The 48,510-nt window shown below is 70.9% G+C and carries 45 protein-coding genes and 2 pseudogenes (1 of these 47 only partly in view); 22 read left to right on the forward strand and 25 right to left on the reverse strand.

The features are described from left to right. Nucleotides 1–492, reverse strand: the 5' portion of a protein-coding gene (locus BLQ49_RS24265; protein WP_091720886.1) for a maleate cis-trans isomerase family protein. The gene continues 243 nt to the left of window position 1, outside the view; only the first 492 of its 735 coding nucleotides appear in the window; the start codon lies at nucleotides 490–492; the stop codon falls past the left edge of the window. 134 nt (nucleotides 493–626) lie between these two features. Between BLQ49_RS24265 and BLQ49_RS24270 the strand changes: the two genes are divergently transcribed. Beyond that, on the forward strand, nucleotides 627–1,913 hold the full coding sequence (locus BLQ49_RS24270) for a hydantoinase/carbamoylase family amidase (protein WP_091720889.1): 1,287 nt from the start codon (nucleotides 627–629) through the stop codon (nucleotides 1,911–1,913). Here BLQ49_RS24270 and BLQ49_RS29210 read toward each other — a convergent pair. The 11 genes from BLQ49_RS29210 to BLQ49_RS24325 form a co-directional block, all read right to left on the reverse strand. Further along, entirely contained in the window at nucleotides 1,887–2,213 is a 327-nt protein-coding gene (locus BLQ49_RS29210) for a hypothetical protein (protein WP_143012313.1), read from the reverse strand. The genes BLQ49_RS24270 and BLQ49_RS29210 overlap by 27 nt on opposite strands. A gap of 188 nt (nucleotides 2,214–2,401) precedes the next feature. Then, nucleotides 2,402–3,997, reverse strand: a complete 1,596-nt coding sequence (locus BLQ49_RS24280) for an ABC transporter substrate-binding protein (protein WP_091720894.1) — start codon at nucleotides 3,995–3,997, stop codon at nucleotides 2,402–2,404. 131 nt (nucleotides 3,998–4,128) lie between these two features. Then, nucleotides 4,129–5,652 carry a class I adenylate-forming enzyme family protein gene (locus BLQ49_RS24285; protein WP_091720896.1) on the reverse strand — a complete coding sequence of 508 codons (1,524 nt, stop codon included), beginning with the start codon at nucleotides 5,650–5,652 and terminating at the stop codon, nucleotides 4,129–4,131. Further along, complete coding sequence (locus tag BLQ49_RS24290; RefSeq protein ID WP_091720899.1) at nucleotides 5,649–6,461, reverse strand: VOC family protein; 813 nt, start codon at nucleotides 6,459–6,461, stop codon at nucleotides 5,649–5,651. The genes BLQ49_RS24285 and BLQ49_RS24290 overlap by 4 nt, the downstream gene beginning before the upstream one ends. Further along, on the reverse strand, nucleotides 6,458–6,877 hold the full coding sequence (locus BLQ49_RS24295; RefSeq protein WP_091720902.1) for a PaaI family thioesterase: 420 nt from the start codon (nucleotides 6,875–6,877) through the stop codon (nucleotides 6,458–6,460). The genes BLQ49_RS24290 and BLQ49_RS24295 overlap by 4 nt, the downstream gene beginning before the upstream one ends. Before the next feature lie 190 nt (nucleotides 6,878–7,067). Then, nucleotides 7,068–8,084 carry a quinone oxidoreductase family protein gene (locus BLQ49_RS24300; RefSeq protein WP_091720904.1) on the reverse strand — a complete coding sequence of 339 codons (1,017 nt, stop codon included), beginning with the start codon at nucleotides 8,082–8,084 and terminating at the stop codon, nucleotides 7,068–7,070. Nucleotides 8,085–8,117: 33 nt separating this feature from the next. After that, on the reverse strand, nucleotides 8,118–9,092 hold the full coding sequence (locus BLQ49_RS24305) for an ABC transporter substrate-binding protein (RefSeq protein WP_091720907.1): 975 nt from the start codon (nucleotides 9,090–9,092) through the stop codon (nucleotides 8,118–8,120). Between the two features lie 49 nt (nucleotides 9,093–9,141). Then, nucleotides 9,142–9,957: an ABC transporter permease gene (locus tag BLQ49_RS24310; protein WP_091720910.1), complete on the reverse strand. Its 816-nt coding sequence runs from the start codon at nucleotides 9,955–9,957 to the stop codon at nucleotides 9,142–9,144. Next, entirely contained in the window at nucleotides 9,957–10,715 is a 759-nt protein-coding gene (locus BLQ49_RS24315; protein ID WP_091720912.1) for an ABC transporter ATP-binding protein, read from the reverse strand. The genes BLQ49_RS24310 and BLQ49_RS24315 overlap by 1 nt, the downstream gene beginning before the upstream one ends. Next, nucleotides 10,712–11,470, reverse strand: coding sequence for a GntR family transcriptional regulator (locus BLQ49_RS24320; RefSeq protein WP_244507746.1), 759 nt, complete (start codon nucleotides 11,468–11,470; stop codon nucleotides 10,712–10,714). Before BLQ49_RS24320 ends, BLQ49_RS24315 begins: the two co-directional genes overlap by 4 nt. Nucleotides 11,471–11,836: 366 nt before the next feature. Then, on the reverse strand, nucleotides 11,837–12,733 hold the full coding sequence (locus tag BLQ49_RS24325; protein ID WP_143012314.1) for a LysR family transcriptional regulator: 897 nt from the start codon (nucleotides 12,731–12,733) through the stop codon (nucleotides 11,837–11,839). Nucleotides 12,734–12,851: 118 nt separating this feature from the next. Between BLQ49_RS24325 and BLQ49_RS24330 the strand changes: the two genes are divergently transcribed. From BLQ49_RS24330 to atzF, 5 genes are read left to right on the forward strand one after another with little or no spacing between them, the layout of a single operon-like run. Next, nucleotides 12,852–13,802: an ABC transporter substrate-binding protein gene (locus BLQ49_RS24330; protein ID WP_091720915.1), complete on the forward strand. Its 951-nt coding sequence runs from the start codon at nucleotides 12,852–12,854 to the stop codon at nucleotides 13,800–13,802. After that, the gene (locus BLQ49_RS24335; RefSeq protein ID WP_091720917.1) at nucleotides 13,799–14,653 is read left to right on the forward strand and encodes an ABC transporter permease; all 855 of its coding nucleotides are present in this window, start codon (nucleotides 13,799–13,801) and stop codon (nucleotides 14,651–14,653) included. The genes BLQ49_RS24330 and BLQ49_RS24335 overlap by 4 nt, the downstream gene beginning before the upstream one ends. A gap of 5 nt (nucleotides 14,654–14,658) precedes the next feature. After that, entirely contained in the window at nucleotides 14,659–15,441 is a 783-nt protein-coding gene (locus BLQ49_RS24340) for an ABC transporter ATP-binding protein (RefSeq protein WP_091720920.1), read from the forward strand. Then, nucleotides 15,441–16,355, forward strand: coding sequence for a polysaccharide deacetylase family protein (locus BLQ49_RS24345; RefSeq protein WP_091720923.1), 915 nt, complete (start codon nucleotides 15,441–15,443; stop codon nucleotides 16,353–16,355). Before BLQ49_RS24340 ends, BLQ49_RS24345 begins: the two co-directional genes overlap by 1 nt. A gap of 15 nt (nucleotides 16,356–16,370) precedes the next feature. Further along, the gene (gene atzF / locus BLQ49_RS24350) at nucleotides 16,371–18,179 is read left to right on the forward strand and encodes an allophanate hydrolase (RefSeq protein WP_091720927.1); all 1,809 of its coding nucleotides are present in this window, start codon (nucleotides 16,371–16,373) and stop codon (nucleotides 18,177–18,179) included. A 38-nt stretch (nucleotides 18,180–18,217) separates the two neighbouring features. On the opposite strand, the gene BLQ49_RS24355 is transcribed toward atzF, so the two are convergent. Together BLQ49_RS24355 and motA are read right to left on the reverse strand one after the other, a co-directional pair. After that, on the reverse strand, nucleotides 18,218–19,078 hold the full coding sequence (locus tag BLQ49_RS24355) for a flagellar motor protein MotB (protein WP_091720930.1): 861 nt from the start codon (nucleotides 19,076–19,078) through the stop codon (nucleotides 18,218–18,220). Between the two features lie 22 nt (nucleotides 19,079–19,100). Further along, on the reverse strand, nucleotides 19,101–19,964 hold the full coding sequence (gene motA / locus BLQ49_RS24360; RefSeq protein WP_091720933.1) for a flagellar motor stator protein MotA: 864 nt from the start codon (nucleotides 19,962–19,964) through the stop codon (nucleotides 19,101–19,103). 443 nt (nucleotides 19,965–20,407) lie between these two features. Here motA and BLQ49_RS24365 point away from each other — a divergent pair. From BLQ49_RS24365 to eutC, 8 genes and pseudogenes are all read left to right on the forward strand, one after another. Continuing rightward, a pseudogene (locus tag BLQ49_RS24365) lies at nucleotides 20,408–21,148 on the forward strand (acyl-CoA dehydrogenase family protein); the annotation flags it as partial. Between the two features lie 692 nt (nucleotides 21,149–21,840). Next, entirely contained in the window at nucleotides 21,841–23,193 is a 1,353-nt protein-coding gene (locus BLQ49_RS30455) for a DeoR/GlpR family DNA-binding transcription regulator (protein ID WP_244507747.1), read from the forward strand. After that, nucleotides 23,186–24,469: a Zn-dependent hydrolase gene (locus BLQ49_RS24375; RefSeq protein WP_091720935.1), complete on the forward strand. Its 1,284-nt coding sequence runs from the start codon at nucleotides 23,186–23,188 to the stop codon at nucleotides 24,467–24,469. The genes BLQ49_RS30455 and BLQ49_RS24375 overlap by 8 nt, the downstream gene beginning before the upstream one ends. Continuing rightward, a complete protein-coding gene (locus BLQ49_RS24380) occupies nucleotides 24,466–25,428 on the forward strand; it encodes a phosphotransferase (RefSeq protein WP_091720939.1) in 963 nt (320 codons plus the stop codon). Before BLQ49_RS24375 ends, BLQ49_RS24380 begins: the two co-directional genes overlap by 4 nt. Before the next feature lie 10 nt (nucleotides 25,429–25,438). Further along, nucleotides 25,439–26,374 (forward strand): phosphotransferase, encoded by a 936-nt coding sequence (locus tag BLQ49_RS24385; RefSeq protein ID WP_091720942.1) that lies wholly within the window; start codon nucleotides 25,439–25,441, stop codon nucleotides 26,372–26,374. Between the two features lie 2 nt (nucleotides 26,375–26,376). Then, nucleotides 26,377–27,162, forward strand: coding sequence for a histidinol-phosphatase (hisN, locus tag BLQ49_RS24390; protein ID WP_091720944.1), 786 nt, complete (start codon nucleotides 26,377–26,379; stop codon nucleotides 27,160–27,162). 28 nt (nucleotides 27,163–27,190) lie between these two features. Beyond that, on the forward strand, nucleotides 27,191–28,594 hold the full coding sequence (locus BLQ49_RS24395; protein WP_091720947.1) for an ethanolamine ammonia-lyase subunit EutB: 1,404 nt from the start codon (nucleotides 27,191–27,193) through the stop codon (nucleotides 28,592–28,594). Continuing rightward, nucleotides 28,591–29,334 (forward strand): ethanolamine ammonia-lyase subunit EutC, encoded by a 744-nt coding sequence (gene eutC, locus BLQ49_RS24400; protein WP_091720949.1) that lies wholly within the window; start codon nucleotides 28,591–28,593, stop codon nucleotides 29,332–29,334. The genes BLQ49_RS24395 and eutC overlap by 4 nt, the downstream gene beginning before the upstream one ends. Nucleotides 29,335–29,339: 5 nt before the next feature. On the opposite strand, the gene BLQ49_RS24405 is transcribed toward eutC, so the two are convergent. The 8 genes from BLQ49_RS24405 to BLQ49_RS24440 all read right to left on the reverse strand — a co-directional run bounded on the left by BLQ49_RS24405 (nucleotide 29,340) and on the right by BLQ49_RS24440 (nucleotide 37,243). Then, nucleotides 29,340–30,896, reverse strand: a complete 1,557-nt coding sequence (locus BLQ49_RS24405) for an amidase (RefSeq protein WP_091720952.1) — start codon at nucleotides 30,894–30,896, stop codon at nucleotides 29,340–29,342. Nucleotides 30,897–30,945: 49 nt separating this feature from the next. Beyond that, a complete protein-coding gene (locus BLQ49_RS24410) occupies nucleotides 30,946–31,668 on the reverse strand; it encodes an ABC transporter ATP-binding protein (RefSeq protein ID WP_167627777.1) in 723 nt (240 codons plus the stop codon). A 1-nt stretch (nucleotide 31,669) separates the two neighbouring features. Continuing rightward, nucleotides 31,670–32,407: an ATP-binding cassette domain-containing protein gene (locus BLQ49_RS24415; protein WP_091720958.1), complete on the reverse strand. Its 738-nt coding sequence runs from the start codon at nucleotides 32,405–32,407 to the stop codon at nucleotides 31,670–31,672. Next, a complete protein-coding gene (locus BLQ49_RS24420; RefSeq protein ID WP_091720960.1) occupies nucleotides 32,404–33,465 on the reverse strand; it encodes an ABC transporter permease subunit in 1,062 nt (353 codons plus the stop codon). Before BLQ49_RS24420 ends, BLQ49_RS24415 begins: the two co-directional genes overlap by 4 nt. Continuing rightward, on the reverse strand, nucleotides 33,462–34,328 hold the full coding sequence (locus BLQ49_RS24425) for a branched-chain amino acid ABC transporter permease (RefSeq protein ID WP_091720963.1): 867 nt from the start codon (nucleotides 34,326–34,328) through the stop codon (nucleotides 33,462–33,464). Before BLQ49_RS24425 ends, BLQ49_RS24420 begins: the two co-directional genes overlap by 4 nt. A gap of 5 nt (nucleotides 34,329–34,333) precedes the next feature. Further along, nucleotides 34,334–35,584, reverse strand: a complete 1,251-nt coding sequence (locus BLQ49_RS24430) for an urea ABC transporter substrate-binding protein (protein ID WP_091720966.1) — start codon at nucleotides 35,582–35,584, stop codon at nucleotides 34,334–34,336. A gap of 314 nt (nucleotides 35,585–35,898) precedes the next feature. Beyond that, the gene (locus BLQ49_RS24435) at nucleotides 35,899–36,543 is read right to left on the reverse strand and encodes a hypothetical protein (RefSeq protein WP_091720969.1); all 645 of its coding nucleotides are present in this window, start codon (nucleotides 36,541–36,543) and stop codon (nucleotides 35,899–35,901) included. Nucleotides 36,544–36,547: 4 nt separating this feature from the next. Next, nucleotides 36,548–37,243: a glycosyltransferase family 29 protein gene (locus BLQ49_RS24440; protein WP_244507748.1), complete on the reverse strand. Its 696-nt coding sequence runs from the start codon at nucleotides 37,241–37,243 to the stop codon at nucleotides 36,548–36,550. A 41-nt stretch (nucleotides 37,244–37,284) separates the two neighbouring features. Here BLQ49_RS24440 and BLQ49_RS24445 point away from each other — a divergent pair, with 41 nt between their 5' ends. Further along, complete coding sequence (locus BLQ49_RS24445; RefSeq protein ID WP_091720973.1) at nucleotides 37,285–38,268, forward strand: glycosyltransferase family protein; 984 nt, start codon at nucleotides 37,285–37,287, stop codon at nucleotides 38,266–38,268. Nucleotides 38,269–38,302: 34 nt separating this feature from the next. On the opposite strand, the gene BLQ49_RS24450 is transcribed toward BLQ49_RS24445, so the two are convergent. Both BLQ49_RS24450 and BLQ49_RS24455 read right to left on the reverse strand, forming a co-directional pair. After that, nucleotides 38,303–39,487, reverse strand: coding sequence for a glycosyltransferase family 4 protein (locus BLQ49_RS24450; protein ID WP_091720975.1), 1,185 nt, complete (start codon nucleotides 39,485–39,487; stop codon nucleotides 38,303–38,305). Next, complete coding sequence (locus BLQ49_RS24455; RefSeq protein WP_091720977.1) at nucleotides 39,487–40,527, reverse strand: glycosyltransferase family 4 protein; 1,041 nt, start codon at nucleotides 40,525–40,527, stop codon at nucleotides 39,487–39,489. Before BLQ49_RS24455 ends, BLQ49_RS24450 begins: the two co-directional genes overlap by 1 nt. A 93-nt stretch (nucleotides 40,528–40,620) precedes the next feature. On the opposite strand from BLQ49_RS24455, the gene BLQ49_RS24460 reads away from it, so the two are divergent. The 7 genes from BLQ49_RS24460 (at nucleotide 40,621) to BLQ49_RS29870 (ending at nucleotide 48,057) form a co-directional block, all read left to right on the forward strand. Beyond that, the gene (locus BLQ49_RS24460) at nucleotides 40,621–42,672 is read left to right on the forward strand and encodes an HAD-IIB family hydrolase (protein ID WP_091720980.1); all 2,052 of its coding nucleotides are present in this window, start codon (nucleotides 40,621–40,623) and stop codon (nucleotides 42,670–42,672) included. Next, nucleotides 42,662–43,546 carry a glycosyltransferase family 2 protein gene (locus BLQ49_RS24465; protein WP_091720982.1) on the forward strand — a complete coding sequence of 295 codons (885 nt, stop codon included), beginning with the start codon at nucleotides 42,662–42,664 and terminating at the stop codon, nucleotides 43,544–43,546. Before BLQ49_RS24460 ends, BLQ49_RS24465 begins: the two co-directional genes overlap by 11 nt. A gap of 22 nt (nucleotides 43,547–43,568) precedes the next feature. Further along, nucleotides 43,569–44,714 carry a glycosyltransferase gene (locus BLQ49_RS24470; protein ID WP_091720985.1) on the forward strand — a complete coding sequence of 382 codons (1,146 nt, stop codon included), beginning with the start codon at nucleotides 43,569–43,571 and terminating at the stop codon, nucleotides 44,712–44,714. A gap of 38 nt (nucleotides 44,715–44,752) precedes the next feature. Then, the gene (locus tag BLQ49_RS24475) at nucleotides 44,753–45,709 is read left to right on the forward strand and encodes a glycosyltransferase family 2 protein (protein ID WP_091720988.1); all 957 of its coding nucleotides are present in this window, start codon (nucleotides 44,753–44,755) and stop codon (nucleotides 45,707–45,709) included. Beyond that, nucleotides 45,706–46,764 carry a glycosyltransferase gene (locus tag BLQ49_RS24480; protein ID WP_091720990.1) on the forward strand — a complete coding sequence of 353 codons (1,059 nt, stop codon included), beginning with the start codon at nucleotides 45,706–45,708 and terminating at the stop codon, nucleotides 46,762–46,764. Before BLQ49_RS24475 ends, BLQ49_RS24480 begins: the two co-directional genes overlap by 4 nt. Nucleotides 46,765–46,831: 67 nt before the next feature. Further along, nucleotides 46,832–47,500 (forward strand): class I SAM-dependent methyltransferase, encoded by a 669-nt coding sequence (locus tag BLQ49_RS24485; RefSeq protein WP_091720993.1) that lies wholly within the window; start codon nucleotides 46,832–46,834, stop codon nucleotides 47,498–47,500. A 413-nt stretch (nucleotides 47,501–47,913) separates the two neighbouring features. Next, complete coding sequence (locus BLQ49_RS29870; protein ID WP_167627776.1) at nucleotides 47,914–48,057, forward strand: hypothetical protein; 144 nt, start codon at nucleotides 47,914–47,916, stop codon at nucleotides 48,055–48,057. Nucleotides 48,058–48,261: 204 nt separating this feature from the next. On the opposite strand, the pseudogene BLQ49_RS24490 reads toward BLQ49_RS29870, so the two are convergent. Further along, nucleotides 48,262–48,510 (reverse strand): annotated as a pseudogene (locus BLQ49_RS24490) (porin family protein); the annotation flags it as partial.

A 48,510-nucleotide genomic window follows, 5' to 3' on the forward strand; every position in this document is an offset into this window, starting at 1 on the left:
GGCGAAATTCTCCGATCGGCCGAGGTGCCGCTCGGCCGAGCAGTCGAGTCCGTCAGCCTGCCAGTTCGCCTGGATTCGCGCCTGGACGTCTCCCGTATAAGGCGTCACCAACCCGACACGCCTGATCCCGCGCCGGCGGAACAGGTCGCGGAAGGCGAGCGCCGAGGTCGAAGCGGGCACGCCGGTCCGCTGCGTGATCGCCGCGGACAGGGCTTCATCGTTCGCGAAGCCGAGCCAGGCGCCCGCCGTCCCGTTCCACAGGATCGCCGCGATCCGGGCATCGGCCAGCAGCTCGGCGGCAGCCAGCATCGGTGCCTGATCGAACTGGCCGAGGGCGGCGCTCGACAGGCCGATCTGCGTCACGCGCAGGCGCGCGAAATGGGCTGTGATCCCAGGCTGCCCGGCCAGCAGGCGCGCCGTCATCGGTTCGAGGACGCTGTTCGAGGACGGCGTCAGCATCCCGAGCCTGACCGTCTGCCGCGTGTCTACCATCGAGACCCTCTCTCGGTTGCGGCCCGGCGCGAGCCCCGCCGTGCCGTGGCAAGGATCGTTCCGGCGCGTATGGCACGGACGTGGCAGGGTGGTGCCGATGCGGGTCGTTCAGCCCGCCCATTGGGAGCGTCGGGATGGACGGGGTATCGGCGATCGGCACGGCGGTTCACAGGCAACGCGACCGGGTGAAGGCCCTGTTCGAAGACCTCGCCCGCTGTGGCCGGACGGATCCCGGGTTCACGCGGGCCTCCTACAGCCCGGAGGAGAGTGCCGCCCACGCCGTGGTGGCGCGCTGCGCCGACGCTCTCGGCCTCGCGATCCACCGGGATGCCGCGGCCAACACCCTGATGACACTGCCAGGCCGGGACCGGAGCCTGCCGCCGCTCCTGATCGGCTCCCACCTCGACACCGTGGCTCAGGGCGGCAACTTCGACGGGGCAGCCGGGGTGGTCGCGGGGCTCACCGCCGTCGCGGCGCTCCGCGCGATGGGATTGAGCCCGGCGCGCGACATCACCGTCATGGCGATCCGCGCCGAGGAGAGCGTCTGGTTTCAGGTCTCCTACGTCGGAAGCCGGGCGGCGCTCGGAACCCTGCCAGACGGAGCGCTCGACGGGGCCAGGATCGACAGCGGCCTCAGCCTCGCCGCACACATCGCCCGGGAAGGCGGCGACCCGGACGCGCTGCGCCGCGGCCCGCTCGCCCTCGACGCTGCCGCGATCCATGCCTTCCTGGAGGTGCATATCGAGCAGGCGCCCAGCCTGGAGGAGGCCGGAATCCCGGTCGGCCTCTGCACCGGGATCCCCGGCAACATCCGCTATCCCGACGTCCAGATCGTGGGGCGCCACGACCATGTCGGCACCCCCCGCCGCTTCCGTTGCGACGCCGCCATGGCGGGTGCCGAGATCGCCCTGACCCTCGATCGGGTCTGGGCTGAGCGCGAGGCGGCGGGCTGCCCGATGGCCATCACCTTCGGCCGGTTCCACACCGACGCCGCGGTCCATGGCCTGACCACCGTTCCCGGCGCGTTCCGGTTCAGCCTCGACATGCGGGCCTACGCGCCCGAAGTGCTGGCGGAACTGGAGGCGGCGTTCCTGGCAGCCGTCAAAGGCGTCTCGGAGCGCCGGGGCGTCACGGTGGCGCTGGGCGCCCGCGCCGAGGCTGGCGTCGGCACGGTCTGCCCCAGGATCCGCGACGGGCTCGCGGCGGCCGCGGAGGCGCTCGGCACGCCGACCCGGTCCCTCGGCAGCCCGGCCTCCCACGACGCGGCCGCCTTCGCCAGGGCCGGGGTACCGATGGCCATGCTGTTCGTGCGCAACGCCCATGGAAGCCACAACCCCCGCGAGGCTATGGCGATCGACGATCTCCTCGAGACTGTCGCGATCCTCACGGTTTGGCTAGTGCAGGAGACTTGCGGCGGCTGAAAGTCTTGAAATACGCCGGTCGATCAGTTCGCTGAGCAATATCCGCCAAGCGGACGTCGCGCAGGCCGGATCAAGCCGAAGCACAGTCGCAGCTGGGAAGGTGGCGCGGTCCTGCGCGACCGGGGCTTCACCGATCCGGACGAGGTCCGCGAGATCGGGCATCGCGGCCGGCACTTCATGGTGCCGGGCTACCATCTGTGCGAGCCCTCGCCGCAGCGCAGTCCTGGCCGGCGGCGTCACGAGCCCGGCCAGCACCGCGTTGACCATCGACGGGCCGGCGCCGTCCAGCGCCCGGATCACCCTTCGGTCGCGACCACCCCAGCGTCGCAAGAGCCGGCGGCATGGAGCCTACCGTCATACGGAGGAACCCGGCCGGGCTACTTCAGGCGTGCCCGGGCGGCGTGCGCCGCCACGGGCATCCCCATGCCCCCCAGGGATCGATGTCCGAGCCCTACCGACGCGCTGCATGAAAGGGACGAGCCTCCTGGTCAGGCGCGCCGGGCGTTCCAGAAGACGAACTGCCCCTCGACCACGTCCCGAAGGTCGCGGCGGAATGCCGTCCGGTAGAAGTACTGGCCGGTCGGCAGGTACGGCACGTCGCGCATCGCAAGGGTCTGCATCCGGGCCGCGACCGCTTTGCGCGCCGCCTGATCCGGCGCCTCGATCCAGGCCTCGCGCAGGCTCTCCAGCTCGGGCAGGTTCGGCCAGCCGAAGAACCCCTTTTCACCGCCGCAACGCAGCACCTGCTCCACCACCGGGTTGGACATGTCGAGGCCGGTCCAGGTCGTGTTGAAGATGTTCCAGCCGCCCTGATCGGGGGGCGCCTTGCTGGCACGGCGCGTCACCAGCGTGCCCCAGTCGGAGACGACGTACTGCACGTTCATCCCGAGGCGCCGCAGCAGGTCGTTCATGACCTCGCCGAGGGCACCGAGCACGGGATTCTCGCTCGTCGACATGAGCACGACGCGCTCGCCCTTGTAGCCGGCCGCCACGAGGTCGCGCTTCGCCTTCGCCAGATCGCGCGGTCCGGTCAGGACGGACAGGCCCGCATCGTTGGCCATCGCGGTCCCCGGCGTGAACAGGCCGACATCCTTGCGCCACAGCTTGGGATCGTCGCCCGCGGCTGCCCCCATGAAGTCCGCCTGCGACAGGGCCTCCAAGACCACGCGCCGGATCGCGGGATTGTCGAAGGGCGGATAGAGGTGGTTCATGACGCCGGTGCCCAGGTTGCCGAGCGTCGAGGCAAGCTGCGTGGTGATCTCCGGGCTGGCCTGGAGCGTCGGCACGAGATCGCTGATCGGGTTCTCCCACCAGTCGACCTCGCCGTTCTGGAGGGCGGCGGCCGCGGTGCCGGGATCCGGCATGACCTGCCACTCGACGCGGTCGAAATGGACGCGCTTCGGCCCCGCCACCCAAGACACGGCGCCGTCCTCCCGGGGCCGGTAATCCGGGTTGCGGTCGTAGACCACGCGGGCGCCGACGAGGCGCTCCTTGGTGTTGAAGCGGAACGGGCCGGAGCCGATCACCTCGGGGATCTGCTGGGCCGGGTCGATGGCGGCAAGGCGCTCGGGCATGATGACGAGGACCGGCGGACCGAGCTTCGCCAGGGTCTCCAGCATCAGCCCGTAGGGCCGCTTCAACCGGATGACGAAGGTCCGGTCGTCCGGCGCCTCCAGGGCGTCGGTGCGCGCCATCAGGGCCTGCCCGAGGCTGTCGCGTTGCGCCCAGCGCCGGATCGACGCGATGCAGTCGCGGCCCCGCACCGGCTCGCCGTCGTGGAACTTGAGGCCGTCGCGCAGGCGGAAGGTCCAGCGCTTCCCGTCATCCTCGACCGTGTGGCCTTCGACCATCTGCGGCTGCGGCGTGAGCTGCGCGTCCAGGCCGTAGAGTTGATCGAACACCATGAGCGCGTGGTTGCGCGTGATGTAGGCCGTGGTCGTCACGGGATCGACGATGGTCAAATCGGATTGCGGCACGAAGCGCAGGACGCGCGCTCGGTCACCCTGGGCCAGGGCCGGGCGCACCGGCAGGAACGGCGCGGCGGCCGCGGCGGAGGCGCCGCCGAGGAAGGTTCGTCGCAGCATGGGGGTCACTCCTGGCTTTCCGGGTCAGGCGGGAAGGGACGGATGCGCCGGGCGGCTTGCTTGGCGAGGCCGACTTCTGCGGGCGCGCATCCAATCGGAGCGCAACCTGCAAGGTCTGTTCCCGCCGTCTGTCAGGGGGTGCCGACCGCCTCCTCGGCGCGCCGGCGCAGGGCCGCGCGGTCGATCTTGCCGGTCGAGGCGAGCGGCAGCGCCTCGACGAACCAGACCCGGCGCGGATGCTGGTAGGCCGGCGCGTGGGCGAGCGCGTGCTCCTTGAGGGCGGCCTCGTCGACGGCGGCGCCGGGGCGGCGGACCACGAAGGCGACGGGTTTGGTGCCCTTGATCGCATCCTCCACCGGCACCACGCAGGCCTGGAGCACCGCTTGGTGGCGCTCCAGCACCAGCTCGACCTCGCCGGGGAAGATGTTTTCGCCGCCCGAGACGAACATGTCGTCGGTCCGGCCCAGGAAAGTGTAGAACCCGTCTGCGTCGCGACGGAACACGTCGCCGGTGTCGTAGAACCCGTCCGCCGTGATCGGCACGGGTACGTCCGGCCGGTTGTGGTAGCCGAGCATGATCGCGGGGCTGCGCATCTGCAGGACGCCCATCTCGGGCGCGTCCGGCCCGACGAGGCGCAGTACGACCTGGGGATGCGGCGCGCCGACCGAAGCGACCGGCGTCGGCAGGCCATCCGGATGAACGCCGAACACAACGGGGCCGCCCTCGGTGGTGCCGTAGGCGTTGAGGATGCGGGCGTTCGGCAGCAGCGCGCGGATCTGACGGGCGAGCGCGTCGTTGACCGGCGCCGAGCCCATCCGCACCGTGCGCACGCCGGTGAGGTCGGCCTTCGCCAGGAGATCCCGCTCCCGCAGCATCATGGCGATCATCGGCGGCACGGCGGTGAGCCAGGTGCAGCGGTGCCGGTCGATGGCCGCGATGTAGGCCCGCGCCTCGAATTGCGGCAGCAGCACCATCGTGGCGCCAGCGGCGCAGACGAGGAGCGCCAGGGCCAGGGCGTTCATGTGGTAGAGCGGCGCCGCCACGAGCAGCCGGTCGTCGCGCAGATCCGTCTCCGCGGCGCGGGTCCGGGCCACCCAGAGGTGGCTGGCATGGCTCAGCCGCACGCCCTTCGGCCGGCCCGTGGAACCAGAGGTGTAGAGGAACAGCGCCGCCTCGTCGGGCGCGGGCACGATCGGCGCGAAGGGCCCGGGATCGAGCCAGGCCGCGAAGCCCTCCGGGCCGTCCTCATCGAACCCGGCGACCCGGACCTCGGGGCCGAGCGCCGCCAGCATCGCCCGGCGCGGGCCGTCGCAGAGCACGAGCCGGGCGCCGCAATCGGCGAGCACGGCGGCGATCGTGGCCGGCGGGAACTTGTGATTGACCGGAACCGGGACGACGCCGGCCCGCATCGCGCCGAGCAGGGCCGCGATCGTGTCGGGCCGGTTGGCCGAGAGGATCGCGATCCGCTCGCCGCGGGCGATCCCGCCGCGCAGCAGGCCACGGGCGAAGGCGTCGGCCGTCGCGTCGAGGCCAGCCCGGGTCATCACCGTGGGCTCAGCATCGGGGCTGACGCCGATGATCAGCGGCCGGTCCGGTGGCCCGGACCGGTCGACGAGATCGCCGAGATTGGTCGCACCCGTGGCCGTGCGTGTCATGGAGCCGCCCTGCAGGGGAGACGAAGATCGAAGGCCGGCAGCGTCAGCGTGGCCTTGTCCGGCCCGTGCCGGACCCAGGCCGCCTCCGGGAGGGCGGACGCGCGGGCTTCAAGGGCGTCGAGGCGTTGGAAGCGCAGGGCCAGGGCGGCGAAGCGGGCGTCCGGCCCCGGCACGAGCGCGATCCGCGTGTCCCCCAGCTGGATGGTCCAGCCCGTGTCCGCGCCCTCGGCCGACGCGCCGCAGGCGGCCGCGTAGAGGGCGGCGTCGGCCTCCGGTGTCGGGCTCTCGATCGTCAGCGCGTCGATCCCCGAAAAGCCGTTCGGATGATCGAGCCATTCGGGCCGCCAGACGAGATCCGGGGTCAGGTGCTCGCAATGGTAGAGGCGCCCCGCCGGAAACAGGTGGGCCGGCACCCGCACCGTCCGGAACCGGGCCTCGTCCTCCCGGCCGTCGACCGTCACCGGGCGCGAAAAGGCGACGGGCGGTCCGGCCGCCAGGCCCGCCGCAGCGAGGCGGCCCTGGGTCGCGTCGGCGTCCCGGCTCGCCACCACGAGCCCGTTCAGCCCGAACGGGCTGTCCAGAACGTCCTGCCGCTGCGGACCGGTCTCGGGCACACCGACGAGTTCCAGGTAGGGGCCCGCCGTCATCATCAGGTGGTTGATGGAGCCGAGCGAGTGGTGGCCACGGGGCGTCAGCTGGAAGCCGAGGGCGGCGAACAGATCCGCCGCTTCGTCCATCCGGCGGAGCACGTTGACCACCACGTGGTCGAGGGTCCCGTCCGCCGGGGCGGCGGGATGCGGCCCGGTCATTTCGCCGGCGCGGTCATGTAGACGCCGCGGCCGCTCGCGAGCAGGCGCCCGGCGTCGTCGAGGATCTGCGCCTCGGCCACCGAGAGCTGGTTGCCGAACTTCACCACCGTGCCGCGGCAGGTGAGATCGCCCTGCATCGCCGCGCGGTGGTAATCGACCCGCAGGTCCACGGTGGGGACGCCGCGGCCGGTCTTGGAGACCAGCGCCCAGTCGGCGGTGAGATCGACCAGCGTCGCCAGGATGCCGCCGTGCACGTAGCCGCGCTCGGCGTTGACGACCCATTCCGGCCGCCACGTCGCCTTCAGCTCGATCGTGCCCTCGCCGACCGAGACGACCGAGAGGCCGAGCCATTGGTGGAACGGGCCGCGCAGCAGCAGCGCCTCGACCTGCTCCTTGCTGAGGGGGGTGTCGGACATGGCTTCGGACTCTCCTGATTAAGGTCTCCTCCCCCTTGTGGGGAGGAGTTGGAGGTGGGGGTGGCGCAGGATCGAGGGCTGCGGTGCCTTCTGCGCCACCCCCACCCCTGGCCCCTCCCCACAAGGGGGAGGGGAAAGCACCTCAGTGAGGCGGCGGTACCGCAGCCGAAGGCGCGCCTTCGGCCGGGCTTCAGGGCGTGACGACGATCTTGCCCATGACCTCGCGGTCGCGGATCATCCGCAGGCCCTCGGCGGCCTCTTCGAGGGGCAGGACCTTGTCGATGGTCGGCTTCAGCGTGCCGGCCTGGATCATGTCCATCAGGGCCGACAGGTCGTCGTCATAGAAGCTGTTCGAGCCGATCACCTTGAGCTCGAAGCTCCAGATGTAGCGGAGATCCTCCTTGGGATCGTGCCCCGCGGTCGCGCCGCAGACCAGCAGCGTGCCGCCGCGCTTCAGGCACTTGAGCGAGGGCACCCAGGTGTCGCCGCCGGTGAAGTTGATCACCACGTCGACGCCGCCCTCGTAGGTCCGGCGCTGCGGCTTGCCGTATTGCTGGATCGCCCACTTGGAGAAGTCGGTCTCGCGGTAATTGACCACGTGATCGGCCCCGAGCGCCGTCAGCGCCGCCATCTTCTCCGCACTGCCCGCGCAGGCGATCACCTCGGCGCCGAGCTGCTTGGCCAGCATCACGCAGCCCGTCCCGACGCCGCCACTGGCGCCGAGGATCAGGACCTTGTCGCCGGCCTTCACGGTGTTGTGGGTGATCAGCATCCGGTGGGCCGTGCCGTAGGCCACCGGCAACGAGGCGGCGTCCGCGTAGCTCACGTCCGGCGGCATCGCGATGAGCTGGCTCGTCGAGACGCGGCAATACTCGGCCATGCCGCCGTCGAGCATCTCGCCCATCAGGCCCTTGGCCTTGTTGAGCGGGTTGACCAGCACCCGGTCGCCGACCTGCCACTCCGTGACGCCCTCGCCCAGCGCGACGACCTGCCCGGCCATGTCGAGTCCGATCACCACTGGCATCGGCACCTTGATGCCGGGCATGCCCTTCACGGTGAACACGTCGTGGTAGTTGAACGAGGACGCGCCGACCCGGATCAGAACCTCGCCCGCGCCGGGGGACGGCTTCGGATAGTCGTTCACCACCTTCAGCGTGTCGATGTCGCCGTGCGCCTCCAGCACCAGCGCCTTCATGGTCTCAGCCATCGTGAAAACCTTCTTCTCTCGATCGGGGGAGGGCTACGGGATCGATTTCGACCGCTCGTAGGGGCCGGGAACCAGGGCCGCGTCCGGCAGGCTGCCCTGGACGACGCCGACCGCCTTGAAGACCTCGAACTCCCGCTTTAGCGAGGCGATGTCGGCAGGCTCCAGGCTGACCGTGTAGATGCCGTCCCAGAGGCCCGCATAGGCTGCGGCGTCGGCATCGCTCAGGTTCGCGGCGGCCTTCAGGATCTTGGCCACGCCGGGCTTGTCGGTCTGGCCGTAGGCGTAGGCCTTGCGCATCGCGGCGACGACCTTGGCGGGGGCATCCGGATTCTGCGTCATCCAGGCGTTGCGCATCAGGCCGACGCCGAGGATCGGCGGCGCGTCCTGCCGGGTGAGCTGCTTCCACTCCGCGCGGAAGGTGCCGAGGCGGCGCAGCTTGACGTCCGGCAGGAGCGCCAGGGTCACGGTGCGCAGGGCCGCCGCGTCGATGTCCTTCTGGACGAGGAATTGCGCGAGCCGCGAGTCGTTGCCGGGCACCGCCTGGTAATCCGCGGGCTTGAGGCCGTGATTGGTCTCCAGGATCGCGGCCGCGATGGCGGCGGTGCCGCTGCCGGCCGGCGAGGTGCCGATCTTCTTGCCCTTCAGGTCGGCCATGGTCTTGATCGGCGAGTCCTCAGGGACGACGAAGTCGAGGTCGGCCACCTGGGTCGCCAGGACAATGCTCATCGGCAGGCCGTCGGCGGTGACGCTCAGCGCCGTTCCCGCGCTCGCCGCGATCGCGAAATCGATCGCCCCGGCGGCCATCGCCTTGGTGGGCGCGTTCACGTCCGGGAACTTGACGTACTCGGCCGTCAGCCCCTCCTTCTCCATGAACTTGCCGGCCTCCAGCACGGCGCCGAAGCCGAGGCTGATGCCGGAGCTCCAGTAGCCGATGCGCACCGTCTCGGCGTGCGCGAGGCCGGGCAGGCCGAGGGCGCAGAGCGCGGCGGCGAGGAGGATCCGTTTCAAGGCGTTCTCCGGGTCGTCGGGTGGGCGTGTCCCCGCGGAGCGCCGGCCGTCATGGCTGCGCCGCCTTCTTCCAGGCGAACAGGCGCCGTTCCGCGGGCTTCAGGACGAGCGTTTCGAGCCCGATCATCAGGGCGACGAGGGTGAGGGTCCAGGCGAAGACCTGATCGGTCTGGACGAGGTCCGCCGCCTGCCGCAGGCGGTAGCCGATGCCGCTGCTCGCCCCCAGCGACTCCGCCACCAGCACGACCCGCGCCCCGAAGCCGAGGGCGAGGCGCGCCCCCGAGAAGAAGGCGGGCAGAATCGTCGGCAGGTAGATCTTGGTCAGCACCTTGTGCCGCGGCATGCGGAAGGTGCGGGCGAGTTCGAGATGCTCGGCGCTGACCGTGCGCGTGCCCTGCCAGACATTGGTCAGGATCAGCGGCATCGCGGTCATGAACACCACGAAGATCGTGGTCCAGTTCGAGAGGCCGAACCAGATCAGCGCGAAAATCGCCCAGATCGCCGAGGAGACGGTGTTGGTCACCGTCAGCACCGGCTCGAAGAACCGCCCGAGGCGGGGGCTCGCACCGAGCAGCAGGCCGAGCGGCAGGCCCACGAGCGCCGCGAAGGCGAGGCCCGCGCCGATCCGGCCCAGGGTGATGCCGAGATCGGCGGCGAAGCTCGGCGTGGCGACGAGGCCGAGCCACGCGTGCCAGACCCGTGCGGGGCTCGGCAGAACGAAGCTCGGCGCGTGCAGCGACCCGAGCTGCCATGCTGCCAGCGCCAGGGCGAGCAGGGCGAGCCGCTGGAGGAGCACTCCGGCCCGGGTACCGAGCCGGGAGACGGGTGTTCGGCGGATCAGGCGAGGCGGCGTGCGCACGAGCATCAGGCGGCCGCCGAGAGGCTGATGCGCAGACGCCGGACCTCCTCGGCGACCTCGACCGAGAGCGGATCGCGGGGATAGGGCAGGTCGATCGCGCGCATCGCCGCGATCCGACCCGGCCGCGGGTGCAGGACGATCACGCGGCTCGCCAGCACCACCGCCTCCTCGACATCGTGCGTGACGAAGACCAGCGTCATCGCCCGCAGGCCGGCGATGCGCAGCAGCTCGGCGTGCATCTGCGCGCGGATCTCGGGATCGAGCTTCGAGAAGGGCTCGTCGAGGAGCAGGATCCGGGGCTCGGTGACGAGGCTGCGGGCCAGCGCTACCCGGCTGCGCATGCCCCCCGACAATTCGTGCGGGTAAGCGTCGCGGAAGGCCTCGAGCCCGACGAGGCGCAGGGTGGCATCCACCCGCCGCGCCCGCTCGGCCCCGGGCATGCGCCCGGCCTCCAGCCCGAAGGCGACGTTCTGGGCGGCTGTGCGCCAGGGGAGCAGCCGGTCCTCCTGAAACATGTAGGTCATGGCCCGCCAGTCGCGGAAAGCGTGCGATGGGATGCCGTCGAGGCGGACCGCGCCTTCATCCGGCTCGACCAGCCCGGCGATCATGTTCAGCAGGGTGCTCTTGCCGCAGCCCGAGGCGCCCAGGATCGCGACGATCGCCTGCTGCGGGATGGTGATGTCGATCGTGTCGAGGACGTGGAGGGGGCCGCCATCCCGCCGGTCGAACCACTTGCTGACGTGGTCGAGTTCGACGGCGTTCACGATGCGCCTCCCTCGGCCCGGGGCTGGCCCGGCGGCAGCACCGCGGTGTCGCGCAGGCTCGCAATGACCTTTTCCATCGTCATGGCCCGGAAGGTCTCGACGTGGCGGCGCGCCACCAGCGCGGCACTGTCGGCATCGCCGGCCACGAGATGCTCGATCATCGCGGTGTGGTCGTTCTCGATGTTCGGCCGCACGCCCTGAACGCCGAAGCCGAGGGCGACGAGGCGGGTCATCTCGTCGAGGAGGCCCGACAGGGTCCGGTACAGGCGTCCGTTTCCCGCCGCCGCCGCGATCGCGAGATGGAAGCCCCGGTTGGCCTCCAGGAAGAAGTCGATCTGGTTGCCCATCTCCACCGTGATCTGGCGGCGGCAGGCCTGCTCTAGGCGTTCCAGATGCGCCCGGTTCACCCGGCCGGCGGCGCAGCGGGCGGCGAGCGGTTCCAGCTCCATGCGCAGGGCGAAGACCTCGTCGACATCCTTCACGGTCACCGGGCTGACCCGGTAACCGTGCCGGGGCATTGAGCTGACGAAGCCGTCCTGGGCGAGGCGCTGGAGGGCGATCCGGCAGCTCGCCTTGCCGATCGCGAAGCGCTCCATCACCTCGGCCTCGGTGAAGCGCGTGCCCGGCAGCAGGCGGCAGGCGACGATCTCGCGCCGCATCAGGTCGTAGGCTTGGTTGCCCTTGCGCGTGGCGTCGGGGACGGCGAGCACGCCGGCCGCCGGGCGTGCCGGCCGGGATCCATCAGCGCTCATCATCAAGACCACCCCGCCGACATCGCATTGAGGCTCCCACAACACCCTGTGAGCTGCCCACAGCACGCAGGTCATGTGCCAACTGCCCTCAGTCAGATCTCCTGACGGAAGCGCGACCGACTCAACGACCGGCGATTGACCCGCATTCCCGCACGCGGAGAAAGGCTTTGACCCGTCGTGCGATCAGCTCAGCTCGTTCTGTGAGCATTTCATGCCGTATCTATGAGCATTGAGAGCTAGATCTGTAAATGAAACGCTCATCCAAAACCGGCGGCCATGCTGGGAGAATGCCGACGTATGGGGGCCTGTTGAGAGACGATCTGTCTGTTCCTTGGACGTGCCGCTGGCGAACTCGGCCCCTGCGCCGCGTCAGTCCGGCTCCCGGTTAAGCCGAACGACAAGCTGATCGGCAAACTTCGCCGCCGCGACGGAGAGGGACCGCCCGCGCAACTGCGCGAGGACAAGCGTCATCGGCGTCAGGTCCCGGAGATCGATCGGACGGCTGTGCAGGCGCGGATCCTGGGGGATGCCGCTCGGGATCTGCAGGCTGATGAGATCCTCCCGCAGGACGAGGTTGCGCAGGAATTCCAGCGAGCCCGACTCGACGACCGGCCGGAGCTCGACCCCGCGCCGGGCCAGCGCGTGCGCGATGTGATGGCGGATGGCGAGCGAGTGGTCGGGCAGGGCCAGGGCATGGCCGAGGCAGTCACGCAGCCGGACCGGCCCGGTCTCCGACGCCAGCGGATGTCCTTTGCGCATCAGTGCGCAGAGGGTCTGGTGTCCGGAGAAGAGCGGATGCAGCTCCGCCGACGGCGGTGGTTGCAGGATGAGGGCGAGATCGGCCTCGAATGCCGCCAGGGCCGTCACGGCCTGCGCGTGGTCGCGGACCTGGACCATGAAGCCAACCTGCGGAAACCGGGCCCGGTAGGCCTCGACCTCCTCCGGCACCACCTGCGTGACGAAGGCTTGGCTGCAGGCGAGCGATACGTGACCGCGGCGCACGCCCGACAGATCGGCGATCTGCGACCGGACCCGGTCGAGGTCCGCCACTTGGTCGCGGATGTGCCGCGCGAAGAGTTCGCCGGCCGCATTGAGCCGCATGCCCTGCGGCAGACGCTCGAAGATCGGCGTGCCGAGTTCGTATTCGAGATCCTGGATCTGCCGCGTCAGGGCTGAGGGCGTCAGGTTCAGCCGCTCCGCGGCGCGCCGGATCGAGCCGGCGCGCGCGACCTCGGCGACGTAGGTAACGGTGCGCAAGTGCTTCACACCGTCATCGTGCGCCCCCGTTGCCGAAAACGCAACGATACGCTCAGAAAATAGCACTTCCTTGCAACAGGGGGCGCACCTAGCGTCCGAGACCTTGGGACCCTGCAGGAGCCATTCGATGATCCGCCGCCGCACCCTCCTGGCCGGTCTCGGGGCCGGCTTCGCCCTCGGGCCCCTGGCGCCGGCACGTGCCGCGGGCGGGCCCGTTACGATCCGGATGGGCTCGCTCAAGCTGATCCACTCGATCGCACCGAGCTTCTACGAGCGCTTCACCCCCGAGGGCGTGACCGTGGAGGTGGTGCCGTTCGAGAGCCCGACCGAGTGCAAGAACGCCGTGGTCACCAAGTCGGTGGATTTCGGCACCTTCGGCATCGCCGCCGCGACGCTGGGGGCCGCCGCGGGCGAACCGCTCGTGGTCATCGCCTCCACCTGCAACCGCGGCATGGCGGTGATCGCCAAGAAGGATTCCGACATCCACGCCATCAAGGACCTGCGCGGCAAGCGGGTCGCCATCTGGCCCGGCAGCACCCAGGAGGTCTTCGTGCTGGAGCGGATGCGCATGGAGGGGCTGTCCGTGAAGGACATCACGCCGGTGCGGGTCTCCTTCTCGGAGATGCACATCGCCCTCGCCCGCGGCGACGTCGACGCTTATGTCGGCGCCGAGCCGGGGCCCGGCGTCAGCCTCGCCTCGGGGGTGGGGCAGCTTGTAGAGTACCCCTACGGCACCGAGATGGGTGCGCTCAACATGGTGTTCGGTGCGCACCGCGACACGCTGGCCGAGCGGCCCGACCTCGTTCGGACCATGCTGGAGATCCACCGCAAGGCGACCGATTTCGCGGCCGGCGACCGCAACGCGATGATCGCCATGGCGGTGGCCAAGCTCGGCCAGAAGCGCGAGGCGCTGGAACTCTCGGCTCCGAACGTGGAGCTGACTTGGCGCCTGGGGCCGAACGAGGTCCGCCAGGCCGGGGCCTACGCGCAGCACATGCTGGCGCTCAAGCAGATCAAGCGCCTGCCGGAGCCGGGCTTCATCGACACCCGCTTCGTCGACGCGCTGGGGCGGGCGTGAGCACGGGCGTCGAGGCCGGCGTGCTGCCGGCGACGGCGCCAGCCTCCGTCCCCCGGCGGGCCGGCCTCGGCCTAGGCCATCTGCGCCGGCTGGCGCTGGCCTGCGTGCTGCCGGCTCTGCTCGTCGCGGTCTGGCAGGTCACCACCGCGGGCCGGCCCTACAGCCTGATCCCTCCGCCCGCAGAGGTCTGGGCCGAGCTGCGGGATCTCGCCATCGGCGGCGTCAACGACGACGCGTTCAGCGGCACGCTCTGGACCCATCTCGCGGCCTCCCTGAGCCGGGTCTATGGCGGCTTCGCGCTCGCAGCCGCGGCCGCGCTGCCGCTCGGCCTGCTGATCGGCCGCGTGCCGCTGATCCGGGCGCTGCTCGATCCCGCCCTGCAGGTCCTGCGGCCCGTCCCGGTCACCGCGTGGCTGCCGCTGGCCATGATCCTGTTCGGCCTGGGACCCCGCTCGGCCTTCTTCCTCGTGTTCCTCGGGGCGTTCTACCCGATCTTGGTCAACACCGTGTTCGGGGTCCGCTCGGTGGAGCCCCGCCTGTTCGAGGCGGCCGCGATGCTGGGCTGCACCGGTCCGGCGCAGTTCGTCCGCGTCGTGCTGCCGGCGGCCCTGCCGTCGATCTTCACCGGCCTGCGGCTCGGCCTCGGCTTCGCCTGGGTTGTGATCGTGGTCGGCGAGATGACCGGCGTCCAGACCGGCCTCGGCGCGATCATCATGGAGGCGCGCCAGCTCTCGCGCACCGAGATCGTGATCTGCGGCATGGCGGTGATCGGGGTCGCGGGCTTCGTCTCCGACTGGCTGGTCATGCAACTCGGGCGCCGGCTGCTCGCCTGGAGCCCGAACCATGGGTGAGACCGATGGCTGATCCCACGATCCCGATCCTCGACATGCGGGCGGTCTCCAAGACCTTCACGGCGGGCGGGCGCCGGACCGAAGCCCTGCGCGAGGCGAACCTCACCGTGTCGCGCGGCGAGTTCGTCTGCCTGCTGGGCGCCTCGGGCTGCGGGAAGTCGACGCTGCTGCGGGTCGCCGCCGGCTTCGAGGCCCCGACCGCCGGCCAGGCGCTGATGTGGGGTAAGCCCATCGCGGGGCCGGGGCCGAGCCGCGGCATGGTCTTCCAGGATTACGGCCTGTTCCCGTGGCTCACCGTGCGGGACAATATCGGCTTCGGCCCGAAGGCGCGGGGGCGGCCCGCCGCCGAGATCCGCGACATCGCCGAGCGCTACATCGCCCTGGTCGGCCTCCAGAGCTTCGCCGACGCCTATCCGCACCAGCTCTCGGGCGGGATGAAGCAGCGGGTCGCCATCGCACGGGTGCTCGCCAACGAGGCCGAGGTGGTGCTGATGGACGAGCCCTTCGGGGCTCTCGACGCCATGACGCGCGAGCGGCTGCAGGACGAGCTGCTCGATCTCTGGTCGCGCACCGGGCTGACGATCCTGTTCGTCACCCACGCCATCGAGGAGGCGATCTTCCTGGCCGACCGCATCGTCATGATGTCGCCCGGACCCGGCCGGATCGAGACGATCCATCCGGTCGCGCTGCCGCGGCGGCGCGACGTGTCGAGCCCCGCCTTCAACGACCTGCGCCGGATGCTGGCGGCCCAGCTCCACAGCCACCACGCCCCGCGGGCGGCCGCCTGATGGATACGGCCCCCGACGATCCCCGCCGGCCCGAGAACCGGCTCACTTACACCGCCGCCATCGACCGGCCGCGGCTCACCTTGCCGGGGGGCAAGCACGTCGCAATCTGGCCCGTGGTCAATGTCGAGCACTGGCTGATCGACCATCCGATGCCGCGCCAGATCCTGGTGCCGCCGACCGCCGCGAGCCTGCTGCCGGACATCCCGAACTGGGCATGGCACGAGTACGGCATGCGCGTCGGCTTCTGGCGCTTTCTCGAAGTCTTCACGCACCGCGGCATCCGCCCGACCCTGTCGATCAACGGCTCGGTCTGCAGGGCCTATCCCCGCATCGCCGAGGCCGCGCATGCGGCCGGCTGGGAGTTCATGGCCCACGGCTTCCACCAGGTGCCCACCCACCGGATCGACGACCAGCCGGCGATGATCGCCCGCACCCTCGCGGCGATCACCGACACCACGGGGTACAAGCCGCGCGGCTGGCTGGGGCCGGGCCTCACCGAGACCCTCGATACGCCCGATCACCTGCACGCGGCCGGCATCGAGTACGTCGGCGACTTCGTGGTCGATGACCGCCCCTGCCGCGTGGCGACGCGCACGGGCAACCTCGTCGCCCTCCCCTACTCGGTCGAGCTGAACGACATCCCGCTGCTCGCCATCCAGCACCACCGGGCCGACGAGTTCGTGGACCGGGCGCTCGCCACCCTCGACCGTCTCGTCGCCGAAGCTGCGGGTCCCGGACCGCTGGGCGGCGCCAAGGTGATGGGCTTCGCGATCCACCCCTACATCACCGGGGTCCCGCACCGGATCGGCCTGCTGGAGCGTCTGCTCGACGCGATCCTGGCACGCAGCGCCGTAGCGGTCATGCAGGGGACCGAGATCCTCGACTGGTACCGCGCCACCGGCGACCAATCCTGAGCTGGGTTGCGAGGAATGACCGTGCCCCCCTTCCCGACGATCCCCGTGCTGCACGCCGCCTATGCCGCCGGCCAGGACCCGCGCACCGTCGTGGCCGAGGCCTACCGCCGCCTCGCCGCAATCGGCGATCCCGGCATCTTCCTCGCCCTGGTACCGGAGGCTGAGGCGCAGGCTGCGGCGGCAGCGCTGCCGTCCTTCGATCCCGCGGCGCTGCCGCTCTGGGGCGTCCCCTTCGCCGTCAAGGACAACATCGACGTCGCCGGCCTGCCGACCACGGCGGCCTGCCCGGACTTCGCCCATACCCCCGCCGAGACGGCGCCCGCGGTGGCCCGATTGCAGGCGGCCGGGGCAATCCTGATCGGCAAGACCAATCTCGATCAGTTCGCCACCGGCCTCGTCGGTCTGCGCACGCCCTACCCGGCCCCGCGCAACGCGATCGACCCGGCCTACGTGCCCGGCGGTTCCAGCAGCGGCTCGGCCGTGGCGGTGGCCCACGGGATCGTGGCCTTCGCCCTCGGGACCGACACGGCAGGCTCCGGCCGGGTGCCGGCGGCGCTCAACAACGTCGTCGGGTTGAAGCCCTCCTTGGGGTCGATCTCCAGCCGTGGGATGCTGCCCGCCTGCCGGACCCTCGATACGCTCTCGGTTTTCGCCGGAACCGTCGCCGACGCCGACGCAGCCTTCCGGGTCATGCTGGGCTTCGACGGTGCCGATCCCTGGTCGCGGGCCTTGCCGGTGCCGCCCGCCCCCGCCGGTCTCCCGCCGGGCCTGCGCCTCGGGCTGCCGGATGCGGCGAGCTTGCGCTTCGGCGGCGACGGCCTCTCGGAGGCGGCCTTCGCGGCGTCGGCCGCCGACCTCGAAACCCTCGCCGGGGCGGCGGCTCTTGTGGATCTCGCGCCCATGTTCGCCGTCGCGGCCCTGCTCTACGACGGGCCCTGGGTTGCCGAGCGCTACGCGGCGATCCGGCCGATCATGGAGACGCGCCCCGAAATCCTGCACCCGACGACGCGGGCGGTGATCGCCGCCGCCGGGCGCTACAGCGCCGCGGACGCCTTCGCGGGCCTCTACAGCCTCGCGGAGCTGCGCCGGCACGCGGACGCCGTCTGGGACCGCGTCGACGTGCTCGCCGTACCGACCTATCCGCGTCCGCAGACCTGCGCGGCGGTGCGCGCCGACGCGATCGGCCCGAACAGCGAACTCGGCACCTACACCAACTTCGTCAACCTGCTCGACTGGTGCGCCCTCGCTGTCCCGGGGCGGCCCCGCGCCGATGGTTTTCCCGCCGGCATCACCCTGCTCGCGCCGCGCGGGTCGGACGGGCTCCTCGCCGCCCTGGGGGCACGCCTGCACGCGGCCGCGGCCGGCCGGATCGGCGCGGGGGTGTCGCCCGTGCCGGCGGCGGAAGCGGGTCCGGTCCGGGCGCGGCCCGGCGAGATCGAGCTGGCGGTCGTCGGGGCGCATCTGTCGGGCCTGCCGCTGAACCGCGAGCTTGCCACGCACGGCGCCCGGTATCTTCGGGCCGTGACGACCGAACCGGAGTACCGCCTCTACGCCCTGCCCGGCGGGCCGCCGCATCGCCCCGGATTGCTGCGGGTGTCCGATGACCGCGGCGGTGCGATCGAAACGGAGGTCTGGGCTCTATCGCCCGCAGCCTTTGGGGCCTTCGTGGCGACCATTCCGGAGCCGCTCGGGATCGGCACCCTGCGGCTGGCCGACGGGACCGCGCCGAAGGGCTTTCTGGTCGAGTCAGCAGGCGTCGCGGGGGCCGCCGACATCACACGGTTCGGCGGCTGGCGCCGCTACGTGGCCAGCCAGGCCGCATGAATGGCCAAAGTCGAGCTTTGGCCATGTGCGCCTCGTCGTCAGCGCAGAAGATTCGGGGGCACCGGCGGGCTCGCATTGAGCAGAGTGACCGTGACCCGTCGGTTCGGCGCAATGTAGGGATTGTCGGGGAAGACCGGCTCGGTGTCGGCGCGTCCCACCACGGACAAGAAGTTGTCGTTGGGAATGCCGGCACCCGCCAGAATCTCGCGCACGGCGAGCGCACGCCCGGCGGTGAGGGTCCAGGGTTCGCCGGCCCGCGTTGAGCCCGGGCGCGCGGCCGCCGTGTAGCCGGCAATGGACAGGCGATTGGGCAGGCGGCGCAGAGTGGGTGCGAGCGCCTCCAGCACCCGACGGGTGCGCTCATAGGGTTCGACAGAGCCCTCCCGGAACATGGAGCGGCCGTCCTGATCCACGAGGGAAACGTCCACACCCTCCTTGGTCGGCTCGATCACGATGTTCTTCGACAGCTCGGCGATGTCGGGCAGGGTCTGAAGCGCCTGCCGGAGGCTGGCTATGGCGCTGTAATTGGCCTGCACGCTCGCGGTCGGGCGGTCGGTATCGCGATCGCTGGCGCGGCCCGGACTGGTCGGGCGCGCCTTGTCCTCCTGCTCGGCCGAGCCCCTCTCTGCGTCGCGGGGCGTGGACGGCTTGTTGCCGGACGTGTCCAGGGCTCTGCCATACAGGATTCCGCCGGCGCCACTGGTTGCGGGACTCAGGGCCGCCGGCGAGAAGTATTCCGCCAAACCGATCTTCTGCTCCTGCGTCGTCATGCTGATCAGCCACATCAGCAGGAAGAACGCCATCATGGCGGTCACGAAGTCCGCATAGGCGATCTTCCAGGCCCCGCCATGGTGTGCGTGCCCGGCCTTCTTGACCTTCTTGATGATGATCGTGGTCATCGAATCCCTGCCGGATATCGTGTCAGTTCAAGGCGGGCAGCGCGGCGGTCGCCGCTTCCACCTCGTTGAAGGTCGGGCGCACGTCGCTCATCAGGGACTTGCGGGCAAACTCGACCGCCATCACCGGCGGCTGGCCGCCGATATGGGCCAGGAGACCCGCCTTGAGCGACAGGTAGTACTTGGATTCGGCCTCGAAGAGGCTCTTGAGCGACTGCGCCATGGGCCCGAAGAAGCCGTAGGCGATGAAGACGCCGAAGAAGGTGCCCACGAGCGCGCCGCCGATCAGATGTCCCAGCACCTCCGGCGGCTCCTTGATCGCCCCCATCGTCTTGATCACGCCGAGCACGGCGGCCACGATGCCGAGCGCCGGCGTCCCGTCGGCGAGCGACTGCATGGCCGAAACGACGCGCTCCTGCTCCTGGTGGTGCGTCTCCAGTTCCTCATCCATGAGAGCGTCGATCTCGTGGACGTTGTTGGCGCCCAGCGTCACCATCCGCATGTAGTCGCAGACGAACTCGACCGCGTGATGGTTCGCCGCGAAGGTCGGGAAGGCGTTGAACAGCGTCGACGCGGCCGGATCTTCAATATGCGGCTCGAGCGCCATCGCGCCTTTCTGCTTCGCAAGCTTGTACAGTGAATATTGCATCCCCAGCAATTCCACATAGGATTGCTGGTTATATTTGGGACCTTTTACGAGCGTCCCCAGCATGGAGGGCACGGCCTTGAGCACCGGTCCGATGTTGCCGATGACGAAGGCACCGATCGCGGCGCCGAGGATGATGACGAACTCGAATGGCTGCCAGAGGACCAACAGGTGGCCACCCATCGCCGCATAGCTGCCGAAGACGCAGGCGAAGACGATCAGTGTGCCGATGATCAGCCGCATGATTTGACATCCTTACGCGGCGGCAGGTCGAGCCCGCGCGAAGTAACCAATCATCCGGCAAATCAATGATCTTGGTTAACGCCGAGTTTAGAGCCCTGGCCGGAATGGGGCGGCGCTGTCCGCTTCGCGGCAGCGCCGCTCGGAAACGGGCAGGCAGAAAATCACCCGACCCAGCCGCCTTCGGAGGGCCCAAGGTGGCGGTCCTCGCAGGCGTATTCCAAATCGTAATCCGCATTTCGGGCTCTGCGCCACTCCAACCGCGGCGCAGCGTGCACACCGGCTCGGAATCGCTTCTCGTTCGCGTGATGACGATGCCCCCGGCATGGCGGCACACGGACCCAAACCGCGATGACACCGAAAGACATGGGCGGCCAAGCCGCTACGAAACCTCTCAGGCGGAGAGCGAGTACCCGGTCGCGGTGGAGCGGTTCGCGGGCCGCGCGGGCTCGCTCTTTGCGGACGACATCCACGTGTCGGCCGAGGACGAGGTGGGTGCAGCCGTGACCGCCGCGGCGCCGGTGCCCGCGCCGGGCGTCACCCTCGTGGTCGATTGGGACGGGTTCGGGCAGGCGCTGACCGCCAGCGGCACTGCCATCTTCGAGAATGTCGCGCTCGATCCCGCACGGATCAAACCCGAGCCGGCCCGCGTCCCCTACGCCATGGCGTTCTTCCAGCCGGTGCATCCCGCGACGCTCGTCGGCATCGGCCGGGCCGCGGCCGAGGACGTGGCACGGTTCGTGGCCGAGCGCACCCGGGGCTACAGCCACGGCAATGCCGGGCGCACCGCGGAGGATCCGCAGATCCAGGCGGTGGTGGGCCGCGTGCGGGGCAACGCCCACGCGGCCGGCGCCGTGGTTCTGAAGGCCGCCGAATCCCTGCGGCGGGCCTACGATCCGCATCAGGCCGGGGACGGCACGGCGGCGGATCGCACGACGACACTCGCCGATATCGAGGTCAACCAAGCGATGAGCGTTGTGACCGATCTCGTGCTGGAGGCGACGACGAAGCTGTTCGACGCGCTCGGCGCCTCGGCGGTGAAGGTGGGCCTCGGTCCCGACTGTTACTGGCGCAACGCACGAACCATCGCGTCCCACAACCCGCGGATCTACCGGGACCGGATCGTCGGAGCCTTCGCCATCACGGGAGCGCCGCCGCCGCGACACTACCGCGTCGGCACGGCGTGAGGCGATCATGGCGCTCCGCCGCGGCCACATGCGCCTGAGCACCTCCCCGTACCCCGGCGGGCAACACGTCGCCGTCTAGCAGCACCCGTCCGCGCCGGCCGATGCCGGCAGATCGCCCGGCCACCGGTCGACGCCAGGCGGGGGTTGAGGTCGGGGGATCAGCCGGCATCGCCACGCCCCACGGGCGCGCGACGGCGATCGGGCACGAGGCCGTTGGACCTCTTCGATGTGGCTGCACTCCCTGGCGGGGCCGGCGTTCTCCGTGCCGTCCGGATGCCGGGTCGATCCTGCTTCGCTCGCGATGCGAAGCGAGCTGGCCCGAAGACCATCGCGGTCAAAACGGGCCTGACCTCAATCGAGATCTCCGGCAAAGTCCGGCATTCCTGAACGACCTGAACGATGCCTCTACATCGTCGACGCTCCGTAAGGTCGCGCGATCCGATCGTCATTCGTAAATCACAATGTCATTTTTATTGTAATACTGCTGTCATCCTAGAAGCCATCAACACATATTGACTGATATTTTTCTCAGCTCCCGCATTCTGTACCGCTGACATTCACAACCCGACAAGGCGGTAACGCTGGCTTCACGCGCCTCCCGCCTCTGAACGCAGGAGGCGCAGAGGCTGGCATACGGTTTGCAATGTTGGTTTCGACCGATGTGTGGACTTGTCGCGAGCGGAGGATGGGGGATGGCTCGCAGACGCGTCTTGCAGAGTCCCGGAGCGTTGGCCGCCTGGGACCAGATCAACCCGGCTGGCCTCATGCCGCCGGCCTTCGTCCAGGCCGGCAAGCCGATGGTCGTCCTGTCGGCCGAGAACATCACGGAACACTGGGACGCCACCACGCATACGACGCTCTCGCAGAAGAACATCGACGGGTTCGGGATGGGATTCCACACCCGCGCGTCGAGGCGCCGCGATGATCCCGACACGGTGATCTACGGGCTGGCGACCGGCATCAAACTCCTCGATCCACATCGCCTGCAGATCAATCTGCGTGACAGGCTGACCTCTCACGACGGGACGCAGGCCAAGGCGGGCGCTGCCCGCGCCTCTTCGCGCCCTGCCCAGGGCAGAGCCCCCCCTTCTCGTCACGCGCGGCGCGGACGATTTCGCCGCCTGCCACCACGTGCCGCCCCCGGCGCCAAGATGGCCCCGGATGGCTGCCGCGGGGTCAACAGGATGAGTTCGCAGGGAGAATTGCGGCGTCCCGTAGGGCATGCCACGCCCGTCCCGGGGCGCGTCCCGGATCGAGGGACGCGCAACCCGCGGAGAGGGACGCCGATGAGCATCACCGAGCAGCGCCTGCAACTGATCCTGGCAGAGTTGCAGCGGGATGGACGCGTCTCGGTCAACGACCTGTCGGGCCGCCTCGGCATCAGCACCGAGACGGTGCGGCGCGACCTGCGGGATCTCGAAATGCGCGGGCACGCCCGGCGGGTCTATGGCGGCGCGGTGATCGAGCAGAAGAAGGGGGATCAGCCCTTCGAGGCGCGGGCGCGGATCGGCATGCGCGAGAAGACGCGGATCGCCGCAACCGCCCTCCCCCTCGTGGAGGACGGGATGACCGTCTTCATCGATACCGGCACCACCACCCTCGCCTTCGCGCGGCAGCTCCTCGGCCGGCGGATCACGATCCACACCAACTCCATTGGCATCGCGGCGCTGTTCGCCGACGATCCGCAATCGCAGGTGACGGTGCTCGGCGGCGAGATGAAGCCGCATTACCGGGGCTTGTTCGGCCACCGGACCGTCGCGGCGCTGCGGGAGCACGTCTACGACCTGGCCGTGATGGGCATCGTCACCGTGCACCGCGAGCACGGCTTCATGGATCTCGGCCAGGAGGAAGCGGTGCTGCGCCGCGCCGCCGTGGAGCAGACCCGCCGCTCGGTGATCCTGGCCGACAGCGCGAAGTTCGGGCGCCTCGGCACGATCCGCACCCTCGGCCTCGGCGATGTCGACGTCCTCGTCACCAACGCCGCCCTGCCGAGCGACTTCGCCGAAGCTTTCCGACGCCTCAACGTGGATGTCATTCATGCCTGAAACACCGCCCGCGCGGATCGACGCCGCACGCCTCCAGGCGATGATGGAGGCCGTGTCGGCCTTCGGCGGCGGCCTGGACGGATCGATGACGCGCCTCGCCCTCTCGGCGGAGGACGGCGCCGCCCGCGACTGGCTGGCCGCGTGGTTCACCGGGAACGGCTTCGTGCCGCTGGTCGACCGCATCGGCAACCAGTTCGGCCGCCTGGACCTCGCGGGCAACAACGCCCCCGTGGTGATGGTCGGCTCCCATCTCGACAGCCAGCCCAATGGCGGCTGCTTCGACGGCGCACTGGGCGTCATCGCCGCCTGCGAGGCGATCCGTGCCGTGCGCGAGGCGCTCGCCGCCCGCGGCCAGCAGGCCGCCTGCAACTTCATCGTCGCCAACTGGACCAACGAGGAGGGAGCCCGGTTCCAGCCGAGCCTGCTCGGCAGCAGCGTCTTCACCGGCGCGGCCGAACTGCCCTGGGCCCTCGAGCGGCTGGACGGGAACGGGATCTCGGTCGGGCAGGCGCTCGACGCGATCGGCTACGCGGGCACCGACACCCTGCGCGTCCCGGATGCCTTCATCGAGCTGCACATCGAGGGCGGCCCGATCCTGGAACAGGAGGGCCTGCGCGTCGGTGCCTTCACCCGGTACTGGGGGGCCACCAAGTACCGCCTCGCCTTCCTCGGGCGGCAGGCCCATACCGGCCCGACGCCGATGGCCGAGCGCCGCGACGCCCTGCTCGCCGCCGCCTACCTGATCGCCGACCTCAAAGACATGGCGGGCGATTACGGCCTCGACCTGCACACCTCGGTCGGGCGGCTCGAAGTCTTTCCGAACTCGCCCAACACCGTCCCGAGCGAGGCGGTCCTGTTCATCGAGCTGCGCTCCGGCTCGCCGGGGATCCTCGAAGAGGCCGAGGCCAAGCTCAAGGCCTGCATCGCGGCGGCGGGTGAGCGGGCGGGTGTCGCAGCGGAGGTGCGCGCGATCGACCTGCGCCCGGCCGGCGCCATGCATCCCGGCCTCGTCCGCCTCGCAGGGCGCGCCGGGGCCGGCCGCGGGGTCCGGCCCCGCCATCTCGACACGATCGGCGGCCACGACGCGATCAGCCTCGCGGCGGTCTGCCCGTCGATCGTGCTGGCCGTGCCCTGTCGGAACGGGGTGATGCACCACCCGACCGAATTCGCCTCCCCCGAGGACCAGGCCTTCGGCACGCAGGTCCTGGCCGACATGCTGATGGCCCTCGCCACGGAGGGGCTCGCGGCCCTCGATGACCGGGGAGACGGGCGATGAAGGCGATCGGCGCCCCCGAATCGGACGACGAGCGGCTCGCCGAGGCGGCGCTGGCCACCGTCTTCGCGGGCCAACAGGTCCGCTACGGCGTGGCCTGCCCCGGCGCAGCCTCCCCCTCCTATCACGGCGTCGAATCTGCGACCTACCACGTGTCGGATTCACCCGAGGTCGAGCCGGCCTACCTCCTCAAGGTCTCGGAGCCGGCCGCCGCCGCGCTGCTGGATCCCGCCGCCGCGTTCCGGGTGGCGGACCGGCTCGCCGGCCTCGGCCTCGCCCCCGAGCCGCTGCACCTGATGTCGGACCAGGGGGCGATCCTGTTCCGCCACCTCGGGCCCGAATGGCGCCCCGCCACCCTCGACATCCTGCGCCAGCCCGACCGCATGGGCGCGGTGATCGGGGCCTTCGGCCGCATCGCGGAGGGCGCGCCGTTCGGGAGCCCATGGAGCGTGTTCGACGGCATCCGGCAGATGCGGGATCGTCTCGGCGAGGACGCCGGCACGCTGCCCCCGGATGCGTGGTTCCTGTTCGACTGGGGCGAGGCCATCGCGGCGGCCCTGGACGCGGCGGGTACCGACCGGCGCCCCGTCCACGGCGATCCGCACGCCTCCAACCTCCTGTTCGGGCCGGACGGAGCCCTCAGGCTCGTCGATTTCGACATGGGCTGCGACACCGACCCCCATTACCAGCTCGGCGCCTTCCTCAACGAGGCCTGCCAGTTCGAGAGCGAGATGCGCCTCGGCATCGAAATTGCCGAGGGGACCTGCCGGACGGAGACGTTCAACCGCTGCCGGGCCTACGGGGCGGCCGACGACCTGTACTGGGGCCTGCGGGCGCTGGTGATGGACCAGATCTCCCCGCGCCGGAACCTGGAGTTCCGGAAATACGCGAGCTGGCGCCTCCTGCGCTGCCGGATGCGGGTCACCCGGCCGGATTTCGAGGAAACCCTGAGGACGCTGTGAGGAGCGCGGCATGATTTCCCTCGGCGCTGCCACCACCGAGGCCGAACGGGCCTTCGAGGCCACCCTCCGCCGGGTCGCCCCCTGGCAGGGGCGCGGAATGCGCTACCGTCCGGTGCTCGGCGGCATCAGCAACGTGAACTGGCGCGTCGAGGTCGAGGGCGAGGCGTGCGCCTACTTCGTGAAGATGCCGGGCCGGGGGACCGAGATGTTCATCGACCGGGCCGCCGCCCGCGCCGCCAGCCGGCAGGCGGAGGCGATCGGGCTCGGACCCCGCACCTTCGACTACCTCGATTCCGACGATGTCGAGATCGCCGAATTCGTCGATGGGCGTCGCCCGTCCACCAATCGCGACTTCGCCGCGGCGGCCGTCCGCGCCGAGGCCATCGGCCTCTACCGCCGCTTCCACGCGGCGCCGCTCCTGCCGCTTACCAAGACCGTGTTCGACATGATCGACGAGCACGACCGGCAGGTGGCCGAACTCGGCGCGGCGGTCCCGCCGGATCACGCGTGGCTGGCCCGCCAGACCCGCCTCGCCCGGTCGGCGCTGGAGGCGTCCGGCCTCGACCTCGTGCCCTGCTTCAACGATCCGATGCCGGGCAACTTCCTGCTCGGCGCGGACGGCTCGATCCTCCTGATCGACTTCGAGTACGCCTCGAACAACGACCGGATCTACGACCTCGCGATCTGGAGCGGCGAGATGTTCTTCTCCGAAGCGATCGATCGCACGTTGATCGAGATGTATTTTGGTCAGTACAGCGATGCGCTGTTCGCCCGGCTCATGGTCCACAAGGCGCTGGCCGACGTGAAATGGTCGACCTGGGCCATGGTGCAGAACCGGATCTCAAGCCTCGACTTCGATTTCTACAAATACGGCATCTGGAAACACATGCGCGCCCGCTCGATCATGAACGACACCCGCTGGCCCGCCTTCCTGCGGGCGCTGTGAGCATGGCCGCCCATCCCGCGCCCGCCGAGCTGCTGGCCTTCGCGGAGGACCTCGCCGATTCGGCGCGGCCCGTGGCGATGCGCTACTTCCGCACCGCCCTCGATGTCGTCGCGAAGGCGGATGCGAGCCCGGTCACCCAGGCCGACCGGGCCATCGAAGCCCTCCTCCGGGTGCGGATCGAGGCGCGCTTCCCGGACCACGGCATCTTCGGCGAGGAGATGGGCGTGAAGCCCGGCGACGGGCCGGTCTGGGTCATCGACCCCATCGACGGCACCAAGAGCTTCGTGACGGGCCTGCCGCTGTTCGGCACCCTGATCGCCCTCGTCGACGCGGGGCGGCCCATCCTCGGCGTGATCGACATGCCGGCGCTGGGCGAGCGCTGGACCGGCCAACCGGGACAGGCCCTGTTCGGCGGCGCGCCGGCCCGGACCAGCGGCTGCCGCACGCTCCGTGAGGCGCGGTTCTTCACGACCACACCCGAGGGTTTCCTGGGCGCGGACGCGGCGCGCTACCGCCGCCTCGTGAGCCAAGTGGGCATCCGCCGCTTCTGTGGGGATTGTTACGCCTACGGCCTGCTGGCCTCCGGCCATTGCGATCTCGTCGCCGAGGCCGGGCTCCAGCCCTACGATTACCTCGCCCTCGTCCCGGTGATCGAAGCCGCGGGCGGCGTCATCACCGATTGGGACGGGGCCGCGCTGACGCTCGGCTCGGATGGCCGCGTGCTCGCCGCCGCGACGCCCGATCTGCACGGCGCGGCCCTGGCGATCCTGCGGGATCGGGACATCTGATCCGGACCAGCCGCGCGGAGGCTTCGCCATGGCGTATGCGACGACGATCGAGGGGACGCGTTTCACCTTCCCCGACCTGAAGAGCCTGATGGCCAAGGCGACGCCGGCGCGCTCGGGCGACCAGCTCGCCGGCCTCTGCGCCGAGGGGCCGGTGGAGCGCCTGGCCGCGCAGATCGCCCTAGCGGACCTGCCGCTCAAGACCTTCCTCGAACAGGAGCTGATCCCCTCCGAGGCGGACGAGGTCTCGGACCTCATCGCCCGGCGCCACGACGCGCAGGCCTTCGCGCCAGTCTCGTCGATGACGGTCGGCGCCTTCCGGGAATGGCTGCTCTCGCCGGACGCCGACGCGCCGGCGCTCACCGCCCTCTCCCCCGGCCTGACTCCGGAGATGGTGGCGGCGGTCTCGAAGATCTGCCGGCTTCAGGATCTCGTCGCCGTGGCCGCGAAGCGGCCGGTGGTGACGCGCTTCCGCTCGACCATCGGCCTGCCGGGGCGGCTCTCGACCCGCAACCAGCCGAACCATCCGACCGATTCGTCCGAGGGCATCCTCGTCTCGGCCCTCGACGGGCTGCTGATGGGCTCGGGCGATGCAGTGATCGGCGTGAACCCGGCGACCGATTCGCTGCCGGACTACATCCGCATCGTCGAGTTGCTGGAGACGCTGCGCCTGCGCCTGAACGTGCCGACCCAGCATTGCTGCCTCGGCCATGTCACCGTGGCGATCGACGCAATGGCGCGGGGGGCGCCGGTCGATCTGGTGTTCCAGTCGGTCGCGGGCTCGCAGAAGGCCAATGCCGGGTTCGGCGTCGATCTCGCCGTGCTGCGCGAGGCCTCCGACGCGGCCCGCGCGCTCGGCCGCTGCCCGCAGGGCGGGCAGGTCATGTATTTCGAGACCGGCCAGGGCTCGGCCCTCTCGGCCGATGCCCATTGGGGCGTCGATCAGCAGACCATGGAGGCGCGCGCCTACGCGGTGGCGCGGGAGTTCGATCCGCTCCTCGTCAACACGGTCGTGGGCTTCATCGGCCCCGAATACCTCTACAACGGCAAGCAGATCATCCGCGCCGGACTGGAGGATCATTTCTGCGGCAAGCTGCTCGGCCTGCCGATGGGGGTCGACGTCTGCTACACCAACCACGCCGATGCCGACGGCGAGGACATGGATGCCCTGCTGACCCTGCTCTGCGCGGCCGGCGTCAACTTCGTCATCACGGTGCCGGGGGCGGATGACGTGATGCTGAACTACCAGTCCCTCTCCCATCACGATGCGGTCTTCGCCCGGGAGACCCTGGGGCGGCCTCCCGCCCCGGAATTCGAGGCGTGGCTGCGGGAGGTCGGCGTCACCGATGCGCGGGGGCTCCTGCGCGGCGGGGCGGGCGAATTGCCCGGCCCCTTCGCGGACGCCTCCCGCCTCCTGCCGGGACGGGCGGCATGAGCACTCCCCCGTCCCTGCGCGATCTGCGCGCCCTCACCCAGGCCCGGATCGCCCTGGGCGCCCACGGCGCAGGCCTGCCCACGGCCGCGTCCCTCGCCTTCGGCCTCGACCATGCCCGCGCCCGCGAGGCGGTGTGGACGCCCCTCGACGCAGCCGCGATCCGCGCGGCCCTGACGGAACAGGGACTCGACGCGGTCGAGGTCCGCTCGCAGGCCGCCGACCGGGCGGAATACCTGCGCCGCCCGGACAAGGGCCGCGCGCTCCATCCCGACTGCGAGTCCGTCCTCGACAAGGCCGGGACGGGTTTCGACCTCGCCATCGTGATCGGCGACGGGCTCTCGGCGACGGCGGTCGCCCTCAATGCGGTTCCGACGGCGGCGGCTTTGGCCGCGCGGGCGAAGCGGGCCGGCTGGAGCCTCGCGCCGGTCGTCGTCGCCAGCCAGGCGCGGGTGGCCCTGGGCGATCCTGTCGGCGCCCGCCTCGGCGCCCGAGCCGTGGTGATGCTGATCGGCGAGCGGCCGGGCCTGTCGGCCTCCGACAGCCTCGGCTGCTACATCACCTTCGCGCCGGAACCAGGCCTGCCCGATTCCCGGCGCAACTGCATCTCGAACATCCGCCAGGACGGCCTGTCCATCGAGTCGGCGACCGCGCAGATGGAGGCGCTCCTGCGCGCCATGATCGCGCAGAAGCTCAGCGGCGTCGGGCTCAGGCGGGACGAGGCCGCCCTGCCCGGCGCTTAACGGCCTCAGGCCGACAGGGCCGGCGCCGTCCGGTACCGGGTCGCCTGTTCGTAATCGTAGGCGAGCGCCAGCAGGTCGGCCTCGCTCCAGAGGGCGCCGACGAAGATCAGGCAGAAGGGCGCCCCCGAGGCGAAGGTGCCGGCGGGCATCACCACGCCGGGCAGGCCCGCGATGTTGATCTCGGAGACGGTCGTCTCGTGGATCGTCTCGGGTCCATGCAGGGGCGGGAGGGTGTCGCGCATCTGCGGGAAGACCAGGGCGTCGAGACGATGCTCGGCCATCACGGCCGAAAAGATGTCGAGGTAGCTCTCCCGGGCGGCCAGGAAGTCCGACAGGTCCGGCGGCGCCAGCGGGTCGGCGCGGCAGGCTGCGAAGGACGGGACATCGTTCATCCAGTCCAGCACGCCACCCTTGGCGAAGGGATCCTCGGCCTGGGTGGCGGCGGTGAACTCGGCGAGCGTCCGCAAGGCGGCGTCGGGGCCGAGCCGCTGCAGATAGGCCTGGAGATCGAACAGCACGCTCTCGATGCCGCGGGCATCGTAATGGTCGAGGCCCGGCACCGGCCGGCCGATCGCCGCGAAGCCGCTTCCCGCGAAGGGGTCGGAGACCAGGGTTGCGCCCCGCGCCGCGATCTCGCCCTGCGCCCGTTCGTAGAGGGCTTTCGTCTCCGCCGAGAGTGGCCGGTCGCGCCAGCCCGGCCCGTAGAGGCCGAGCCGCTTGCCCTTCAGGGCGGTCTCGGACAGCTTGGACGCGTATCCGCCCTTCGGACGGCGGCCGATGCCCGCCACGGTCTTGGGATCGGCGGCGGTGTAGCCCGCCAGGGCATCCAGGGTCAGCGCGGCATCGCGCACGCAGTGGGCGATCGGCCCCACCACGTCGCGGGTGCTGCCGGCCAGCGGCATCACCCCGGCATTGGGCACCAGGGCGAAGGTCGGCTTAATGCCGACGAGGCCCTGCGCGGAGGCCGGGTTCTGGATCGAGCCGCCGGTCTCCTCGGCGAGGCCCAGCACCGCGAGGCTCGCGGCCACCGCGGTGGCGGTGCCCGCGCTCGATCCGCCGGGCAGGTGATCGGGCGCCATGGCGTTCAGGGTCGGCCCGGCCCAGCTGTCGCTGGCGTGGCTCCCCGTGGCGCTCAGCACCGGCACGTTGGTCTTGCCGAGGATGACGCAGCCGGCTTCCCGCATCCGGGCCACCACCGGCGCGTCGGTGCCGGGGATCAGGTCGGTGCCGCCGGCCTTGGCGCAGAGGAAATGCCAGCCCGCGGTGCTCGGCAATCCGGCGACGTCCATCGTGTCCTTGATGACGACCGGCACGCCCGCGAGCGGACCCATAGCCGCGCCGGCCGCCCGGCGGGCATCGATCGCCCGCGCCTCGTCCACGGCGTGGGGGTTGAGGAAGATCAGGGCATTGTAGCGGGGGTTGTAGGTCTCGATCCGCGCGAGGAACGCCCGGGCCAGGGCCTCGGCGGTCACGCCCCGGGCGAAGGTGGCCTGCGCGTCGGCGACGGTCATCTCCACCAGCAGATCGGAAAGGTCGAGCGCATCGGTCACAGCGGCGTCCATCACGGGGCTCCGGGTTCGGAAGGGTCGGGGAATGGGACGGCCGGCCCGGTCAGGCCATGCCGACGAACTCGTCGATCAGGGCGCGGTCGCGGGCGATTTCGGGGGGCACCTCGCGGGTGATCACGCCCTTCTGGAGGATCAGGATCCGCTCCGAGAGGCCGGCGATGAAGTTCAGGTTCTGCTCCACGAGCAGCAGGGCGATGCCGCGTTCGCGCCCGATCCGCTGCAACGTCTCGATGATCTCCTCGATGATCGAGGGCTGGATGCCCTCCGTCGGCTCGTCGAGGAGGAGGATGCGCGGGTCGCCGCACAGGCAGCGGGCCAGCGCCAGGAGCTGCTGCTCGCCCCCCGACAGGGCGCCGCCGGGCCGGTTGAGATAGGCCTTGAGGCGGGGGAAGGTGGCGAGGATGCCGGCGATGGTCTCGTCCTCGCCCCGCTTCGCGAGCAGGCAGCCCATCCGCAGGTTCTCGTGGACGCTCAGCGCCGGGAAGATCTCGCGCCCCTGCGGCACGTAGCCGATGCCCAGCTGGGCCCGCGCGGTGGGGCTGCGCCGGGTGATGTCGGTGCCCTCGAACCGGACCTGTCCGGCGGTGGCCGGCAGGTAGCCCATGAGGGTCCGCAGCAGCGTGGTCTTGCCCATGCCGTTATGGCCGAGGATGCCCACGAACTCGCCCGCCCGCACCGCGAGGGCGACGCCGCCGAGGATCGGGATGCGGCCGTAGCCGGAATGCAGGTCCTCGACGGAGAGGAGCGGCGGCGTGGCGGCATCCATCTCAGGCCGCCTGCTTGCCGAGATAGACATCCCGCACGCGGGGATCGGCCAGCACCCGCTCCACCGTATCTTCCACGAGGATCCGGCCCTGGTTGAACACCGTGACGGTCTTCGCGATCATGCGGATGAACGGCATGTCGTGCTCCACGACGATGAGGGCATGGGTGCGGTTGATCTCGCGGATCAACGCCGCCGTGCGGTGGACCTCCTCATGGGTCATGCCGGCGGCGGGCTCGTCGAGGAGGATCAGTTCCGGCTCCTGGGCGAGGACGGTGGCGATCTCCACCCACTGCCGCTGCCCATGGGCGAGCTGGCCGACGAGCCGCCCGGCGATTCCCGTCAGGCCGAGCCGCGTCAGGGTCTCGTCGACGATGGCGCGGGTGCGGGTCAGGGACTTCCGCCGCGCGGCGGCCACGAAGACGTTCTCGTGGACCGTCAGGCCGTTGAAGACGTTGGGCACCTGCGTCTTGATCCCGACGCCGAGCCGCGCGATCGCATGGGGCTCGGCGCCGGTGATGTCGGTGTCGCGCAGGCGGATCCTGCCCTCGCTCGGCTTGAGCTGTCCGGTGAGAATCTTGAAGAAGGTGCTCTTGCCCGCGCCGTTCGGGCCGATCAGGCAGCGCAGCTCGACCTCGCCGAGGGTGAAGTCGACATCCGCCACGGCGGTGACGCCGCCGAACCGCATGGTGACGCCGCGCGCCTCGATGAGCGGGCGGAGGGTTGCGCCGGGGGGTGTCATCGCGCGCTCTCCGTGGCGAGGGTGTCGGCCGCCTTGCCCGGCCGGGGGTCACGGACCCGATCCACGAGGCGCAGGGCCGCGCTCCGCGCCACCGGCAGCAAGCCCTGCGGCACGAGCAGGACGAAGCCGACCAGCACGAGCCCGAGGCCGAGGTTGGAATCGACCACCGTCTGGCTGCCGGCGGCGATGATCAGCGCCTGGATCAGCACGGCGCCGAGCATCGGCCCGACCAGGGTGCCGAGCCCGCCCACCAGCACGTAGATGATCACCTGCGCCGACATCGGCAGGGCGAAGACGGTCGGGCTGATGAAGCCGCCCCAATTGGCGTAGAGGCACCCGGCGAGGCCCGCGACGCCCGCCGCGAGCATGAAGGCGATGAGCTTGTAGAGCCGCGGATCGTAGCCGATGAGCTGCGCCCGGACCTCGTTCTCGCGGATCGCCACGATGACCCGGCCGAGCCGGGCCGCCAGCACCGCCCGCAGGAACCCGTAGACGAGGATCAGCGCGCCCATGGCGGCGTACCAGATGCCGTCGAAATCGAGGGGCTCGTCGGGGTGGAAGGGTGCGTTGAGGGCCGGAATCGCCGGGATGCCGTTGAACCCGCCGAGCTCCGCCGTGCCGATCCGGTACTGGCTGCCGGAGGTCGCGTTCACCAGTTGGAACAGGATCACCGACACGGTCAGCGTGATGACGCCGATATAGGCGTCGCTGATGCGGCCGTAGAACATGAAGTAGCCGAGCAGCCCCGCGAAGGCCATCGGCACGAGGATCGAGAGCAGGACCGGGATGCTGCTGTCGCCCATGTTGATCACCGAGACCGCGTAGGCGTAGCCGCCGAGCCCCAGGAACGCGGCCTGCCCGAAGGACATCACCCCCGCGAAGCCCCAGACGAAGCCCTGCGAGAGGCCGAACATCGCGAGCGCCGCGAAGCCGGTGCATTGGACGAGGCCGAACGTGTCGAGGACGTGCGGCGCCCCGAACAGGATGGCGAGGCCCAGGGCCAGCGTCGCCGCGAACCCGAGGGCGGAGGCCCGGCGGGCGGGGAGAGCGGGGTTCATAGGCTGCGCCTCAGGTAGCGGCCGGTGATGCCTTGCGGGAGGACGCGGATCAGCAGGATCGCGGCGGTGAGGAGGGCGACGTCGCCGATGACCGGCGTGGTCTTGAACGAGACGAGTTCGTTGATCGCCCCGAACAGGGTGGAGGCGAGACCGGTGCCGGTGATGATGGCCGGGCCGCCGCCGAGCACGGTGATGAAGGCGCGGGCGATGTAGGCCGCGCCCATGGCCGGCGAGACGCCGGAGATCGGCGCCAGCACCCCGCCCGCGAGGCCCGCCAGGGCGGCCCCGAGGGCGAAGGTCGCCATGTAGATCCGGCTGGGCTGCACTCCGAGGGCCGCCGCCATGCGCGGGTTCTGCATGGTCGCCCGCAGGATCAGCCCGAACTTGGTGAAGCGCAGCAGGAGGAACATGGCCGCCAGGGCGGACAAAGCCGTCACGAGGATGACGAGGCTGTAGAGGCTCGCCCCGTAGCGGCCGATGTCGAAGCTGCCGACCGGGGTCGAGACCCCGCGCACCACGTTGCCGTACAGGGTCGTGATCAGTCCGATCAGCCCGAGGCTGATGCCCCAGGTGGCGAGCATCGTGTCCATCATCCGGCCGTAGAGGAAGCGGATGACGGTGCGCTCCAGGATCAGCCCGATCAGCCCGACCACGAGGGGCGGCAGGACCAGCATGGCGATCCAGATGTTCACCCCCGCCCCGCTCGCCATGACCGCCGTGTAGGCGCCGAGCATCATGAACTCGCCGTGGGCGAGGTTGATGATGCGCATCATCCCGTAGATCACGCCGAGCCCGAGCGTGATCAGGATCAGGGTGGCGATGCCGGTGAGGACGTTGAAGGCGAGCAGGCCGGCGAGGTCCATCGCGCTCAGCCCTTCAGGTCCGGGGTGAACTGCTTGTTGGTCCGCGGGTTCTTGAGGAGATCGCACGCTCCGGCGGTGTCGGCCGGGAAGGAATCCGGGAAGGTCGCGAGGATCTTCCACGTCCGGTTCTCGGGCTCGGCCAGATAGGTGTTGCGGATCGTGTGATGGGTCGCCCCGTCCATCGTGACCTTGCCGGTCGGCGATTCGATGGAGAGGCCGCCCTCCAGGGCGGCGATGACCTTGTCGCGCTCGATCGAGCCGGCCTTCTTCACCGCCTCGGCCCAGAGCATAATGCCGTCATAGGTGGCGGTATCGAGTTCGCTGAGGTCGGTGACGTCCGCGCCGAACTTCGCCTGCATCCCGGAGACGAAGGCCTTGGTCGCCGGCGTGTCGAGGTTGTTGTACCAGCCGTAGCAGGTGACGATCCCGTTCGTGGTCGACGGATCCATCGTGGTGAGCTCGTCACCGAGGCCGAACACGCTCGATCCCACCGGGATCTTGGACTTCATGCCGGCGGCATCCCATTGCCGGTAGAAGCCCGAATGGTTGGCGCCGACCAGGGCCGAGAGCACGAGATCGGGCTGGGCCTGCTGGATGCGGCTGATCGCCGAGGAGAAGTTGGTGACGTCGAGGGGGAAGAAGTCGGTTCCGAGGACCGAGCCGCCCCCGTCCTTCATGAACTTCGTCATCCAGCTCGCGGTGATGTGGCCGTAATTGTAGTCCGCCGCGATGATGTAGGCCTTCTTGCCCCAGTGCTTGAGGGCGTAATCGACGATGTGGTTGACGGTCTGGGCCGGGGTCGAGCCGGTGCAGAACACGTTGCGGTCGCAGACGCCGCCCTCGTACTGCGTGTTGTAGAAGTACAGGGTCCTGGACCGCCCGAAGATCGGCCGGATCGCCTCGCGCGAGGCGGAGGTGATGCCGCCCTGGATGACGTCGACCTTGTCCTTGAGGGCGAGCTGCTGCGCATACTGGGTGTAGAGCTGCATCGACGACTGGGTGTCGTAGGCGATGAGCTGGATCGGCCGCCCGAGGAGGCCGCCGGCCTTGTTGAGCAGATCGACGGCGTATTCCGTCGTCTCGATCATCCGCTTGCCTTCGAGACCGAGGGCCCCGCTGCCATCCAGCAGGCTCCCGAGCTTGATCGGCTCGGCGGCGAGGCCGGTGCGCGAGACGAACGGCATGGCTACGGCGCCGGCTGCGGCCGAGAGAGCCAGCTTCAGCGCCCCGCGACGGTCGATCGACCCTGTGCTCATCCTCACACTCCTCTCCGTGCGCCACCTCGGACCCGGGGGCCGACGGCAGCAGGCGGAGGCGCGGTGCAAGGTCGATGCCAAACAATCCCACACAACGGTCAGAAAACAAGCGGCGACCGCCGCCCTATCTCGGGGCCACGGCGTCCTGCGCCGGTAGGCGGAAGGAGAAAGCCACAGAACGCTCGTCCGCCATGAGGTGCCTGGAGTGATGCCGCTCCGTCGCGCGGCCCCGAGGCCGATCTAGAGGCGTCTGCCAACTTCGGTTGCGAAGGGGACGGCAGGCTGAGATCACGCGGGCCGCCGTCGGGCCGTCCTCAATCGCGCGTCCACGCAGCATGGACGGCTCCGGTCGCCGTGTCGGGCTTCGCCGCGCCGATGAAGATCACGACCGGGCCATGGGCGTCGCGCCGGGGATCGTAGAAATCGAGCAGGCCGGGATGGAGGCGCTGGATGAAATCCGGTTGCCGGCCGCTCCGGCGCAGCAAGTGATCGATGACGACCTGATCACCGTGCACCGCATTCGGCACGGGACCGCAGGACCCCGGACGCATCCAGCGGTCGGGGTCGGTCGCGAAGGTCGTGTAGAGCGCGCTGAGCTCGTCCCCGGACCAGCGCAGCAGCGCGCTGGAAAGGCGCCCCGTATGGAAATAGTCCTCCATCGCGGCGAGGCCGGGCTCGGCCAGGGCGTCGGCCGGGCCGGTCAGCACCGTATCGAGGTCGCACAGGAGTGTCGGACCCGTGCTGAGACCGGGCCGGAACGCCTCCATCTTCGCCCACCAGGCGGGCCAGGCGTGCCGGAGCGGGATCGTCTCCACGCCCGGAACCGCCACCGGCAGGTCCGTCAGGCAGAGGATCCGCTCGAAGGCCGGGGCGTGGCGGCGGAGGCCGCCCGCGAGGCGGGCGACCCAGGTCGCGTCGTAGCGCCCGCCGCCCTTCAGGACGGTGATCAGGGTGGTCATGCGGTCACCGGTCGGTCGGGGATGGCGGATGCACATGCAGGCGACCGGCCGCCTCGGCCTCGGCGAACCACGCGCGCTCGGCTGCCCAGGGGTGCCCGGGCCAGCCGGCGAACCCGAAGCCGTAGGCCTGTGCCGGCCGGGCCCCCGCGGGGCGACCGAGCAGCAGCGCGAGCGTCACGAGGAAGCCGGTGCTCGGGTTCGGGCGTCCCGCCGCGCGGGGGCCGAGCAGGGTGTGGGCCTGTTGGTGGAGCGCCTCGGGCAGGAGATGGACCGGCCGGCCCAGCGGCCGCAGCAGCGCCAGCATCTCGCGGGTCCAGCAGATCGGCTCGGGGACATTGTGCTCCGCCGGCAGCATCGGGAAGGGCAGGATGAAGGCCTGTGCGGCGCGGACCACCGGGCGCCTCAGGAAGTCCCGGTCCGCCAGCCATTCCCGCGTCTGGCCGCCCCGATTGACCAGGGCGAGATGCGTGACGCGGTGGCCGGTGCCGCCCCCGAAGCCGGGCGCGTTGTTGAAGCGGACGATGCTGTCCGCCGCATCGATCGCGGCGCCGCACGCCCCCGTCCCGGGCGCGTTGCCGACGATGGCGAGGGACCCGTCGGCGGGCAGGCCGGCGCATTCGGCGGAGAGGGGGTCGACGTTCGGGATCACGTGCGGCAGGGGTTCTGGGAACCGCGAAGGTAAGGCGCGGGCCCGACGCATCCAGGCCTCTCCGCCGGATCGCGGGCGCGGGAGACGGGATCATGCGCCGGTGTTTCGTCTGTGCGGCCGCCATGATTGGGCCGAGCGACCGGACCCTATCCTATCCGGGTGGGGCGCGCCGCGCCTTCCCCCTGACCTGCCAGGCCTGCGGGGTCCTGCTCGCGGAGAATGGGGATGCGGAGGCCTGCCGCGCGCATCTGGCCCGAAGCCTCGCCGGCCCCGTCTTCGCGCCCGACCGGGCGGCGCCCTACGGCCTCGACCTCTACACCCTGCGCAGCGCCGCGACCCGGTGGCGGCTCGGCGCCCGCCCCCGCGACGCGGCCGGCCGCGCGGAACTCCGGCACCCCCACGGCACCCGGGCGGCCGAGGCCGACCTGTTCCCCCTTGAGGCCGCCGACGAAAGCCCGGTCTCCCTCGGCCTCCTCTGCCGCCCGGCGGACCGGGATGCGGTCCTGGCATCGCTGCCGGCGCAGGCCGGCTGGACGGACGATGTCGCGATCCTGATCGACGGGCCGGCGCGGGCGGCGGAGCCGGTCCCGGTCGCGGGCTTCGCCGCGGGGGCGGTGCGCGTGGCCGCCCGGCCCCTGGACGGGGATTTCGCCGCGCAGCGCAATGCCCTCCAGGACCTCGCCCGCCACCGCTGGATGCTCCAGCTCGACGCCGACGAGGCGCTCGACCCGGAGACCGGGCGCTTGCTGCCCGCCCTGGCGGCCCTGGCCGAGGCGGAGGATGTCGTCTCGATCGGCCTCGCCCGGGCGAACCGGGTCGACGGAATCCTCTCGGACGTCTTCCCGGATGTCCAGTACCGGTTGAACCGCACCCATCTGGTCTACGCCGGGCGCGTCCATGAGCGCCCGGTTCTCGACGGTGGCTGGCCCAAGAGCCTCATCGCCCTGCACGGCTGCATCGCGCATCGCCTGAGCGCGGCCCATGTCCGGGCCCGGTCGCGGCGCTACGAGGCGCTCGATCCTGGGCGCGGACGTCTGGAGGAAGAGGCCGCGCTGCTGCGCCCCTACGCCGACTGACGGGCCGGAGCCGCCCGGATCCGGGTGGCCGCGCTCAGCCGCCCCGTGCCGCCGCGATCGCCCGCTCGTAGAGCGCCAGGGACTCGCGCCCGAGGCTCGCCCGGCTGAAGCGCCCGGCCGCCGCCAGGGCGCGGGCGCGATAGGCGCGGCGCAGGTCCGGATCGGTGAGGAGCGGTCGCAGGGCGTCGGCGAGGGCCGGTCCGGTCGCGGCCGCGGCCAGGGGGCCGGCGCCGGGCACGCCGACGAAGGCGCGGGCACTCGCATCCTCGGCGCAGGCCACGACCGGCCGGCCATAGGCGAGCGCCTCCTGGTAGACGAGGCCAAAGCTCTCGTAGCGCGAGGGCGCCAGCACCGCATGAGCCTCGGCATAGGCCGCCGACAGCGCCCCGCCGTCGATCCGGCCCCGGGCCTGGATGTGCCGCCGCGCCACATCGGGCAGATCGGCCGGGAGATCGTCCGGTGGCACCCCGACGAGGTCGAGCCGGAAGGCGGGCAGCGTGCCCCCGGCCCGCTCGGCGCCGAGGATCGCGACCGCGCCGAGGAGCGCATCGAACCCCTTCCGCGCCTCCGCCCGGCCGACGAAGAGCAGGCGGATCGGTTCCGCCGCCTCCGGATAGGGGGCGCCGCTTGCCGCCTCGGCGACCTCGGGGGGCAGGCTGAGACCGATCACCGCTTCGGGCTGCCGTCCGGTCAGCCCGTAGGAACGGGCGATCACCGCCGCGTGCGCCGCGGTGTTGGCGATGAGCCCGGCGCTCGCCCGGGCCTGTCGGCGCTCCAGGCGGTCGGCCGTCCAGCCGTCGAGGCGGTTGCGCAGGCTGCCGGCCGGGTCGCGGGTGAAGGCGGCCGGCGTGGAGCTGCGGGTCACCAGCGGCAGATCCCGGCGGCCGGCGAGCAGAGCGGCCGGCGCGTACCAATTGGTCGCTTCGACCACGGCGAAGGGCGTCCGGCGATGCGCGTCGAGCACGGCACGTCGGAAGGCGAGCGGGGCGGCGAGGTGTCCGGCGGAGCCCCAGAGGCGCAGGCACGCCAGGGCGCTTCCGGGCGCCAGGGCGAGGCCCGCCACCGCGACGCCGCCGATCCGCTCGTGTCCGGACCGGTCGAGGGTGAACACCGTCACCGCCGCGCCCGCCTCCGCGAGGCTCTCGGCGATCTCTCGGGCCGCGGTGGAGAGCCCGCTCGGCGATGGCGGGTAGTCCCAGGCCAGGAGGGCGGTGCGCATCAGGCGGCGAGCAGGCGGTGATAGAGGGCGAGGTAGTCCCGGGCCATGCGTTCGGCGGTGAAGCGCGCCTCGAACCGGCGGCGGATCCCGGCGCGGTCGAGCTGCCCGATCCGGGCCAGCGCCGCGACCGCCTCGGCTTCGGTGGAGACGATGAAGCCTGTCACCCCGTCCTCGACGATCTCGGGGACCGAGCCGCGGTCCCAGGCGACCACCGGCGTACCGCAGGCCATCGCCTCGATCATCACGAGGCCGAAGGGTTCGGGCCAGTCGATCGGGAACAGGAGCGCCCGGGCCCCCCCCAGGAGCTCGTCCTTCCGGGCATCGTCGACCGGTCCCAGATAGGTCGCATCGGGGCCGAGGAGCGGACGCACCCGGGCATCGAAATAATCCGGGTTGCCGACATCGATCGTGCCGCCGAGCCGGATCGGCAGGCCGGCGGCGCGGGCGACGCGGATCGCCACGTCGGGCCGCTTCTGGTCGGTCATGCGGCCTACGAACGCGACATGGTCGTCCGGCGTGACGCGCAAGGCGTAGCGGGTCCGGTCGATGCCGTGATGCACGATGCCGGCCCGGTTGGACTCCGGGATGCCCGCCGCCTGCGCGGCCGAGATCGCCGCCACCGGCAGGTCCGGAAAACCCTGGAAGAACAAAGCCCGGTCGAGCTCGTCCACCCGCCAGTGGATGGTGGTCAGGCTGTGCCGTCGACGCTCGCCGAGCAGCGCCGCATGGGCGAATTCGCCGTGGCAATGGATGATGTCGAACGCGTCGAGCCGCTCCCGCAGGGCCTCCAGCTGCAGGGCGTCCAGGGCGGCCGGGACCCCGGGTGCGACGCGCCCGTATTGCCGCTCCAGAGCGGCGAGACTCGGGTAATCGCCGACGCGCGGCAAGTCTGTCGCACTGTCCGAAGAACCAAACAATGTTAGTTCAACGCCCAAGCTTCGCAGCGCCGTGCTGAGATCGTGCACAACCCGCTCGGTGCCACCATGATGATCCGGGGGGACGGGAAAAATGTTCGGCGCAATCTGGGCGACGCGAAGCACGGCAACCTCTTTACATATGTTAAGCCGAAGCGCGGCCAACGCATTACATAAGTTAAGAAAGCAGGGGCGCCCGAGAGCCGCAGCCCGCGCCTGATGTTCGTCCTGCACATCGCCCTGCAGGGCTGCCTGCGCGGCGACGGCGTCGTCTACGGGCTCACCGCCGATACCGGTGGCCATATCCGCTACCTGCTCGATCTGGTCGCGGCCTCCGCGCAGGACCACGATCTCACGCGGATCGTGATGGCGACCCGCCTGTTCCGCAGCCCCCTCGGCGCCGCCTACGCCGTGCCCGAAGAGCCGGTCGCCGACAAGGTCACGCTCGTGCGGCTCGCGAGCGCGTCCCCGGACTACCGCGCCAAGGAAGCGATGCACGCCGAGGTCGCATCCTTCGCCGAGAATCTGATCACCTGGATCGCCGCGCAGGACCGGGCGCCGGATCTCATCCACGCGCATTACGCGGATGCGGCGACGGTGGCGGCCCTGGTGGAGGATCGCCTCGGCATCCCCTTCGTGTTCACGGGGCATTCGCTCGGACGCGTGAAGGCGCGGATGCTGGGTGCGTCCGTCGTTCGGCCCGACCTCGCCCACCGGATCGCGGCCGAGGAGGAGGCCCTGGCGCGGGCCCAGCTCGTCATCGCGTCCTCGCGGGACGAGGCGGAGGTGCAATACGCCGGCTACACGGCCTACGATCCCGGGCGCGTCCGCATCCTGCCTCCGGGCAGCGACCTCGCGCGCTTCGCCGCAGCCCAGCCCCATCCCCGGATCGATGCGGCGATCGACCGGTTCCTCGACGATCCGGCCAAGCCGGCGATCCTGGCGCTCGCCCGGCCGGTGGCGCGCAAGAACCTCGCGGCCCTGGTGCGGGCCTACGGCGAGAACCGCGCGCTCCAGGCCCGCGCCAATCTCGTGATCGTCGCCGGCACCCGCGACGACATCGACACCCTCGACGGCGACATGGCCGCGACGATGCGCGACCTCCTCGTCCTGATCGACCGCTACGACCTTTACGGCCGCGTCGCCTACCCGAAGACCCACCGTCCGGAGGACGTGCCGGCGATCTACGCCCATGCCCGGGCGCGCGGCGGCCTGTTCGTCAACCCGGCCCTCAACGAGCCCTTCGGCCTGACGCTGCTGGAGGCCTCGGCCGCCGGACTGCCGCTGGTCGCCACCGATAGCGGCGGCCCGAACGACATCGTGGAGACCTGCGGCAACGGGCTCCTGGTCGATCCCCGAGCCCCCGGGGCGATCGCCGAGGCCTGCCTGCGCATCCTCGGCGATCCGGCCCTCTACGCCCGTTGCGTGGCCGGCGGCGCCCGGGCGGCGGCGGCCTACGACTGGGACCGGCACGCCGCGCGCTACCATGTCCTGCTGCGGGCGCTGCTGGCCGCGGAACCGCCAGCCCCGGCGCCCCGGCAATTGCTCGTCTGCGACATCGACAACACGCTGGTCGGCTGCGACGCGGCGATGGGCATCTTCCGCCGGTGGCGCAGCCGGCAGGCGGGGCTGGCCTTCGGCGTCGCCACCGGCCGGTCCTTCCACAGCGCCATGGCGGTGCTAGAGCAGCAGGACTCTCCCCGGCCCCAGGTGATGATCACCTCGGTGGGCTCCGAGATCTACCATCTCGACGCCAACGGCGTGACCTACACGGCGGATGCACCGTGGCGCCGGGCGATCGAGACCGGTTGGGATCGGCCGGCCGTACAGGCGGCTCTGGCCGGGCTCGACGGGCTGGCCCCGCAGGGCCCGTTGGAGCAGCGCGCCTTGAAGCTCAGCTATTTCGGCGATCCGGCAGCCGCGCGGCGCGTCCGCGCGCGCCTCGCCCAGGCCGGACTCGCCGCCCGGGTCATCCACAGCCACGGCCGCTACCTCGATGTCCTGCCGGAGGCGGCCTCGAAGGGCACCGCCGTCGATCACGTCCGGGCCCTCTACGACCTGCCGGAGCACGCGGTGTTCGTGGCCGGCGATTCCGGCAACGACATCGAGATGCTGGGCGCCCGCGTCCAGGCGATCATCGTGGCGAACTATTCCGACGACCTCGCGAGCCATGCCGCGCTGAAGCACTCCTACGTGGCCCGCCGGACCCATGCCCGGGGCATCATCGAGGGGGTCTCGCATTTCCGCCGGATGCTCGCCCATGTCGGGTGATTTCCAGGATGAAAGGGCGCCGAGCGTCCTGACCCTGGTCCGCGGCCGGGCCGACCGCCTGCGCAACCTGATGCGCGGGCTCGCCCGCCAGACCCTGCCTCCGCGCGAACTGATCATCGCCTGGATGCAGCCGGAGCGTGCGCCGGACCTGCCGGATCCCGGCTGCCCCGTCCGCCATCTCCATGTCCCGGGCGAGCCGATGCCGCTCGCCGCCGCGCGCAACCGGGCCGCGGAGGCGGCCAGCGCGGATCTCCTCGTCTTCCTCGACGTGGACTGCATCCCGGCGCCGAGGCTGGTGGCGGCTTACGCGCAGGCCGCCGCGACGACCCGGGGCCTGTTCCTCGGCGAGGTCCTCTACCTCCCGCCGGGGGCGGCTACGGGCGATCCCGATCCGGCCCTGCTCGACCGCCTCGGACGGATCCATCCGGCCCGGCCCGCCCTGCCGGAAACCGGCCTGCGGCCGGAGCCCGATGCGGGCCAGCTCTGGGGCCTGTCCTTCGCGCTGCCGGCCGCGTCCTGGCGTGCCGTCGGCGGCATGGACGAGGCCTTCGTGGGCTACGGCGGCGAGGAGACCGACCTCGCCGCCCGGCTCGCCGCCTCCGGCCTGTCGACCTTCTGGGTCGCGGGCGCCCGTGCCTACCACCAGCACCATCCGGTCCACGTGCCGCCCCTGCAGCATTTCGCGGCGATCCTCGCCAATGCGGCGCGCTTCCGGGCGCGGCACGGGCGCTGGTGCATGACCTACTGGCTCGACCAGTTCCGCGCGGCCGGCCTGATCGACTGGCACGCCGACGCCCCCGCGATCCGCCTGATCCGCCCGCCGACCGGGCCCGAGATCGCCGCCGCCCTGCGACCCGACGCCCTGTTCTCCTGAGATCGAGCCCGAACCCAGCGCCATGAAGAAGCCGATCGCGTTCTTCGTCCATCACCAGGGCCGAGGGCACGCCAACCGCACGATGGCGGTGGCCGCCGAATTCGCCCGCGACCGGCCCGTCTCGGTGCTCACCGCCGATCCGCACCTGTTCGACGGGTTCAGCCGCGACATCGAGCTCGTGGCGCTGCCCAACATGATCGGCGCCGCGGTGCCGACCCCACGCCTCTACGCCGAGCCGACGCCGCAGGTGATGCACTGCGTCCCCCTGGGCCTGACCGAGATGCGCCGGACCATGCGGACCATCCTCGACCACTTGGACAGCCGCAATGTCGGGCTGTTCGTGGTCGACGTCTCGGCCGAGATCGCCCTGCTCGCCCGGATCGCCAGCGTGCCGGCCGTGCAGATCCGCATGCATGGCGACCGCTCGGATATCGGCCATGTCGGCGCCTACGAGGCCTGCGTCGGGATGCTCGCCCCCTTCGACGAACGCCTGGAGCAGGACGATTACCCGGCGGCCTTACGCGCCAAGACCTTCTACAGCGGCGGCCTGTGCACCAGCGTCGACCGGGTGCTGGAGCGCGCGGAGGCCCGCGCCAGGCTCGGCCTCGACCCCACGCGAGAGATCGTCGTGGCGGTGACCGGCGGCGGCGGCAGCGGCACGCCCTACGCGCCGCTCACGGTCGCGGCCCGCGCCGAACCCGACGCCCTGTGGCTGACGCTGGGGCCAACCCATCGCGAGGGCCACGAGACCGACTTTTCGAATCTGCGCGAGCTCGGCTGGGTCTCGTCGGTCACCGACTACCTCGCCGCCGCCGACATCGTGATCGCCTCAGCGGGCGACAACACGGTCCACGAGGTCGCTCGGGTCGGCGGGCGCCTGATCGTGATGCCGGAATGGCGCTACTTCGCCGAGCAGACCCGCAAGGCCGAGGCCCTGGTCCGCCTCGGCGCCGCCGTGCAGGCGCCGGCCTGGCCGGGCGATCTCCAGGGCTGGCGCGACCTCCTCGCCCGCGCCCGCGCCCTCGACGGCACCGCTCTACGCAGCCTCTACGCCCCCGATGCCGCCGCCCGGGCCGCCGGCTGGCTCGAAGGGCTGACCGACGCCCTTTGGGATTGCGGACCGGCCAGGGCCGAGCCCGCCCCGCTCCCGGGCATCGCCGCCGAGTGACCACCCTCCCCTCGCCTCAACCGGAGCCCGATCGCCGCATGTCCACCGTCTCCGTCGTGACCCTCGCGAAGGGCCGGCCGGCGCATCTGCGCAACGTGCTCCGCGGCCTGGAACGCCAGACGCAAGCCCCCGCCGCCTTCATCGTCGCGGTGATGCAGGACACGCCCTACGACCTGCCCGAGGTCGGCTTCCCGGTGCACCAGATCCTCGTGCAGGACCGCGAATTGCCCCTGGCGGCAGCCCGCAACCGCGGCGTGGCGGCGTTGGACAGCGACGCCGTGGTTTTCCTCGACGTCGACTGCATCCCGGCCCCCGACCTCGTCGCCGATTACGCCCGGGGCTTGCGCGAACTCGACGGGCTTCTGATGGGCGAGGTGCTGCACCTGCCCGAGCACGCCACCGCGGGCGCCTGGGACTATGACGGCTTGGAGGCCGTGGCGGAGCGGCATTCCGACCGCCGCGGGCCCCCGGCCTCCGGCATCGAGATCTGCACCGATTACCGCTGCTTCTGGTCGCTCAACTTCGCGATCCGGCGGGCCACCTTCCTGGCGACCGGCGGCTTCGACGAGCGCTACACCGGCTACGGCGGCGAGGACACCGACTTCGGCAAGATCCTCGACCAGAGCGGGATCCCGATCGCCTGGATGAAGGGCGCGCGCGCCTATCACCAGTACCACCCGCACCACATGCCGCCGGTCCATCACCTCGACAGCGTGGTGCGCAACGCCGAATTGTTCGAGGCCAAGTGGGGCTACCGCACGATGGGTCACTGGCTCTACGCCTTCAAGGTGATGGGCCTGATCGACGACACCCCCGACCGGCCGATCCGCATCCTGCGCCGGCCCGATGCGGCCGATCTCGCGCTGACCGGCCAGCAGAGCCACCAGCCCTACACCAACTCGGCCTCGGTGATCCGCGCCATCGAGGCCCGGCAGGCCGACGAGACCCGCGCCGGCGAGACCCACGTCGACGTGGCGGCGCCGGTGACGGCGTGAGGATCGCGCTCCTCGCCCATCTGCGCCACCCGATCGCCCCGCCCTTCGCGGGCGGCCTCGAAGCCTACACCTGGACCCTCGCGAACGGCCTCATGGCCCGGGGCCACGCGGTCACGCTGTTCGCCTCGGGCGACAGCGATGCGCGCTTCGCCCTGGATCCTGTGATCCCGGTCCATCACGAGCGGAGCCATGCCGGCCTGGAGCACCGGGGCGATACGGGCCTGAAAACGCATCTCGACGATGGCTACGCCGCCGCCTGCGACCGGATCGCCGCCGGGGGCTTCGACGTGCTCCACAACAACAGCCTGAGCCGCCTGCCCCTGGAGCAACGGCGCACGGCCGCGATCCCCACCGTCACCTCGCTGCACGTGCCGCCCTACGACGCCCTGCGCTGGTTCGTGCAGGCGAGCCCCGCCCCGGGACACCGGATCACCGCGCCATCCCGGGCCCATCTCGACGCGTGGTGGCCGGACGGGGCACCGCCGGAGGCCTCGGTGCTCCACAACGGCATCGATCCCGCCGCCTGGCCCTACCAGCCGCAGGGTGACGGCAGCGCCGTCTGGTCCGCGCGGATCACGCCCGACAAGGGGGCGCATCTCGCGATCGCGGCGGCGCGTCGGGCCGGGCTGCCGCTGACCCTGTTCGGCCCAATCGAGGAGCCGGATTACTGGGCGGCGCAGGTCGCCCCCGAACTCGGCGGAGCGATCCGCTACGGCGGCCGGCTCGGCGGTGCCGCTCTGGCCGCGGAGGTCGGCCGCGCCTCCGTGTTCCTCACCACCCCGTGCTGGGACGAGCCGTTCGGGCTGGCGGCCGTCGAGGCGATGGCCTGCGGCCTGCCGGTTGCCGGGTTCGCCCGGGGCGCCGTCCCGGAGGTGGTCGGCGAGGCCGGAGCCCTCGCGGCGCCCGGCGACGTGACGGACCTCGCCCGCGCCATCAGCGCGGCGCTCGCGATCCCGCGGCCGGTCCCGCATGGGCGGGTCCTGCGCCTGTTCACCCACGCACGCTGGCTCGACCGCTGCGAGGCGCTCTACGCGCAGGCCCGCGCCCGGGGGTGACCCGCCGCCCCCATAGCCGTTCGCGCGTCCCGCGCCTTTTCCAAACCTTCAAAACCAGAGCCGAGACATGACCCGACAGGACCTGATCGCCGCCCTGTGGCACGGCCGCGACCCCTTCGCGAATCCCCCGGCGGACCTGCGCGCCGCCGACCTTCAGGGCTGGCGCAGCATTCACCCCTACCTCGAGGAGGCGGTGATCGAGCTCCGGCCCCGCGTGGTCATCGAGATCGGCACCTGGAAGGGGGCGAGCGCCCTGTTTCTTGCGCGCACCATGGCCGAGCACGACGTCGCCGGCAGCGTGATCGCGGTCGATACGTGGCTCGGGGCGGTCGATCATTGGGCCGATGCGGGGCTCTTCGCGGAACTCGCCACCGAGCACGGCTATCCGAGCCTCTACCGGACCTTCCTGGCCAATGTGGTGCGCGAAGGCATGACGGACCGCATCGTGCCGCTTCCCCTCGATTCGGTGAACGCCGCGGAACTCCTGCGCCTGCGGGGCGTGACCGCCGATGTCATCCATCTCGATGCCGGGCACGAGGAGGCGTCCGTCGCGGCGGATCTGCGCGCGTGGTGGCCGGTCCTGCGCCCCGGAGGCCTCCTGATCGCCGACGATTACGACCGCCTGGGCGGCCGCTTCCCGGGTGTGACCCGGGCGGTCGATGCGTTCTGCGCGGAGATCGGCGTGCAGGGACCGTGGTCGCTGCGGGGCAAGTGCAAGTTCACCAAGCCAGATTAGGGGCCTGACCCTGCGGTGTTGTTGTACGGGTGACCACCCTGCTGCGGGGGATGCGTGGGGGAACGATGGTTTTCCTGCATCCCCGCATGACGGAACGAATGACCGTCCGGGGTGGATATCTGCCGGTCCGTTTCCCAAGGGATGACGGCCTCACGGCAACTGTCACCGTTAGGCCATCGAACGGAAGGCAGCGCGGTCAACCATCGACGGCACAGATACCCGGAGGGTCACTGCGCCGCTGGTTCGGGCTGCCGAGGCGGTGCGGCAGCCACCAGCAAGCGCTACGACGTTGGACGCATCGTCCGCGACGGGCGCCCGGGCATACAGTCCCTGTGGCTCAGCGGCGACACATGTCGGCGGTGTCCTGTGGACGGCGCCGCGTGCCCCTGATCGGTCAAGGTTCGGGAGCGACCATGGGTCGTTCCCCTCGATCCGGCCTTGCCATGCTCGCCACCTCTCACGCTTTCGTCCTCCACCATCGCGAGCGCCTCGCGGTGCTCCTATCCTCAGCCCTGTTCCTGGCGGGTGCACTGCCGTTGTTCTGGGCCATCGCCTGATCGGTCGACCTCCGAAACGAGAAACACCCTGGGAGCGGGGGCTCCCAGGGTGTCGCCGACCTCGCGGCCAGTTTGATCGGGCTGGGGATGCGAAGGTCAGCCGATCGGCTGCTCTTCGGCGGCGGCGGGCGACGAGGAGGACCAACTACCCCTCGCCCGCCGCGCATCTCCCGGCATCGCTACCGGGAGCAGCGCGACCGGATCTCAGTACGAGCCGAACTTGTAGTTCAGGCCGGCGCGGACGACGGCGAACTCGTCGGCGCGGCGACCGACGCCGCTGTAGACGACCGGGAAGTTGTTGGCGGCGTTGACCACCAGGGCGCCCTGGTTGCGGTTGTTGCGGTCGAGGTTGACGTACAGGCCTTCGACCTTGAGCGTCACGGCCGAGGAGCGGAAGAAGTTCAGGAACGAGTCGGTGGGCAGCGCGTACTCGATGCCGCCGCCGACCGCGTA

It is taken from the genome of Methylobacterium phyllostachyos (genome assembly GCF_900103445.1).
Taxonomy (GTDB): Bacteria; Pseudomonadota; Alphaproteobacteria; order Rhizobiales; family Beijerinckiaceae; genus Methylobacterium; species Methylobacterium phyllostachyos.

Coding starts and splice junctions, on each gene's coding strand:
- BLQ49_RS24270 (WP_091720889.1), top strand. CDS start 627: ATGGACGGGGTATCGGCGATCGGCACGGCGGTTCACAGGCAACGCGAC.
- BLQ49_RS24280 (WP_091720894.1), bottom strand. CDS start 3,997: ATGCTGCGACGAACCTTCCTCGGCGGCGCCTCCGCCGCGGCCGCCGCG.
- BLQ49_RS24285 (WP_091720896.1), bottom strand. CDS start 5,652: ATGACACGCACGGCCACGGGTGCGACCAATCTCGGCGATCTCGTCGAC.
- BLQ49_RS24290 (WP_091720899.1), bottom strand. CDS start 6,461: ATGACCGGGCCGCATCCCGCCGCCCCGGCGGACGGGACCCTCGACCAC.
- BLQ49_RS24295 (WP_091720902.1), bottom strand. CDS start 6,877: ATGTCCGACACCCCCCTCAGCAAGGAGCAGGTCGAGGCGCTGCTGCTG.
- BLQ49_RS24300 (WP_091720904.1), bottom strand. CDS start 8,084: ATGGCTGAGACCATGAAGGCGCTGGTGCTGGAGGCGCACGGCGACATC.
- BLQ49_RS24310 (WP_091720910.1), bottom strand. CDS start 9,957: ATGCTCGTGCGCACGCCGCCTCGCCTGATCCGCCGAACACCCGTCTCC.
- BLQ49_RS24320 (WP_244507746.1), bottom strand. CDS start 11,470: ATGATGAGCGCTGATGGATCCCGGCCGGCACGCCCGGCGGCCGGCGTG.
- BLQ49_RS24330 (WP_091720915.1), top strand. CDS start 12,852: ATGATCCGCCGCCGCACCCTCCTGGCCGGTCTCGGGGCCGGCTTCGCC.
- BLQ49_RS24340 (WP_091720920.1), top strand. CDS start 14,659: ATGGCTGATCCCACGATCCCGATCCTCGACATGCGGGCGGTCTCCAAG.
- BLQ49_RS24345 (WP_091720923.1), top strand. CDS start 15,441: ATGGATACGGCCCCCGACGATCCCCGCCGGCCCGAGAACCGGCTCACT.
- atzF (WP_091720927.1), top strand. CDS start 16,371: ATGACCGTGCCCCCCTTCCCGACGATCCCCGTGCTGCACGCCGCCTAT.
- BLQ49_RS24355 (WP_091720930.1), bottom strand. CDS start 19,078: ATGACCACGATCATCATCAAGAAGGTCAAGAAGGCCGGGCACGCACAC.
- motA (WP_091720933.1), bottom strand. CDS start 19,964: ATGCGGCTGATCATCGGCACACTGATCGTCTTCGCCTGCGTCTTCGGC.
- BLQ49_RS30455 (WP_244507747.1), top strand. CDS start 21,841: ATGGCTCGCAGACGCGTCTTGCAGAGTCCCGGAGCGTTGGCCGCCTGG.
- BLQ49_RS24375 (WP_091720935.1), top strand. CDS start 23,186: ATGCCTGAAACACCGCCCGCGCGGATCGACGCCGCACGCCTCCAGGCG.
- BLQ49_RS24380 (WP_091720939.1), top strand. CDS start 24,466: ATGAAGGCGATCGGCGCCCCCGAATCGGACGACGAGCGGCTCGCCGAG.
- BLQ49_RS24385 (WP_091720942.1), top strand. CDS start 25,439: ATGATTTCCCTCGGCGCTGCCACCACCGAGGCCGAACGGGCCTTCGAG.
- hisN (WP_091720944.1), top strand. CDS start 26,377: ATGGCCGCCCATCCCGCGCCCGCCGAGCTGCTGGCCTTCGCGGAGGAC.
- BLQ49_RS24395 (WP_091720947.1), top strand. CDS start 27,191: ATGGCGTATGCGACGACGATCGAGGGGACGCGTTTCACCTTCCCCGAC.
- eutC (WP_091720949.1), top strand. CDS start 28,591: ATGAGCACTCCCCCGTCCCTGCGCGATCTGCGCGCCCTCACCCAGGCC.
- BLQ49_RS24405 (WP_091720952.1), bottom strand. CDS start 30,896: ATGGACGCCGCTGTGACCGATGCGCTCGACCTTTCCGATCTGCTGGTG.
- BLQ49_RS24410 (WP_167627777.1), bottom strand. CDS start 31,668: ATGGATGCCGCCACGCCGCCGCTCCTCTCCGTCGAGGACCTGCATTCC.
- BLQ49_RS24415 (WP_091720958.1), bottom strand. CDS start 32,407: ATGACACCCCCCGGCGCAACCCTCCGCCCGCTCATCGAGGCGCGCGGC.
- BLQ49_RS24420 (WP_091720960.1), bottom strand. CDS start 33,465: ATGAACCCCGCTCTCCCCGCCCGCCGGGCCTCCGCCCTCGGGTTCGCG.
- BLQ49_RS24425 (WP_091720963.1), bottom strand. CDS start 34,328: ATGGACCTCGCCGGCCTGCTCGCCTTCAACGTCCTCACCGGCATCGCC.
- BLQ49_RS24430 (WP_091720966.1), bottom strand. CDS start 35,584: ATGAGCACAGGGTCGATCGACCGTCGCGGGGCGCTGAAGCTGGCTCTC.
- BLQ49_RS24435 (WP_091720969.1), bottom strand. CDS start 36,543: ATGACCACCCTGATCACCGTCCTGAAGGGCGGCGGGCGCTACGACGCG.
- BLQ49_RS24440 (WP_244507748.1), bottom strand. CDS start 37,243: ATGCGTCGGGCCCGCGCCTTACCTTCGCGGTTCCCAGAACCCCTGCCG.
- BLQ49_RS24445 (WP_091720973.1), top strand. CDS start 37,285: ATGCGCCGGTGTTTCGTCTGTGCGGCCGCCATGATTGGGCCGAGCGAC.
- BLQ49_RS24450 (WP_091720975.1), bottom strand. CDS start 39,487: ATGCGCACCGCCCTCCTGGCCTGGGACTACCCGCCATCGCCGAGCGGG.
- BLQ49_RS24460 (WP_091720980.1), top strand. CDS start 40,621: ATGTTCGTCCTGCACATCGCCCTGCAGGGCTGCCTGCGCGGCGACGGC.
- BLQ49_RS24465 (WP_091720982.1), top strand. CDS start 42,662: ATGTCGGGTGATTTCCAGGATGAAAGGGCGCCGAGCGTCCTGACCCTG.
- BLQ49_RS24470 (WP_091720985.1), top strand. CDS start 43,569: ATGAAGAAGCCGATCGCGTTCTTCGTCCATCACCAGGGCCGAGGGCAC.
- BLQ49_RS24475 (WP_091720988.1), top strand. CDS start 44,753: ATGTCCACCGTCTCCGTCGTGACCCTCGCGAAGGGCCGGCCGGCGCAT.
- BLQ49_RS24485 (WP_091720993.1), top strand. CDS start 46,832: ATGACCCGACAGGACCTGATCGCCGCCCTGTGGCACGGCCGCGACCCC.
- BLQ49_RS29870 (WP_167627776.1), top strand. CDS start 47,914: ATGGGTCGTTCCCCTCGATCCGGCCTTGCCATGCTCGCCACCTCTCAC.